Origin of the sequence: uncultured Rummeliibacillus sp., assembly GCF_934216135.1 — a bacterium.
In the GTDB taxonomy this organism is placed as follows: Bacteria; Bacillota; Bacilli; order Bacillales_A; family Planococcaceae; genus Rummeliibacillus.
Map to the genome: position 1 here is coordinate 1 of NZ_CAKQBI010000011.1, position 57,671 is coordinate 57,671.

Consider the following 57,671-nt stretch of genomic DNA (forward strand, 5'->3'; position numbering starts at 1 on the left):
GTGACTTTATTCTATCAAGAAAAGGTCTTCCTTTTTCTATTAAAATTTCTATTTACACAAAATATTTTATACTCTCCTATAAACACCCTGTTTAATTATGGATAAAATAAATTTAATATAGTAAGTATCAAGAAATTTTCCAATAGAATAGTGGGAATAGGACTATTCGGAGCTGAAATTAGATAATGAATACAGTATTACTAAGTTATTGAATAGTAGTAAAAATGAGATTAAATCCTGGCATGATAAAAACTTTGAGATCGTGCAATACTTTTTATAGTTTTATTGCTCAGTTCATGTATTTGTGAAACCTCATACCCATTTAACTCGTAGAAAAACTTAGAAGGTATAAAGATACTACCGTTATCATTCATGAAATTCTAAAAATAAGAAGAGAAGAGTGAAGCTAATGGAAAATAAGGCGTATATTGAGTTGTTGCAGATAAATTATGATAAAATCACTAACTATTTAAGTTGGACGGTTGATAAACGAATTTTATTAATGTTGGCAAGTCATTATAGTGCGATGGGGAAAACCTTTTCTTATGCATCATTTGAAACAGTCATTGATGAAATAAAAAAACAAACAAGCTGGTTTTCTACTTTACGTAGTAGTAGCAACCTTCTTTATAGTGTTGCAATGTTGCTAGATGGAAAAAAAGAGCCACAACAATCAGTAAGTGAATTAATCAAGAACGAGGAGATTCTAAAGCAGGCGAATTTCAAACGATCTGTATATAGCTATATTTCAGCTCTTTTTTTAACAGAAGATTTGGAACAAAAGCAAATACATGCTGAGAATGCAAAAAGATTGTATGATGATATTCGTAAACGCCACCCTTTCTTAACATCGCATGAAGATATGGCGTATTCAGTATTACTAAGTAACAATGAAGAAGAACCTGAACTCCGTGCAAAAACGATGAATCGTTATTATACAGAACTACGAAATAATAATTTTTCATTAGGAAATCATTTGCAATGGCTTTCTCAAATTATGACCATTAACAGTCCTGATTATCAAGAACACATGGTACCTTATATTGTTCAAATCCGTAGTGACCTCATACAGCGAAATGTTAAATTGAAGAAGGAACATTATCCTTTACTCGGTTTTTTAGCTATAGCAGGTGCAAAAACAGAGCATATTGATCAACTCACAGCTCTTTACGAAGAAGTAACAAAGATGAAGTTATTCCGATGGTATAAAAGTTTGGCATTCAGTACTGCTTTGCAAAAGGTCCTTCCTGAACTTGCAAATTTAGAGGAATCCTTTGATATGAGCGTGGTGAACAATTTAGAAATGCTAATGCAAGCTGAACAGGCGATGATAGCGACTACTACTATTGCTACCGTAGCAGTAGCATCTGATACATCGGGTGAATAAATGCTGATTATTATTTTTTAGGAATTAAATTACATTGTTTCTAGGTAACTACTATTTGTGCTATAATTTAATCAAATGAAAATATAGAGGTTCTAGCATACCCTCTCTAAAAAAACTAGGAAACAGTACTGCTTTCTTAGTGGTACTGTTTTCTTTTTGGAAAGAAGAACCTTTCAAATTTTTAGATACAGTTTATTTGTTTAGTAGTGATTAAAAATAAAATAATCTAGAAAGGATTTGATTTTATGCTTCAACAATTTTATCCGCAACCGCCTTCTCATCCATATCCATTTGAATTAAATAAAGATATGCATTTTGCTGCGGCTCATTTTATTCCAGATGAAAGAGCTGGAAAGTGTGCTTTCACTCACGGGCATACCTATTTTGTTAACCTTACGATAGCAGGTGAACAGTTAGATGAAATGGGCATGCTTGTGAACTTTAGTGATTTGAAAAAAATCGTTCATGATAAATATGATCATCAACTATTAAATGACTTCCCTGAATATAAGAAGAGAGCTCCATCAACGGAGGAAGTTTCTAGGCAAATATATCAGTTAGTAGAGACTCATTTGGTAACCTTACCAAATAAGCCGAAATGTTTACAAGTAATTGTTAGAGAAACACCGACATCGTATTGTATTTATCGTCCGAAAAGAGAAGAGAAGGCATGAAGATCCCGGTAATTGAAATTTTTGGTCCAACCATGCAAGGAGAAGGAAGAGCAATTGGGCAAAAGACAATGTTTGTTCGGACAGCGGGGTGTGATTATCGCTGTCATTGGTGTGACTCTGCTTTTACATGGGATGGGTCTGAAAAAGATCGAATTCGTTTATTAGATGCAGAAGAAATTTATGATGAATTAAAAGAAATAGTGGGAAACAATTTTCAGTACGTTACTATTAGCGGTGGGAATCCTGCTCTTATTGGAAAACCAATGGCTGAATTTATCCAATTATTGCGAAAGGATAATATTAAGGTGGGGATAGAAACACAAGGTTCAAGATGGCAAGATTGGTTTGGATTTGTTGATGATCTTACTATTTCTCCAAAACCACCTAGCAGTGGCATGGAGACGGATTTAATTATATTAGATGAAATCATTAGCCGGCTTCCTCTAGATCTACTTAGCTTGAAAGTAGTTGTTTTTGATGACAATGACTTTCTATTTGCAAAAAAGATTCACAAACGTTATCCAGATGCTGAGTTCTTTTTATCAGTTGGCAATCCCAATCCAAATGAAACAGGTGATATTTATCCAAGACTATTAAAATCACTCGAATGGTTATGGGAGAAAGTCATCAAAGATCCAGAAATGAACACTGTTCGTGCATTGCCACAATTACATGCATTAGTTTGGTCTAATAAGCGCGAAGTGTAGATGTATCGTATTCTTTTGATGACAACCATCACCGCGGATAAAATTGTTACTAAAAGATTCTTATTCTCTAGGGAGAGAGAATAAGAATCTTTTTTTGTGTGTAGATGTTACGATGAAAACGATTGGAATTGTACTGCCACTATAATATCGAAAATATTTACTGAATTTCTTTAAGTCTACTCTGTTAAATTCCTATTACGAGCTAATAGAAATGAATGAGTAATCTAGCATTTCTGATCAGATTAGTTTCTTTTCTTTCTGTTAATTTATCCATTCTAATTTGATGTTAAAATATATTTTACCTAAACTTATAACCTTTCTATTACTTGAGCTACACCATCTTCGTTATTAGATCTAGTCACAAAGTATGCTCTTTCTTTTAGTTCAGGTATTGCATTTTCCATAGCAATTGGAAAGCCACATGAATTAAATAATCCTAAGTCATTCCAATCGTCACCGAAGACCATTACATTACTTAATGAGATATTCAATCGAACACAAAGGTTTAAAACTGCTCTTTCTTTAGAAACGTCTTTTGCCATAATTTGAATTAGGGTTCCTGCATCAGTACAGACGGCATTTACTTTTTGTTCAAATTGTTTTTTAAATTTTTCATAGTCAGGATAATGGGTGATTAATATTTTCGATGCACTTTTCTTTTTTAATTCATCCAGAGGGAGGATTATTGGATTTATGACTGCATTCATAGCCTTGCTATAATCTTTGGACTTGTTGCTATACCATATATCTTCAGACTCGATGGAGAGGCTGGTTTCAGAAGGACGATCAGATAGAAATGTTATTATTTCCTCTACTATAGCCGACTCAATTGGATAATGCTCTTTGTAACCTTTAGCTTCGTCAATTATTAAAGCCCCATTATAATAGACAATAGTTGATATTTCTCGCAGTTCTTGGGGGAGAAATACTTTAACTGAACGTGGAGCTCTAGCTGTAGCAAATATAACAGTAATTCCTTTCTTATGAATCTGCAAAATAGCTTTTTTGCTTCTTTCAGTTACCTCTTTTCTTGAATTTAATAGAGTTCCATCTAAATCAAAAACTACTGCTTTGATCTTTTTAGCTACTTCCATGTTGGTATCACCTTAGCCTTTTAGTTTTGTTTAATCCATGGCAATAAATTTCTTTCAATGAACTAATATAGATCATTTTCTTTAATATACTTCAGTTACGCTTTCAATATATTATAAATTATTTTGAACTTTAAAAGTTAAATTTGTAAATTCACTATCTGTAATTCAATTATGGCACTAATCAATTATCAAAATTTACAATCCTATTAAAAGAGATTAATATTCTCCTGCTATTATTGACTAGAAGTCTATTAATAGAGGAGATGTTGGAATTGAAAAGAAAATGGTTATCTGTTCTGGGTGCTTTTGTAATAGTAGCGAGCTTTGCAACAAATGGAGAAACAGCTATGGCTAAAGAAAAATATAAGTATGTGGAAAACGTTGCACATCGAGGTGCTTCTGGATATGCTCCAGAGCATACAATTACTTCATATCAAATGGGAGAAAAACTGCATGGTGATTATATTGAGATTGATTTACAGATGACCAAGGATGGCCAATTAATTGCTATGCATGATGAAAAGTTGGATCGGACAACAGATGGGATAGGCCTTGTAAAAGACCATACTTTAGATGAGATTAAACATTTGGATGCTGGAAGCTGGTTTAATGAAGCATATCCACAGTATGCTAAGCCAGAATATGTAGGGTTAAAGGTACCTACTCTTGAAGAGATTTTCTTGAAATTTGGAAAAAATGCTAGTTATTATATTGAAACGAAATCCCCTAACATATACCCTGGGATGGAAGAAGAACTTTTACGTCTTATAAATAAGTACAATATCAACAAGAAGAAATTACTGGTGCAATCCTTTAGTGCAGATAGTCTGAAAATAATGCATGAATTGGATCCATCATTAAAACTTATTCAATTGTTATCTTATAAAGGAAATGCAGTTATAACAGATGATGAAATCACAAAGATAAAAGAATATGCAATTGGAATAGGTCCTAACCACACGTATTTAAATAAAGAATATATACAAAAAGTAGTTAACAGTGGTCTTGAAGTTCATCCATATACAGTAAATACTAAAGAAAGAATGCAGCAGCTAATTGACTGGGGTGTGACAGGAATGTTCACGAACTTTCCTGACTTACTGAATCAGGTGAAGAAAGGAAAGTAAGTTGAATAGGGGAGAGTTTAATGATGCTCAGAAATATTGATATAACAATATTTCTAAGCATCTTTTAATTTTAAATTAGAAGAGTCTGCATCTTTAGGAGTATTCCTGCAAATCATATCTTTTAAAAAGAAATCTTTCATTATAAGACTTCTTGCTCTAGCTTTAATTGGTGCTTTTGAGAATACAGAATATAGAATAATACTCCTGCAAGTAAGATACTTATTATACCGAAAGTAATTGCGGTTGTTTGAAGGGTAAACCATTCTGCAAAGAGACCTAGTAATATTGTAAATAATATTTGTAAGATACTTTGAAAAATGTTTGCGATACTACCAAAACGACCCATCAATTCGGTTGGCACACTTTGTTGATAAAGTGTTTCGTAACCTGTGTTACTAAATGCCATAAAAAAGCCAAGTAAAATAAAATTTATAAGCGCCCATAAACTTATCGTTGATGCATAGAAAGCTGTATAAAAAAGCATGGTAAGGATCATGCCAAAAGCCAAATAGGAAAGAGAAGACAATTTTTTGGATAAGCTTGCTGCTACAATTCCCCCTAAAATAGCTCCTGCTCCAGCAATACTTACAAATGTTCCGTATAAGCTATCTGAAAGTGCTAAGTCCTGCTTCATGAATGTTGCTTCTTGAGAATCAAGAGCAAATGCAATCATTAACGAAGATTGATATAGAAAATAAATCGATATAAATAATTGTTTTTTTCTGATGAAAGAAACTACTGTTATGTAATCATTTTTGAACATTTGCCAAGTAACACGTGGCTGTAAATCACCTTCACCACCCTCTATATTGGGGAGAAAGAAAATGGTCATTGCACAGATTAAGAATGTAAAACTATTAAACCAAATTGTCACAGTTGTATTAAAAAGCATGATGAGGAGACCTGCGATTGCTGGTCCTACTAAAAAGGCACCGGAATTAAATGTGCCAAGTAAAGCGTTGAATCGTTGCCTGTCTTCAAAATATACAAATTTTGTAATATAAAATGTACTACTTGGTCCAAAGAAACTACTCGCAATATTTGTTAAAAATACGAATGTATAGATGAGCCAGATAAAGTCCATAAATGGCATACAAAAAACGATAAGCCCTCGTAATATATCTGTTATAATCATTAATCTACGTTTATTCATACGATCAATAAAAGAGCCTGCCACCAAGTTTGTTAATACTCTTGCTGTGGGTCCTACAACAAAGATTCCTGCCATTGCTGCAGGAGATTTTGTTAAATGCCATACAAATAAATTAAGCGCTACAAGGTAAATCCAGTTTCCTAAATTAGAAAAACCTAAACCAACTAATAACAGCCAATATTTTCGAATAATTTTCATGATGTATCCCCCATTAAAGGTTACTAACCCATTATTAGTTCTTTAGCTTTTCTAAAACTTTGTCAACGTCATCCCATATATATACTATTTCATCGAGTATTTTCCCACCTATTTTGACTTGAACTGTTTTGTAAAGCTTTGCACCATAATATTCATAAAAATAGCGTGTTTTGTTCTCGGCTAATACTTCGACAAAAATGCTTTGATAGCCTAATTGTTTAATCTTTAGAAACAGTCGTTCTAGTAATTTCCTTCCTATACCTTTTCCTTGATATTCTTCAAGTAAATAGATGGATGTTAAGTCACTTGAATTGGGTATTGTATTCGTGTCTCTTTTCCAGAAATCTGCAAAGCCAATAATTTCCCCTTTAGTATTCTCTGCTACTAATAGAAAGTTGTCTTTTCGTTCAATATTATGTATCCATAGTTCAGTTCTTTGCTCATATGATAAATTGTTTAAAAAGTCATCTGGAATAATTCCTTTATAAGTAGTTCTCCAGCTATCTACATGAACTTTTGCGATTCCTTTTGCATCATGAATGGTTGCCTCTCGTATTTTCATATAAAAAACACCCCCGACCTAAATTTTGCTTAGGATTTGATATTAATGAATGAATTCGATATAGATGTTTAAATACCTGTTAAATATATTTATTTAACAAATTAAAGAACATAAAAAAGCATCTATAAAGAATACTCAAAGATTCTTTATAAATGCTTTTCTGGGACTTTAAAAATTGTTTTATAGCAAATTATAGTTTTTTTACATATTTAGAACGTATATAAAGGGCGCCAAATCCATCGGCTTTTCCTTCTAAGTCATGACCATCTACATCAACAAATCGGATATTTTTAACTTTTGTTCCTATTTTGATATTCGATGTTGCACCTTTGACGTTTAAATCTTTTACAACGGTAACGGTGTCTCCTTCTGATAAAGGATTGCCCACACTATCGCGAATAATGCTTGCTTCTTCGGCAACTTGTTGTTCGTGAGCTGTCCATTCGTGTGCACATTCTGGGCAAACAAATAATGCTCCATCTTCATATGTGTAGGTCGATTGACATTGTGGACAATTTGGGATTCGTTCCATGTACTTTCCTCCAATTAGTGTACTTTTCCTTTTTAGATTGCCATAGATTGCTTATTTCTACAATGATATTTTTGTACAAATATATCAGATTTGCAAAAATGTCCTTAATTCTGTCATTTGTTCTGCAGCTTGTTCATATCCCATTTGATAATTTGTGCGAATTTGATTTAGATCTTTTTCAAAGCTATGAAGTGCAGTTGTAGGACGGAAGATAAATGCTTTTCCTTCTGCTTCTAGTTGTTCGCAGTAGTCTAATGATTCATTATAATGGTCGACGCGTGTTTCCATACTTTTGACGATAGCAGGATAGCGTTTTTTGAGAAGTTTCATCGCAATTTTGCTTTGACGATCTAGCTTTTTACGATAACCTTTTGGGCGAGTTAGGATAATAACATGCTTTTTAAAACCTTCATCGACGGTATGGCGAATGGGAATTGGTTCGGCTAGTCCTCCATCATAGTAAGGGATGCCATCTAACTTAATCTCTGGAAAGAGTACAGGAATAGCACATGTAGCTCGGAGCATCATACATTTTCTATCCATTTCTAGAGCGTCTTTATATTCAACTTGTCCTGTATGGGCATTGGTTACACCGAATAATAATTGACCGTTGTATTGTTGATAGGTATCCCAATCGAATGGATAGAGTTCATTTGGAATTGTATCGTATCCAAATTCTAAACCAAATAAGCTTCGTTCAGTAAAAAAATTACGCATGCCCATATAACGTTTGTCATGACGATAATTTAATAATGTGTATACCATACGTTCTTTTTGTTGAGAAACATAAGCAGATGCATTAATGGCTCCTGCCGAAATCCCAACAATATAAGGCATCATAATCTGGTGATCTAAAAAAGCATCTAACACACCACCAGAGAAAAGCGTCCGAAAAGTACCTCCTTCTAATATTAAACTTGTATTCTCTACATTTACTTGTAACATGGTATCCTTCTTTCTAGTAAAGAGATAATTGTCCTGAATGATTATCTGTTAGAATTTAGAGCTGTACTCGATTCTTAGTATTTTCTTTAGTTTAACATCTAATATTAAAATTTAATAAGAATCATCTTATATAATGTAATAAATTATTAAAAACTATTGATTGTATAAAGTAATGGCAATTTGTAAATTCTGGTTTTAGTAGACCATGAATATAGGAGGTTGCCAGTATGTATATGCGAACAGAACATAAAATTATTTATTGTTACAATTGCAAAGCGAATACACTTTATCATCACAAAGATACACATGGAAACAGTTATGTAGAAAGCCATTGCGCGGAGTGTGGTTGGTTAGAATGGCAGAATAGGGCTGTAGAGCGTGAAAAACAGAAATGGATTGAATTTAACAATAAGAATGGTTTAAATGTCAAAATACCAATTTTTAAAACTGATGTTCAATTTGAGGATGATTCGGAGGCAAATTCTTTAGAAATGTAAATATAGCATATTATCTTGAAATTATTAAGGAGCTCCATCACATAGGGCTCCTATTTTTTTGAAAATAAGGTTTTACTATATACATAAGAAAGTGGATAATATTAGCAATACGAAGAAGTTAATAATTAAAAAGTGGGGAATTTAAATGAAAAGCTATGGACAAGATTTATTTAAAGGAGCAGCAAAATATTATTCGAAGTATAGACCGTTATATCCAGCTTCTTTAATAAGATTCTTAGTTAAGAGATTTTCTTTAGATGGTAATGGGAAAATGCTGGATTTAGGTTGTGGTACAGGTCAATTAGCGCTTAGATTCTCTGATTGGTTTGAACAAATTGTTGGAATAGATCTAGACCTCGAAATGATTCAGGAAGCAAAAAGGTTAACTACAGAATTAAGAGCTGAGAATATGAATTGGTTTAATGGAGACATAGATAGCTATCGAGAAAATTATAAAGAACCCTTTAGATTGGTCACAATTGCAAAAGCATTTCACTGGATGGATCGTACAGTCGTACTTGAAACATTATATGACATGGTTTCTTTAAATGGCGGTGTAGCAATCATCGATAATTATTCGCCAAACAAAGTAGTCCTACCTTGGCAAGAGAAAGTTAATGAAGTAGTTCAACAGTGGTATGGTGAAGAAAGAAGAGCAGGAAATACTACATATTCACATCCAACAATAAGCCATCAAGAAGTGATAGAAAAATCACCTTTTGATTTAGAAGTATATCAAATGCCAACTTATGATCAAATATGGACAGTCGATTCGATCATTGGCAATATCTATTCAACATCCTATGGCAGTAAACGATTTTTAGGAGAGCGTGCTCAACTATTTGAAGATCATTTAAGGGAAGAATTATTGGCTGTAAATGAAACAGGAATCTTTAAAGAAAAGATTGAAACATCGGTTAAATTAGCTATAAAAAATGGATGATTGACTTATCTTAAATTCTGCCATGATAATGGCATCTATTCGCTTTTTTAACCGGAAATTTGGTAAAGTAGAGGGTAGTTATATAAACTATCATAGGAGTTTTGAATATGAAAAGACGTCCACCACGATTACACAAAGGGGATACTGTAGGAATTATTGCACCTTCTAGTCCTCCAAATATAGAAAGATTAACGAAAGCTTTAGATTTTTTAGATGAATTAGGATTGCATTATGTGTTAGGTAATACCGTTCAGCTACATAATCACTATTTAGCGGGTACCGATCAAGAGCGTGCACAAGATTTACAAGAAATGATTGAAGATCCAACTATTAAAGCAATTTTTTGTGCAAGTGCAGGCTTCGGTGCTGCAAGAATAGCTGATAAGATTGATTATTTACTATTAGAAGAAAATCCTAAAATTTTCTGGGGCTTTTCTGATATCACATTTTTGCATACTGCAATCGGTATGTTTTCTGATATTGTCACTTTCCATGGTCCTACCTTATCAAGTATTGGCCGCGAAAATGTAACGGAACGTACAAAGCATATGTTTGAACAATTATTCCAACCTGCAGAAATTCACTACGATGAAAGTATTTCACCACTTACAACAATTTGTGGCGGAGCAGCTCGGGGTGAGATAACAGGTGGAAACCTAACATTAATCGCGAATAGTTTAGGAACAAAATTTGAAATTGACACTGCCGGGAAGATTCTACTAATTGAAGATATCGGTTTAGAGCCAGCTCAAATCGACGGATTGTTGAACCAATTGAGACAAGCACGTAAATTCGAACAAGTAAAAGGTATTGTTATTGGCGAATTTACTGAAATACATCCAAGAGAATACGAAGATTCGCCAAGTTTAGACGAGCTATTTGAATCCTACTTTAAAGATTTAAATATTCCAGCCGTGAGCGGTTTTAAGATTGGTCATTGCGAACCGAATGTAGGAATTCCGTTAGGCGTAGATGTCCTATTAGATGCAGAAAACAAAGACTTAGCTATTCTTCCTGGAGTAGAGTAGCGTACAAAATAAAATCCAATTTTCATATGAGAATTGGATTTTTTATTTTGCAAAAGGATTATTTATTGTATTTTATGTAAAAATAAAGTAATGTCATATTTTCTTACGTATAAATAATTGAATATTCTAAATATTTTTGTTAATCTAGCAATAAGGACAGCAAGATTGATAGGGGGAGAGATTAATGAAATATTTTCTTTCAGTAGATATGGAGGGTATTACGGGGTTACCTGATTATACTTTTGTCACATCATCAGAGCGAAACTATGAAAATTCCAGAAGAATCATGACGCAAGAGGCGAATGCAATTATTGAATCTGCATTTAAAAATGGAGCTACTGAAGTATTGGTGAATGATAGTCACTCTAAGATGAACAATTTATTAGTAGAAGAGTTGCATGAAGAAGCAACTCTAATATCCGGAGATTTTAAGCAATTTTCGATGGTACATAATGTTGACTCAAGTTTTGACGGTGTCTTATTTGCTGGATATCATGCACGCGCAGGTATGCCAGGGGTAATGAGTCATTCAATGACATTTAGTTTTCGAACAATCTTTATAAACGATGTAGAAATAGGAGAAATTGGCTTCAATGCATATGTGGCAGGGTATTATGGGGTACCTGTCATTTTTTTAGCAGGTGATGATTGTGCATGTCGTGAAATAGAAGCACTTGTACCAGGTGTAGTAACAGCAGCCGTGAAGGAAACCATTTCACGCTCTTGTGTAAAAACACTCCATCCTAAAAAGGCAAGAGAATTAGTTGCTGAAAAAGTAGCTGAAGCAATTGTTAAAAAAGATGACATTAAACCATTAACACCACCAGATAAGCCAGTATTAAAAATTGAATTTACGAATTATGGTCAGGCAGAGTGGGCTGCTTTAATGCCAGGAACCAGAATTATTGAAGGGACTACAATCGTTGAATTTAAAGCAAAGGATATTCTCGAAGCTTATCGTGCAATGTTAGTAATGGCTGAGCTTGCTTTCCAAGCACGCTACTGTTAAAGACATCTAAGAGCACACACAAAGGGGGAGATTTCTATGGTGAAATATATTATCCAGCGCTTTTTGATGATGATTGTGACGATTTTAATCATTGCTACTTTAACGTTCTTTTTAATGCATGCCATTCCAGGATCACCATTGGATAGCGATCGTACAACAAATCCAGCGATTCAAGAGAATTTGGAGAAGTTTTACAAGTTGGATCAACCGCTTTCCTCGCAGTATGTAAGTTATTTAAAATCAATCATAACATTTGATTTTGGACCTTCTATTAAAAAGCCAAATGAGACTGTAAATAGTTTGATCAGTAGAGGATTTCCGATTTCGTTTGAACTGGGCATGGTGACAATATTAGTTGCGGTTATTTCGGGTGTCATTCTAGGAACGCTTGCCGCACTAAGACATAATGGTGTGGTTGACTATTTAGCGATGACGTTTGCGGTTGTTGGGATTTCCTTACCAAACTTTATCTTAGCAACATTAGTAATAAAAGTTTTCGCTGGAGAACTAGGGTGGTTTCCGGCGGCAACTTGGCAAAGTCCGATGCATATGGTGCTACCAACTCTAGCCTTAGCCACAGGACCAATGGCAATTATTGCAAGGTTGACGAGGGCAAGTATGCTTGAGGTCTTGACACAGGATTATATTAAAATGGCAAAAGCTAAAGGACTTAAACCATGGAAAATCATCATCCGCTATGCATTGAGAAATGCGATGATGCCTGTCGTTACGATTATGGGTACAATGCTAGCTAGTATTTTGACAGGAACATTTGTCATAGAAAAGATATTCGCTATACCAGGTATGGGGAAATATTTCGTTGAAAGTATTAACAACCGTGACTATCCCGTCATTATGGGGACAACCGTATTCTATAGTACTTTTCTAGTCGTTATGTTATTTCTAGTAGATATTGTTTATGGCATTCTAGATCCACGTATCAAATTGCATAAAAAAGAAGGTGACGCATCATGACGAATATCCATAAAGTTGAAGTAAAAGATGAATGGTTCAAACCAAAAGAAAAAGGTCTTGAAAAAGTAGAGACAGTTGTTCGACCATCACTTTCTTATTGGGCAGATGCTTGGAGAAGATTACAGAAAAATAAATTAGCGATGATAGGCTTGTTCTTTTTAATATTCTTAGGGGTTGCTGCTATTTTAATACCGATGCTTTCACCACATTCGGTAACAGGTACTGATTTACCAAATCAAAACAAAGCTCCTTCGATGCAACATTGGTTTGGTACCGATGAATTAGGCCGCGATGTATTTACAAGAACATGGTATGGAGCTCGTATTTCGCTGTTTGTAGGTTTAATGGCAGCAATCATCGATGTGACAATTGGCATTATTTATGGTGGTATTAGCGGATACAAAGGCGGTAAAGTCGATTTAGTTATGATGCGAATCATTGAAATCTTATACGGTTTACCGCATTTGTTAGTAGTTATCTTACTGTTGGTTGTCATGGAACCTAGTTTAACGACAATAATCGTGGCTTTAACGATTACAGGATGGGTAGGTATGGCTCGGATTGTACGAGGACAAGTATTGCAAATCAAAAACTATGAGTTTGTTACAGCTTCAAAATCTTTTGGTGCAGGGACGTCTAGAATTATTCGAAAAAATCTCCTGCCAAATACAATGGGACCTATCATTGTTCAAATGACTTTAACCGTGCCAAGTGCTATCTTCTCAGAGGCATTCTTAAGCTTTTTAGGGTTAGGAATCCAAGCACCATATGCAAGTTGGGGCGTGATGGCAAATGATGCACTACCGGTTATCTTATCAGGGGATTGGTGGAGGTTGTTTTTCCCTGCATTATTTATAGCAATAACGATGTTTGCATTCAATGTTTTAGGTGATGGTTTGCAAGATGCACTTGATCCTAAGCTTAGGGGGTGAGAGGGATGACAAGTAAAGTAAACTACGATGAACAACAACTTCAAAATCTCTCCACAAAAGTTGGAAAGAAAATGTTGGAAGTCCAAGATTTGCATGTGACCTTTAAAACGTATGGTGGAGAAGTTCATGCTGTACGTGGTGTTACATTCGATTTATATGAAGGGGAGACATTAGCAATTGTTGGTGAATCAGGGTGTGGGAAAAGTGTAACATCAAACGCAATTATGGGGCTAATCCCACAACCCCCCGGTAAAATATCGAATGGACGCATTTTTTTTAAAGGAAAAGATTTAACAAAATTAAATAAAAATGCCCTGAGGAAAGTTCAAGGTGTAGATATTTCGATGATTTTCCAGGATCCTATGACGGCTCTAAACCCCACTCTGACAGTTGGAGAACAGCTAACGGACGGTCTTAGAACCCATAAATCGATTAGCAAAATCGAAGCAAATAAAAAGGCTATTGAGATATTGAATCTTGTGGGGATACCGAACCCAGAAGAACGCTTAAAACAATACCCTCATCAATTTTCAGGTGGTATGAGGCAAAGGATTGTTATTGCAATTGCTCTTATATGCGAGCCTTTGTTATTAATAGCTGATGAACCGACAACTGCATTAGATGTCACGATTCAAGCACAAATTCTCGAGTTATTCGAAGAAATTCAAGAAAAAACAGGTGTTTCCATTATCTTAATCACGCATGACTTAGGTGTTGTTGCGAAAATAGCAGATCGAATAGCTGTGATGTATGCAGGTAAGATTATCGAAATAGGTATGAAACGTGAAATTTTCTATAACCCAACACACCCATATACAAAAGGGTTACTTAATTCGGTTCCACGTTTAGATTTGTTAGAGGAAGAATTAGAACCAATCGAGGGTACACCGCCAGACTTATTTGCTCCACCAAAAGGATGTGCATTTGCAACAAGATGTCCTTTTGCAATGGAGGTATGTGACTATGTACAACCAGAAACCTCCTATTTAACGACTAGTCATTATACGGATTGCTGGCTGCAAGATGAAAGAGCCAAGGGATTATTCAGTAAATAGGTGATAGGCACTCAGTGCTTCACATAAATATAAAAGGGGAAAGAGGGGAAATGTATGAGAAAAAAATGGCTTCCGCTAGTATTAATGGCACTTTTAACGCTTGTACTAGCAGCTTGTACAGCAAGCAAAGATGCAGGAAAAGATGACACATCTAAAGATGGAGGAAAGAAAGAAGAAAAGGTATTACGTTTAAATAACGGAGTTGAACCGTCTTCTTTTGATCCTTCAGTTGCTTTTGATGCGGTATCGTGGGCTCCATTGAATAACTTAATGGAAGGTCTTGTACGATTAAACGATAAAAATGAACCAGAACCAGCTATGGCTGAAAAAATTGACGTTTCAGATGATGGTTTAACTTATACTTTTACACTTCGTGATAATGCGAAATGGTCAAATGGTGATAACGTAACTGCAGGCGACTTTGTATATGGTTGGAAACATATGCTAGATCCAAAGACTGCATCTCCAGCAGCGTTTTTAGCTTATGTAATTGATGGAGCAGAAAGCTACAATACTGGAAAAGGCAAACCAGAAGACATTGCAATTGAGGCAAAAGATGATAAGACATTTGTAGTAAAACTAAATGCGCCTACTGAAGCGTTCTTGAACATTGTTTCAAATCCAAGTTTCTTCCCAGTGAACGAAAAGGTAGCAACTGAAAATCCAAAATGGTTTACAGAAGCAGATTCATTCGTTGCAAACGGTCCATTTAAATTAGAATCATGGGATCACGATTCTAAAATGGTTTTTGCAAAGAACGATCAATATTGGGATAAGGATACTGTGAAGTTAGATAAAGTTGAATGGGCAATGGTTAATGATTCGAGCACTGAATATCAAATGTATCAATCAGATGAGCTCGATATTTCAACAGTGCCATCAGAACTCGCTGAACAGTTAAAAGATAACAAAGAGCTAACAAATCAAGATCAAGCGGGTATTGCATTCTACCGTTTCAATGTTGATAAAAAACCTTTCACCAATCAAAAAGTTCGTAAGGCATTTGCTATGGCTGTAGATCAACAAAATATTGTTGACTATGTAACTAAACAAGGTCAAAAAGCTGCTCACGGATTTGTAAGTTATGGTTTAACGAATGCAAAAGGTGAAGATTTCCGTGAAGTAACTGGTGATTTAATCACTTTCAACAAAGAGGAAGCAAAAAAATTACTGAAAGAAGGTTTGAAAGAAGAAGGTTGGTCTAAGATTCCAGCAGTTACATTAACGTATTCTACAAGCCCAGATAACAAAAAAATTGCAGAAGCTCTTCAAAGCCAATTCAAAGAGAATCTTGGTGTAGATATCAAGCTAAAAAATGTTGAACCTGCTGTATTTATGACTGAACAAAAAGAATTGAAACACCAATTATCACGTTCATCATTCTTATTTGACTATGCTGACCCGGTAAATGCAATTGAAAGTTTTGTAACAGACTCCACGATGAACCGCACAGCCTGGTCTAATAAAGAATTTGATAAATTAATCGCAGATTCTAAAAAAGAAACAGATAATGAGAAACGTTGGAAAATGCTTCAAGATGCAGAAAAAATCTTAATCGATGAAGCGCCAATTGTTCCACTTTACTTCTACAACCAATTAGCGCTACAAAAACCGTCTGTAACAGGTGTTGTTCGTCACCCTGTTGGTTATTTAGAACTTAAATGGGCAGATAAAAAATAATAGAATTGCAGTGTCATTCTATGACACTGCAATTTCTTCCTTAAATATAAGTTGAAAGAAAGGGAGAGGTATTTTGAAAAAACGACCAAACAGATTAAAACGTGGCGATACAATTGGAATTATTGCACCTTCAAGTCCTCCAGATCAAAAAAGTTTACATAAATCATTACAATTCATAGAAGCCTTAGGACTTAATTATAAAATGGGAGAATCGGTGAATTCAGTATATGGATATTTAGCAGGAACGGATGACGAACGGTTAGATGATTTACATCAAATGTTTGCAGATCCGAATATAGCGGGAATTATTTGTGCTTGTGGTGGTTATGGAGCTGCACGCTATACGGATCGTATTAACTTTGATTTAATCGCACATAATCCAAAAGTCTTTTGGGGATATTCAGATATTACTTTTTTACATACAGCCATTGAAAGGTATGCTGGTTTCGTGACATTTCATGGACCGATGTTAGCATCAGATGTCGGCAAAGATACTTTTCAGGAGAAATCAGCGAAAATGTTCGAGCAATTGTTCGAGCCAACAGTTCTTCAATACGATGAATCCTTTGCATCAATCGAGACCTTTCATCCAGGACAATGCCAAGGTGAGTTAGTAGGGGGCAACCTGAGTCTATTATCAAATGGTATTGGTACAAAATTTGAAGTGAATACAAAAGGTAAGATTTTAATAATTGAAGATGTCGATGAAGAGCCATACAGAGTAGATTGTATGCTAAATCAGCTTCGTCAAGCTCATAAATTTGATGATGTGGCAGGTATTATTATCGCTGATTTTAGCCATGCAGAACCCCAAAAACGCAAAGTATCACTAACATTAGATGAAGTATTCGAACATTATTTTGGAAATCTTTCAATTCCAATTGTGAAGGATGTCAAGATTGGTCATTGCCAACCACATTTTGCTGTTCCTTTAGGGGCCAATGCATTCTTAGACGCGGATGAAAAAACGATCACAATACAACCAGGTGTCAAATAACAAAATGAGGTGAGGAACAATGATCATTCGTTCAATTGAGACATTTCAAGTAGCAGTACCGTTAAAAAAAGCGTTTAAAACTGCACTCCGAACTGTTACTGTAGCAGATGCAATTTATGTTCGTATTCAAACGCAAGATGGAAGAGAAGGATTTGGGGAAGCGCCACCCACTCATGTGATTACTGGAGAATCTTTAGCAAGTATTCGATTTACGATTGAAGAAGTGATGAAACCTTTATTGATAGGAAGAGATTTACACTATCATGAACAGCTTTTTCAAGAGCTTCATCGTTCAATGGTACGTAATACAAGTGCAAAAGCTGCAGTCGACATGGCTTTATATGATTTATTGGCACAATATGCTGGACTGCCACTATATCAATATTTAGGTGGAGCGAAATCAGAGTTAACAACGGATTATACCGTTAGTGTAAATGAGCCATCTGAAATGGCAAGTGATGCAGTAAATTATGTAAATGATGGTTTTCAAATTTTAAAGGTTAAAGTGGGAATTGGCGAAATTTCCGATGATATAAAACGGATTAAAGCAATTCGTGAAGCAGTTGGACCAGACATCAAACTTCGTTTAGATGCTAACCAAGGGTGGACGCCAAAAGAAGCAGTGCAAGCTATTAAGCAAATGGAACAAGAACAATTGAATATAGAATTTATCGAACAACCAGTATTGGCACATGATTTGGAAGGATTAAAGTTTGTAACAAATCATACTTTAATCCCTATTATGGCGGATGAAAGTGTCTTTAGTGTATACGATGCTAAACGAGTGATTGAGATGAGAGCCGCAGACTTGATCAATATAAAGTTAATGAAAGCTGGAGGAATCTATCACGCGTTGAAGATTGCCACTTTAGCAGCTAGTCATGATATGAAATGTATGACTGGTAGTATGATTGAAACAAAATTAGGTGTTGGTGCAGCCGCTCATTTCGCTGCAAGTCAATCGAATATTGTCTATTATGATTTTGATGCACCGCTAATGTTAAAAGAGGATTTACTAGATGGCGGTATACAATATATAGATTCCAAAATAACATTTAATCCTGCACCTGGTTTAGGTATTAAAAGGGTGAATAAACTTGTGCAAAGGGGGACTTTAAATGACAGCTTCAAGTAATATTTGGCGTTGTGCAGTACCAGTAGCAACAGTTTGGACTTCTGCATCTTCTGTTAGAGATATCGACGCACCAGGTGTTGAAAATCCGGTACATCTTGTAAAGTGGCTTGAGGCATTGCCATATAAGGAACGAGTAGATTTATGTAATGCGAATCGTATTCAAACACAATTGCTTTTTGGGGAAGAAGTAATTGTTGATGAAATAGTAAATGATTGGGCTAAAATTGTGGCAATTCATCAACCATCTAAAAAAGATAACAGAGGTTATCCAGGCTGGGTTCCAGTAACCCAGTTAAAAGAAGGCGGTACAAACAAAATTAAAAACTATGTAATAGTTACCGCTGATAAAGTTCAATTATGGAGTGAAGATGAAAACCCATTAATAGTTTTGCCATTTAATACAATCTTGCCATTACGAGATGAATGTTCAAAATACTATCATGTCGATACTCCGAATGGGAAAGCTCTTTTAGCAAAAAAGGGTGTGGAGATCACAACAAGTAGTACAACAGGAAATCCAACAACAATCGATCAAGCGGTTGCTAAAGGATTAGCATTCTTAGATTTGCCTTACCTATGGGCGGGAATGTCATCTTATGGATACGATTGCTCTGGTTTTACATATAACATGTTGAAAGCATGTGGCATTATTATTCCACGTGATGCAGGAGAGCAAAAAGAAGCAGGTCAAGCAGTTGATAAAGAAAACCAGGAAGAATGGCAAGTTGGAGATTTACTGTTTTTTGCAGATGACTTTGGGAAAGCGCCCGTTCGCCATGTAGGGCTTTACTTCGGAGATGGGAAGATGATACATTCTCCGCAAACTGGAAAAACGGTAGAAATTATTACGCTAGCAGGTACCAAATTTGAAGAGGAACTTTGTGGAGTTAGTCGATATCAAGCAAAATTGGGGTGAGCATCATGAAGGGTGAAGTATTACTATCTGTTGAAAATTTAAAAAAATATTTCGAACTAGGAAAAGGAAATACATTAAAAGCGGTCAACGGTATTAGCTTTGATATTTATAAAGGGGAAACATTCGGTCTTGTAGGCGAATCTGGATGCGGTAAATCGACGGCAGGACGTACTATTATGGGTCTCTATAATCGCACGGATGGAAAAGTTCTATTCGAAGGAAGAGATGTACATGCACAAGTAGGAAAAGATAAAGATCAAATGCTAAAAAATATGCAAATGATATTTCAAGACCCTTATGCTTCTTTAAATCCACGTTCGACAGTATTTGAGATTATTGCGGAACCGATGGAAGTTCACGGATTATATCAAGAGAAAAAAGCTTTACGTGAACGAGTCTATGAATTATTAGAAGACGTGGGTCTAAATAGAGAACATGCTAATCGCTATCCACACGAATTTTCGGGCGGTCAACGGCAGCGTATTGGGATTGCTAGAGCTTTAGCCTTGAATCCTGAATTTATCATAGCAGATGAACCTATTTCAGCGTTAGATGTATCTGTCCAAGCATCTGTTGTAAAGCTATTACAACGTTTGCAAAAGGAAAAAGAACTAACTTACTTGTTTATCGCGCATGATTTATCAATGGTCAAATATATTTCGAGTCGTATTGGGGTTATGTATTTGGGCCAAATGGTAGAGCTCACAAGTTCTGAACAGTTATACCACAAACCGCTTCATCCCTATACGCAAGCATTATTATCGGCAATTCCTATTCCAGACCCAGATATAGAAGAACAAAGGGAGCGGATTATATTAAAAGGTGAATTGCCTAGTCCTATCAATCCACCTTCAGGATGTGTATTCCATACACGTTGCCCGATGGCTAAAGAAGTTTGCAAGCATATGGAACCTCGATGGCAAGAAAAAGAACAAGGGCATTTCGTGGCTTGTCATCTATATGATGATGAGGTTATGAGAGCTGAAAAAGAAGCTTCATCAACTACTGTATAGATGCAAAATAGGTTCTAAAAGTAAAACTTTGAGGCGTAGTAGACAACAAGACCTACACTTTTATAAATACTAAATTGCAGCGAAAGAAGCAAGAAATATTTATGGAGGTGCTCCTTTGGAAAGGGAGGTAAAGAAAGGTTTAATTAAAGTTTTAACCGTGACTATTGTCGGCTGCATTCTTGTATTATTGGTACCAATTCTTTTTCATTATTATTTTTAATTTATCTAACTTTCTTAAATTCAAAATCCACCTCTTGAGATAAGAGGTGGATTTTTTGTTTCTAACTGATATATATTGAGTTGTATTTACGTTGGTATGACAAGGTCGGCTTACAACTAATAATAAGCCTCCTACTCGAAGCTATATTTCGACTTCTCTATGTTCTTTTGTTATTAGAGCAATTGTGTAGTCACCACCGTGAATTTGAGAGAACATTTTGCCAGCAGCATTTAATAATTCTATACTTTCCTCATCTGAAAAAGATGGACGTAAATAGAATAGTTGAATGGCATCAGTTGTATTTTCTGTAACAGCTGTCCGCTTAGAGTCAACGAATGGACTACCGAAAGGTCCTTTTGAATCTTTTGAATGGGCTATATTTTTTAATGAATTAAAACGACCGTTCAAGCCCTCATATCCGGTCTCCTCATTGCCGAGCGCAATCACAATATCTCCATCTATTAAATTTTCATCGTAAATCCCAATAGGAATTTCATATTGAAGAGAAAAGAAATTATTCAAATCTACTGCAGATTGGAAAGGGGTTAAATAGTTTTGTTTGGCAATTCTTCTCATTAAGCTTTCTGCTGAATGACGATAACGATTTTGATCACCACCTAAAGCTTTCCATGTTGAACGCCATTCTTTAATACCAGGTCTTTCTGTAACAGCTTGTTCTTGTAATTCTAGAAAAAGGTTTTCTTGATACAATTGTGTTCTCCCTTTAATCATTTGAGGAGATTCTGCTACTACAATTTTGGTATAATGAATAATGCCGATTTTAAATGCCGGTACTAGATTTGTTAATGATGAGTCCAATGTTATTTTAGTCACTATACATCACCTAATCATATATTTTTTCCAGTTTATCATAGAAAGAGGAGTGAAACCAAATGAATATGACTGAGCTAAAACAAGAGTTCATCGCCTATGCACAAAGCATAGGCGTCGATAAAATTGGTTTTACTTCTGCATCACCATTTATGGAATTAAAGAATCACCTTCGTCGTCAACAAGAATTGGGTTATCAATCTGGTTTTGAAGAATCAGATATAGAGAAACGAACAGAACCTAAACTTTTACTGGAGAATGCGGCAAGTATAATAGCGATTGCGATCGCTTATCCATCAAAGATGCAAAATGCACCTCAAGGAAAAAAAGGTGCAAGACGTGGAATATTTTGTCGTGCTTCTTGGGGCATCGATTATCATACTGTTTTGCGTGAGAAGCTTGCGTTATTGGAGGCATTTCTTCAAGAAAAAGTACCTGAATGTAAGATACGTTCAATGGTCGATACTGGAGAATTATCAGACCGTGCAGTAGCAGAAAGAGCCGGTATTGGCTGGAGTGGAAAGAATTGCGCCGTCATTACACCTGAATATGGTTCTTACGTATACTTGGGTGAGATGATTACAGATTTACCATTTGAATCAGACGAGCCGATGGAAGATCAGTGTGGAGAATGCAGATTATGCTTAGATGTTTGTCCAACAGGTGCGCTTGTTCAGGGAGGACAACTAAATTCAAAAAAATGTGTTGCTTATTTAACTCAGACAAAAGGATTTTTGCCAGACGAATACCGTGCTAAAATAGGTAATCGTATTTATGGCTGCGACACGTGCCAAACTGTTTGTCCAAAAAATAAAGGGAAGAGTAACTGGATACATGAGGCATTTAAGCCCGATCCTGAAGTGGCAAAACCATTACTTGAACCTCTATTAGCCATTTCAAACCGTGATTTTAAAGAAACCTATGGACATATATCTGGCTCTTGGAGAGGCAAGAAACCCATTCAACGAAATGCTATAATCGCATTGGCGCATTTTAAAGAAGTCTCTGCTTTACCTACTTTGATCGAAGTTTTTCAAAAAGATGAGCGCCCTGTTATACGAGGAACAGCTGCATGGGCCATTGGTAAAATCGGTGGTAAAGAGGTAGAAGAAGTGTTACGAGAAGGTCTCATCCGAGAAAAAGACGAGGAAGTTCAATTAGAAATACAAAAAGGGTTAGCGTTTATTAGCGGCCAATAAAAACTAACAATAGTAGGGATTAGCATCACGTCCTGTACGTAAACTTCACATGTATTGAAGTTTCGCTTTATAATTGTTATTAGAAAAATAAAGGAAGTGTCTCGAAGTGTCTTTACACATCGTATTATATCAACCAGAAATCCCTGCAAATACAGGTAATATTGCCAGAACTTGCGCAGGAACAAATACACATTTACATCTAATTCGTCCATTAGGATTTTCAACAGACGATAAAATGTTAAAAAGAGCAGGCTTAGATTATTGGCCAAAAGTTAATATTACTTATTACGATTCTATAGAAGAATTTTACGAAAAAAATGCAGAAGGTACTATCTACTATATTGAAACATTTGGAACAAAAGCATATTCAGATTTCGACTATAGTAACACAGAAGAAGAAATATATTTCATGTTTGGAAAAGAAACGACAGGCATTCCAAAAGAAATCATTCAAGAGCATCAAGAACAATGCTTACGAATTCCACAAAGTGATAATGTTCGTTCTTTGAATCTATCTAATACTGCAGCTATTGTAATTTTTGAAGCCTTACGTCAACAAGGGTTTAGAGGCATGCACTAACAAATATATAAAAAGAGGGCAACCATAAAAGGCTGTCCTCTTTTTATATAAATGATTATTTTTCAGAATACGGTTTGTCTTCATAACCAGCAGTGAAGATTGCAGTTAAGAAAGATAGAATAACTCCAAGTATTAATAATAATTTCATGGAAGTACCCTCCTCATAATAAATGAAAAAGTAAAAGTTCTCTTACAAGTATAGCCCAATTTCACCAAAAATGAAATGTAATTTCCAAACTAAAATATGGCGGAAATTGGTCATTATCTAATCATGATTTTTCAATTCATAACATCTGTATTACTGTACAGAATAAGAATAACCTATTAAAAGGAGTGTTAATCATGTCAAGAGATAAAAAAGCAAAAGAAAATGGATCAATGGCCATTTCATTTGACGATGTTGAAAATCTTGGATGGCAAATGGAAAAACGCAGAAGTGAAACGGAACTAGAAGAAGTAGGTAGAGAGCAAGACCCTGAACAATTTGATGATAATAATAAATAAAAAATAATATTAGTGGAAAAAGTTAAAAAAGCAATTGGAGGAGAAAAATCTCTGTTCCAATTGCTTTTTAAATATAAAGAATAAGGTATTTTAATTATCTTAAGAAAATAAGCTGAATAGCAAATAAAATAGCAAAGAAATATAACAATGGGTGAACCTTTTTTGCATCACCTTTGACTATTTTTAAAATAGGATAAGCGATAAATCCAAAGGCTATACCTGTTGAAATACTTGATGTCAAAGGCATGATTAGAATGATTAAGAAAGCAGGGAATGCTTCATCAAATTTACTCCAATCGATATCTTTGACAGATGCAATCATCAATGTACCTACAATAACTAATGTTGGTGAAGTAATAGCAGCAACGCCAGAAACAGCACCAACTAAAGGACCAAAGAATGAAGAAACGATAAAAAGAATAGCAACTGTTAGAGTAGTTAAACCAGTTCGACCACCAGCAGCAACGCCAGAAGATGATTCAACAAATGCTGAGTTTGGGCTTGTACCAAACATAGCCCCAATTGTAGTACCAAGTGAATCTGCTAAAAGAGCTTTACGAGCGCGTGGTAACTCATTTCCTTTCATCAAACCAGCTTGCTTCATAATACCAACGAGTGTCCCAGTTGTATCGAACAAAGTGACTAAGATGAAGGAGAATACTACACCATATAAACCATAATGGATGACATCTCCAAATGCATCTACTGGGTTCCAGATTAAAATGCCTTTAGGTAAATGTGGAATTGCTAATACCTTTTCAATTTTCAATTGTCCTGTAAATGCAGCGATAATACCGGTTGTAATCATCCCGATAAACAAGGCACCTCTTACATTTCTCACCATTAACACAACTGTAATGATCAATCCAAACAAAGTTAACATAACCCCAGGAGAAGATAAATCACCAAGTTTAACAAGATTACTACTTTCGTCTGCAACAATTACATTACTCATACGCAAACCAAGAAAAGCGATAAATAAACCAATACCTGCAGTAATTGCACGTTTTAAATTTTCAGGAATTGCTGTAATTAGTTTCGCACGAAGAGGAGTTAAAGATAGGATAATAAATATAATACCTGCTACAAAAACTGATGCAAAGGCAGTCATATAATCTATTTTTCCATTTGAAGCTAACACAACTGAATAAGTAAAATATGCATTTAAGCCCATACCAGGTGCAATTGCTATTGGATAATTAGCACAAAGTGCCATCCATAAAGTTCCTACAACTGCTGAAATAATAGTAGCCATAAATACTTGGTCAACAGGCACTCCAGCTTCAGATAAAATTACTGGATTGACGACAATAATATAGACCATTGTAAGGAATGTTGTGATCCCAGCAATTATTTCTGTTTTTATATCAGTATTATTTTCTTTTAAATGAAACAACAAAATACCTTCTTTCTAAACACGAACGTTTTTAACAACATTTAATATAATATTCGTTTATGAAATAAATTGCAACCGTTCAGAAAAATTCATTATTCTCGAAATACTTTGATAATATTTGTATAATAAGAATACCCAAAAGGAGGAAATAACATGTATTCAATAACTTCAACAAAAAAATTACATAACGGTATAGAAATGCCACGTTTTGGATTAGGTGTTTATAAGATGGATCAACCAGAAGAAGCGTTCAATTCGATTAGAAAGGCGTTGGACACTGGTTATATTGCAATTGATACAGCAGCATTTTATAAAAATGAACAACAAGTTGGAGAAGCGCTTCGTGCATCTGGAAAACGTAGAGAAGAAATTTTTATCACTTCAAAAGTTTGGAATACCGATCAAGGTTATGACGAAACTTTAAGAGCGTTTGAAAAAACATTAACGGCTCTTAATACCGACTATTTAGATTTATATTTAACACATTGGGCAGTTCCTGATAAATTTACAGAAACGTATCGTGCAATTGAAAGAGTATATGATGAGAAGTTACTTCAAGCAACAGGTGTATCAAATCACCAAATCCATCATCTTGAAAAGCTCTTTGCAACGGCAAATGTAAAACCAATGGTAAACCAAGTCGAATTACATCCTTACCTTTCTCAAGTCGAATTACGCGAGTTCTGTCAAAAAAATGATATTGTCATTACTGCTTGGTCTCCTCTAGGTAGAGGTCGTGTTTTACAAGATGAAACTATTGCTGCAATTGGTCAAAAATATGGTAAATCAGTTGCCCAAACCATCATTCGATGGCATTTACAAAGTGACCATATAGTCATACCAAAATCAGTAACTCCAAGTCGTATCGAAGAAAACGCAAATGTATTTGATTTTGAACTTACTGCAGAAGATATGGCGGCAATCGATGCACTAAATCGTAACGAACGTTTCGGTTCACATCCAGATCATTTTTCTTTTTAGTACACAAAAAAACAACGCCTCATGAGAAATCTGAGGCGTTGTTTTTCATTTGTTCTAGAGTTTTTAATAGGATTATCTATCCTTCAAAATCGTTGCTTCAAAGAATAGTTTAAAAATGTCCTCTTTTTGTTCTCCAACAACACGTGCTTGTTCTTTACCATCTTTATAGTAAACAAGCGTTGGTGTTCCTTCAATATTATATTGATCCCAACCTTGTTCAAATTCAAGTAGATTATATTGGTCGATATGAACACCCATATCTTTTGCTAGAGGCATTAAGATCGGAGTGATTCTCTTACAATGTGGACAGTCGGATTTGAAGAAATAGACCATTTCTTCGTCGCCACTAGAGATTTTCTTTTCTAAGTCTTCAGGTAAAATAATATTTTGATAGTTTTTATCATCTAAAATATCAATCGTAGACTGTGCTAAATCTGTTTTACCGTAAAGGTTATTAGAACCGGAAGTCTTCTCTTTGTTGGAACTATTATTTAAGAAATAAAGTGTAGCAAATGCGGCTATCACGATGAAACCAATGATTAAAATAACCGTTAACTTATTGTCGTTCTTCTGGGCATTATTTTTTTTAGAATTTGCCATTAATGTTCCTCCTTAAGTGCTTTTAACATATAGAAGCTTGTACCAGCTATCAAGATAAAGGCTATAAGTGAAAGGAATGGAATAGTGATAAATCCAAACCAGTTAATATAATCTGATGTACAAGGTACTCGTCCACATGAAACAGCTGATTCTTGTAGTGCAGGTAATTTTTGAATACCATAATGATACAATGCAATACATACACCTAAACAAGAGAAAATAGCACTTGTAACTGCAATCCGGGCGTTTTTCTGAACATATGCCACAGCTAGTACAATGACAAGTGGGTACATTAGAATGCGTTGAAACCAACATAATTTACAAGGTTCAAAATTTTGGACTTCTGAGAAAAAAAGAGAGCCCATTGTTGCGATTTGTGATACAACCCACATAAAAAGTAAGCTATACTCCAACTTTTTTGACATATGAAATCTCCTAATCTTAGTATATTCTTTTCCGATTATAATAATAATAATAGTAGATGTAAAACATTAGTACTCGAATGAGGATTTATTTTCCACTAATATTATTTCATAAAAAAGTTCTTAATCACTACAGTGTAAAGCTTCACTCGATAAAGTATCCAATAATATACTATCTTCACTAATGTTAAATCCTTCTATTATAAGCGCAACCAATCCTTGATTAGACTTAGTTTCATGCCATTCTCCATGATCCCAGAATACGGCTATACCTTTTTGGACGGAATAATATTTTTTATCTTCATTGCAAACGACGCCTTCGCCTTCAAGTAAATAGAGTAATTGAGGTGTTGTTGTTTGATGAAACCCAATTTTACCATTTCCCTTTAAAGTCATAACTGAAATTCTTAGCTCACAATTTAAATGCATAAAAGAGTTCATAAGAAAATTAGAATTATATTGTGTCACTCGCTTTGCGTTCTCTGCGTTCATCTTATAAAACTTCATATATTACTCCTCCTTTTATCTGTATATCTTACTTTGAACAGGTTTGGTAACACTATAGCTATGTGATCTATCTTATTTCTTATATTAAAGAAGATATTAGACAAATCCTCTTTTAAATTTCAATTTGACATATTAAAGGCTTATTTTTCCGTAAACAAATATCAGTCTAATTACCGAGAGGCTAATCATGCCATGAAAGATAGGTCAGTGGTATGATTAAGAAAAGAAGAGAATTGGGCATCCAAGATTGGAGGCAATTGATGAATTCTACAGATCATTCAAATATTAGTTTATTAAAAGAAATTGCAGAATTATTAAACGAAGGAACAGAAATGCAACCAATGCTCCAAGGTGCACTACGGAAATTTTTAAAAGGTACTAATTTTGAAACAGGTTGGATTTTCTTTGTCAATAAACGGGGGAGACATGAGCTTATTGCACATGAGAATTTACCACTTGCATTGGAGGATCGAAATTGCCATTTCCTTGAAAAAGGTGGTTGTTGGTGTATTTCAAAATATCGCAATCAAGAATTGATGAAAGCTTCTAATATTATTGAGTGCCAACGTATTGAGAATGCTACTACTGCTTGTGTTGGTGATTGTGCAGGTATTACTCATCATGCGACGGTACCTTTACAATCTGGACAAGAACGATTTGGATTACTAAATGTAGCTTCACCGAATACAGTACGTTTTACTGACGATGAATTAGCCTTGCTTGAATCGGTCGCTTTCCAAATGGGTTCTGCAATCAAGAGGATACTTCTAACAAAACAAGAGCAAGAAATGGCGCTTGTACAGGAACGTAACCGACTTGCGAGAGATTTACATGATTCGGTCAATCAATTACTCTTCTCTGTCACGTTAACTTCACGAGCAGGTATTGAAATGGCAGAGAAAACAGAGACAAAAGAAACTTTTAAAGAAATTCAAAATTTAACACAAGAGGCACTTACAGAGATGCGTGCTTTAATCTGGCAACTTCGTCCAAAAGGTTTAGAAAGTGGTTTAATCGAAGCGATAAAAGGATACGCTGAAATGCTCGGTTTACAGCTGAAAGTAAAAGTATCTGGCGTACTCCAACTACCTTCTCGTATTGAAGAGACACTTTTCAGACTAACGCAGGAAGCGCTTAACAATGTAAGAAAACATGCAGGTGTTAAAGAAGCACAAATTTTCATCACGATTACACAAACAGATGTATTACTTGTTATAAAAGATGAAGGTAGAGGATTCCAAGTTGACTCACTCGTCCAACTACCTTCAATCGGGTTACAAAGTATGCGTGACCGCACAAAAGCTTTAGGTGGCTCGGTTGATTGGGTAAGTAATTTGGGCAAAGGAACAGAAATCTTAATCCGTTTACCTTATTAAAGGGGGATAAGTATGATTAACGTTTTAATAGCTGATGATCACCATGTGGTAAGAAGGGGATTGTTGTTCTTCCTTAAAACTCAAAAGGATATCGAAGTAGTAGGAGAAGCTTGTAATGGCAAAGAGGCAGTCGAACTAACTAAAGAGCTACATCCTGATATTGTATTAATGGATTTAGTCATGCCTGAAATGGATGGTATCCAAGCGACAAAACGCATTAAGGCAAAATATCCAGAAATACAAATTTTGATGTTAACAAGTTTTTCTGATCGTGACCATGTTGTACCTGCTATTGAAGCAGGGGCAGCAGGTTATCAATTAAAAGATATCGAACCTGATGAGCTTGTTTTAGCAATTCGACGAATTATGGCTGGGGAAAATATTATGCACCCACAAGCAACAACACAACTTATACGAAATCGTGAGATAATGGAAGATCTTCCACATGTCAAACATCCACTGACAAAAAGAGAACAGGATGTCCTAGCCGAATTGACAAAAGGAAAAAGCAATAAAGAAATTGCGGCATCACTTTTCGTTACTGAAAAAACAGTGAAAACACATATTTCGAATATCTTCGCTAAGCTAGAAGTACAAGACCGGACACAGGCTGCACTCTATGCTGTAAAACATGGTTTAACAGAAGGTAGCGGAGAAGATTATTAGGAAATATCTTAATATAAAAAATCGCCATCTCTTAGTGTAGAGAGGCGATTTTTTATTTTATTTATATAAATGAGTAAAATTCAATATTCAATCTCTCTATAGACAATATCCACTTTTATATGGTATTATATAAAATCTATAAAGGTGTATAATATTTAAATATATCATAAATATTATAATTTGTCAAGTTTAATTCGTTTAAAATATTAAAAAAATTGAAGGTGACTCGATTGGATTTTAATATCATGAATATACATTCATCCTTAATTTCAAAACAGGCTATGCAAGAAATTATTCAATGTAATGATTTTACTACTAAATATGGTCTTAGTTTAACGGAACAACAAGCAATGGAATTAGTTAAAACAAGAAATCAAGTATTAAGTTCAAATGGTCGAGTTGAATTTAGTGGAGGAATTATTCATAAAATCATTCAGGAATTTTGTGACTCTCCTTATATTACAAAAGACAATTACGTCTCTACAATCCAAGAACTCATTGAAATCTTTTACTATTACAAAAATGAAACGGAAGATTTAGTGAGCGATGATGATTTAATCTATTTCATGGGAAATGCCTTTAATCAAAAATGTCAAGGGTCTCTAGAGTTACTTTCTGGTAGAGAACTAGATAAAATAGCTACGAATCTTAGGTATGGAAAAAATACATTAGATGATGAAGAAGCTGATTGCGAGAATGAGGATGATGATAATTATGAGGAGTATTGAAAAGTTTGGTGAGATATATCGATTTAATCTAAGTGAAGAATTTTACGTTCAATCTCTTTTAGAAATAGCTGTTCAAAAGAATATATTAACACTAGAAGAATTAGAAATAATCCAGGTTCAATGCATACAACTTCTTAACAGCCAAATCGAAAAATATAATAATGGTCAATCTAGTTCCGTTAGAATTGAAGTGGCTGAGGGAATCATGAAGTCGATTCTTTATACAATAGGCATTCAATTAAAAACGTTTCCAACCCCGAAAGACGCAGTTAATATGTTAAAAACAACTACAATCGAAAAACTGTATCAACTAGGAAGAAAAAGAATTGATCAAAAGTTAAAAGCGACAAAGGTTCTTACTAATCTAATGTTGGAAAATAAGTTGGATACTCCTCAAGAAATATACAACTGTGACAGAAGGAGTAAAGGGCTTTTTTAAAATTTATAATCCAAATTTCGAAGCTCACGAAATTCATATTACCGCCGATTATCCAGTTTGTGTGCCAATCAATGGTTTTGTTGGCATTGAATTTATGCAAAAAAATGTAGAAACCATTAATTATGAAAATATATTTTGTCGGTATTTTTCATCAGAGGCTATTCACTGCCTATTAAGTGGATATCAAGAAGAGTATCAATATTTAGTGATGAATATATATGAAAAGGTACTTACAACAGCAATTGGTTGCAAAATCATTGGAAAGGATTCGAGGGATTTAACAATCTCTAAGATTCAAAAAAATTATCTGTTGAATTTTTTATCCACACAATCAGTTGAGCAATTAAAAGAAATTGTATTGAAGGCAGCTAAACTTCTAAAGAATGAGCTAGGTATTAATGCCGGTGCTTTAGAAAAGTACATTGACAAAAGTTTAACAATCATAGTGATGAATATAGTTACAGCAGTAAAATTGAATACGCTCGATCAACAATTTATAACCGCAAAATATATTGAAAATGACTATAAGATAAAATTTTCAGAAGGTAGCAAAATAGACGATGAGTTATATAGAAACGTCATTGAAGAAATAAAAGACTGTCGCTATACTTCTGATAAATTATCGATTATAAAAAGTGAAATACATTCTATGAGTGATTTAGAAGATGTGATTAGAGATGCAGCATTATCAAAAAGTGAAATTATAGAAGTTTTTGATTTACTAAATCCTATTGAGATTGCTGCACTTTTAAAACGTCACTCTTCTAATTTGGATCTGGAATTTGATGGAGTGAGTGAAGATGAAATGCGATTTAGAGAATGCTTGGATATATATCTATCTTTACAACCTAATAATATAAGGAGTCAAATAGTAAAGGCTTCTCACCACATTGAAGAGAAATAACAAGAAATACAAAAAAAGAGGGGATAAGGACCCCTCTTTTATCTAACTCTACCTTCTTGTTTTCTTTTTAATTTGATTTGAAGCTTTTTTCCATCTGTTTCGCTCAGCTAATTGAGCTTGGGTATTCGTCTTTCTTTCAATAAATGCAAGTTCACGTTTTAGTTTAAAATAGCTGTTGTATCTTTCTTGCTCAAGAGTTCCTTCTGCAAGAGCTGTAAGCACTGCACATCCAGGTTCCTTTTTGTGTTCACAATCTCTAAAACGACAATGTTGAGCGAGTGTTTCGATATCATTAAAACTACTATCTAGGCTACCTGAATTATTCCATAATTGAAATTCCCGCATTCCAGGCGTATCAATCAGCAACCCTCCATTTGGCAATTGGAAAAGCTCACGATGTGTCGTTGTATGTCGTCCTTTATCATCATCTGTACGAATGGTTTGCACGGACATAACGTTTTCCTTACAGAGTGCGTTTGTTAAAGAGGATTTGCCAACACCGGATGAACCAAGTAAAGCCCCTGTATGGCCATCTGAAAGTAATTGTTGCAATAGGTCAATCCCTTCACCAGTAAAACTACTGACTGTGTAAATTGGAACACCAAAGGCGATTGTTTCAACTTGGTCTACATATTCTGAAGGATCTTCGCACAAGTCCTTTTTGGTTAAGACAATAATAGGATTCGCCCCAGAATCATAGGCAGCGATTAAGTATCTTTCCAATCTACGTAGATTAAAGTCTTTGTTTAAACTCATGACTAAAAAAATATAATTGATATTAACAGCAATAATCTGTTCTTCGACGCTACTACCCGCAACTTTTCTTGAGAAAAGAGAAGTTCTTGGAAGGATTGTATGAATCATCCCTTTTTCTTCTCCGGGCATTTGTTCTAGTACAACCCAATCTCCAATTGCAGGATAGTCGCGGCGAACTTGAGCGTTATATTGAAAATGACCAGAAGGTGTAGCTAGCCATTCACCAAATTCTGTCATCACCCGATATGAATGCTTATGTTCCAATAAAACTCGACCAACTGTTAAATGTTCGTTTGTATTTAAATGCTTATATGCTTCAAATTGTTTTTGCCAATTATTATTCCAACCGTAATCTTGTAAATTCACTTTTGTTCCTCCTAATGTGTGTAGGCTTAAGAGCCATTTTCATTTTGAACTTCACAGCTAATGTTGAGCTAATAGAGTCCTGAAAAATAAAAAAACCTGTAACTGCAAATTGGCAGTCACAGGTTTCACGCACATTAGAAGAGAATGTACTTAAAAAGCACATACGTAGTGAGTGTATCGTAACAAACCAATTTGCTTGGATTCAATGAATGATAGAATTTTCATGATACCTCACCTACTTTCTCTTAGTTGATACAATATTAACAGTTATTACTTATAGTGTCAATATTTATCTTTTGATTTGTGAATTATTAAAAGATATTATGCTCATGATCACGTTCTAAACCTTCTGGCTCTATATGAACTAGTACTACTGCAAATGGTTTTACACGACGAATGGTTTTCTCAATTTCTTCGGTAATATGATGACTTTGCCAAACATTTAGATCAGGGTTTACAGTGACGGTTAGATCGACGAAAATTAGATTACCATGATTACGACCTTTAAAATCTATCAATTGAATAACGCCATCTACTTTTTCAACAAGGACAGACAGGGCTTCTAATTCCCCTTCATCAAAGCCATCTGTTAATGTATGAACTGCTTCAAAAAATATCTCCCACGCAGTTTTTAAGATTAAACAGCCTACAGCTACAGCAGTAATTGAATCGATAATCGGAAAGCCGAAAATAGCGCCGAAAATCCCAATTGCAGTTCCGATACTGACCCATGCATCTGAACGATTATCGTATGCGGCAGCTTTTACTGCTGAACTTTCAATGCGATTTGCTAGTCTAATATTAAATAAGTAAACAAAGTACATCACGATACCACTGCCAAGTGCAACAAATGCCGTTAACAATGATGGTGTAGCATGATTGTGGTCAATAAAACTTTTCGCAGCATTAAATAGTACTTGAAAACCTACAATTGCCATGATAAAAGAAGCGATAAGTGATGAAATCGTTTCAGCACGTAAATGTCCGTAATGATGGTCCTTATCGGGTGGCTTTTGAGAAATTCGAAGTCCGACTAGAACAGCAACAGATGCGATAATATCCGTTGTATTATTTAGCCCATCTGCTTTAAGGGCAGTAGAATGCCCTATAAAACCTATGGCTAATTTGGTGGAACTTAGGATAAGGTAGGTGAAAATACTAAGCCAAGCACCTTTTTCCCCTTGTCTTAAATTTGTATATAAGTCCACAATGTTTCCCCCTTGCAAAAGTTTCAGACAAGCGAAAACGACGCACACTAGATTTAGTGTGCGTCGTTCTCTGTTTAGTTAAACAATAAAAGTTATTCTTCAGATGTGTTGTTTTCTTCATCAGTTGAAGCTTGTTCTTTTAATTCTTCTGGAAGTTTGATGACTTCCAGATAAAGAATATGGTGACCATCTAATTCTTTGATGATAAATTCATAACCTTGTTCAGTAATTTTTTCCCCTTTTACTGCATCAAAATCTTTAGTCATGAACCAACCACCAATTGTATCGATATCTTCTTCTTCAATGTTAATACCTAAAAAGTCGTTTACATTTTCGATTAACATTTTGGCATCTAAGATATAGTGATCATCTTCAATTTTACGGATTTCAGGGACTTCATCTTGGTCAAATTCGTCACGGATATCACCGACAATTTCCTCAATAATATCTTCAATCGTAACAAGACCTGAAGTACCACCATACTCATCCATTAAAATAGCCATATGGATTCGTTCGCGTTGAATTTTTAAAAGTAAATCACTAACTGGCATTGTTTCAAATACACGAATAATCGGTTGCATATATTCAGTAACCGGTTTTGAACCGTTTGTAGGATCTTTAATATAAGCTGTTAAAAGATTTTTCATATTGACAAGGCCTATAATATGGTCTTTGTCCCCATCGATAATAGGGTAGCGAGTATATTGTTCCACGCCCATGACTTCAAATACTTCTTTTAATGTCAGCTCTTTTTCGATACCAATGATTTCTGTACGAGGTACCATGATTTCTTTGGCAATACGATCGTCGAATTCAAAAATGCTATTAACATATTTATATTCAGACTGATTAATCTCGCCGCCTTTTAAACTATCAGACAAGATGATTCTTAATTCTTCCTCTGTCATTGCAACTTCGGACTCTTTCATACCTTTTAAACCAAATAGGGCAGCTAAGCCATTGGCTGAAGAATTTAAGAGTTTTATGAATATGAACATCACATTATGGAATCCGATTAAAAAGCCAGAGATATTAAGGGCTACACTTTCTGCTTTTTGAATCGCTAATGTTTTTGGTGCTAACTCACCCATAACTACGTGGACAAATGTCACGATAGAGAATGATAGAATAAATGATAGGATAGATGTAATACTAGAATTTAAGTTAAGTAAGTTGAATAGTGGGGCTAATAGTTTAGCAACCGTACCTTCCCCTAACCAACCTAAACCTAAAGATGTAATCGTTATCCCTAGTTGGCAGGCAGATAAATATTCATCTAAATTGGTTACTACCTTTTTTGCTTTTAATGCTTTTTTGTTACCTTCAGCGATAAGCTGATCAATTCGAGTTGTTCTAACCTTTACGATAGCAAACTCTGTTGCTACGAAAACTGCTGAACATGCGATCAAGACAGCAAAAGCTGTCAATCGTATGGCTATGTCCAAAGACTTCCTTTGTTCCAAGACCCAAATGAGGGGGAGAACAAAGTGTACACCTCCTGTGATTTTAAAAATGTTTTAAGAATATAATAAGATATTTTTCGACAAAAGACAAATTATCCATATGCTTTTTGTTTATATTTCTCAAACTTTTTACCTAACGAATCGAATCTTAGTTAAGATTACATAAGATAAATTCTACTATTAAGGTTATTTGAAATAAACATTTATTTTTTTTGCATGGAAAAATATATAATGATAGGATATATTGATAAAATTTTCAAAAAGTATTGACAATTACAAAATCTTAATGTTAATATTTAGAAACACTAAATATTTTGAGGAAAAGGGGGTATGGAACATGAAAATGATTAAGCATAATTCAATCACAAGCAAATTTCATAATGTATCCACACCAAATCCTCCTAATTTTCTTTTCATCTAAAAATTAATGGCAGGTACGGGTGTGTTCCGTACTCGTTAAAATTAGCGCATGCTCATTTTAGGGTATGTGCTTTTTTGTTGCCTTTAATTCATAAAATTTAGTGAAATAACAAAAAAGGGAGTGTGCATGATGTATGTGCGAAAAATGCGAAGGAAAATGAACAAGGATTCGATAGAAGATGGCTAGCTAGACTTTGCAAAAGAAGGGAAGGAAATTGATCTATGTTTGATGTATTAATAAAACTTCAATGGTTTTTTAAAGAAAATTGGAAACGATATACGATTGCTGTTGTGCTATTAATCATTGCTAATACTATAGAAGTACTGCCACCATGGTTAATCGGTGAATCGATTGATTCTATACATCGTGGGACACTTACAAGTATATTATTATGGCAATATATTGGTGCGTTAGCAGGCCTTTTAGTACTTGCGTATATTGTCAATTTTATTTGGCAGTATCAATTATTCGGCGGTTCAAATGTAATTGAGCGGAAGCTTAGAAAAAATTTAATGGCTCAGTTTTTGAAAATGTCACCACCATTCTATGAGCGTAATCGTACAGGAGATTTAATGGCCCGTGCTACAAATGATTTGCGTGCTGTTTCCGTAACAGCCGGATTTGGCATTATGACACTTTTAGATTCAACATTATATCTTGCCACGATTATTCTAATGATGGGCTTTTCAGTATCTTGGAAATTAACGCTTGCAGCAATTATTCCATTGCCTATTTTAGCAATTACCATGCAAATCTTAGGTAAAAAAATTCATGAGAAATATATGATTGCACAAGATGCTTTTGGCCAGATGAATGACCGTGTACTAGAAGCAGTCGAAGGTGTACGTGTTGTCAGAGCATATGTTCACGAACGGGCAACTGAAAAACATTTTGACGACATGACAGAAGAAGTTTATGAAAAAAATATGGATGTTGAAAAAATTGATGCATGGTTTACGCCAATCACAAGAGTTTTAACAGGGTTAAGTTATATGATTGGACTGGGTTACGGAGCATACTTGGTATCAAATGGTGATATTACTCTGGGAAAATTAGTTTCCTTTAACGTTTATCTAGGTATGGTCGTATGGCCGATGTTTGCAATAGGGGAATTGATCAATGTGATGCAACGTGGAAATGCATCATTAGATCGCGTTCAAGAAACGCTAAACGAGAAAGAAGACGTGGCTGATCCTCAAGAACCTATGGTTATTGAAAAACCAAGTTCGGTTGTTTTCCATGATGTAACATTCCAATATCCTCAATCACAATCGACGAACTTGTCACATTTAGAGGTATCTCTAGAAAGAGGGCAAACACTAGGGATTGTCGGTAAAACAGGAAGTGGAAAAACCACAGTAGTAAAGCAATTACTACGAGAATACCCTACTGGTGAAGGAAACCTAAAACTATCTGGTGAGTTAATAGAAGCACAAACAAAAGAGCAGGTTCGTAATTGGATTGGCTATGTGCCGCAAGATCACGTATTATTCTCCCGTACAATAAGGGAAAATATATTGTTTGGAAAGGCAGATGCCACAGAAGAAGAATTACAGACAGCTATTCGAGTTTCATGCTTCGAAAAAGATTTGGAAATGCTACCAATGGGTTTAAATACATTAGTTGGTGAGAAGGGGATATCTCTATCAGGTGGCCAAAAACAACGTATTTCCATAGCCCGTGCTTTAATACGTGATCCGGAGATATTAATCATGGATGATTCACTTTCAGCAGTTGACGCTAAAACGGAGAGTGCGATTATCAAGAATATCCAAGAAATTCGCAAACAGAAAACAACAATTATTGTAACCCACCGTTTGTCTGCAATTATGCATGCGGATTGGATCATCGTATTAGAAGATGGCAAAATTGTTGAAGAAGGTACACATGAACAACTGATTTCAAAAGAGGGTTGGTACAAAGAACAACATGATCGCCAACAGATTGAGGGGGCGAAATAATTATGAGTACAACCAGAAGACTTTGGCGTTATGCCTTACTTTATAAAAAAATATTAGCAACAGGACTTTTCCTTCTAGCAATTGCAGTAGTTGCAGATTTAGCAGGTCCATTAGTTGCAAAGAAGATTATTGATGATCATATCTCAAAAGCTACTGAACAAGGTTTAGAATTTCAACCAATTGCTATTTTATTAGCCGTATTTTTTGGCTTAGCCGTAATTACAGCTATATTCCGATATGGACAATATATTCTATTACAAATGGGCGCAAATCGTATTATTCAAAAAATGCGAAATAATATTTATCAACATATACAAACACTTCCAATTCGATATTTTGACCGTCTACCTGCTGGGAAAGTAGTATCACGAGTTACGAATGATACGGAAGCGATTCATGATTTATTTGTTCAAGTATTGTCTCAATTTGCTTCAAGTTTCATGACGATATTCGGCATCTATATTGCGCTATTTTTCTTAGATTGGAAAATGGCCTGTATTGCATTATTGGTTGTTCCATTGCTTATTCTTTGGGCAATCCTTTATCGAAAGTATGCAGCAAAATACAATCATATCGTTCGTGGTAAGTTGTCTGATATGAATGGAATGATCAATGAGTCTATTAATGGGATGACAATTATTCAAGCATTTGGACGAGAAAAGCAAATGCAAAAAGAGTTTGATGAATTAAATGACGAATATTATAAATATCAAAATAAGCTAGTATTACTAGACTCAGCAACTTCACATAATTTAGTTGGTGTTATTCGTTCACTTACATTTATTATGTTCATCTGGTATTTCGGAAGTGCCGAATTAACTGGAGACAGTGCAATCTCAATTGGTATGTTGTATGCATTTGTCGACTATATTACTCGACTATTTAATCCAGTTACAAATATTGTTAACCAGCTTGCTAACTTAGAAAGAGCGAACGTTGCTTCTGAACGTGTATTTGATTTACTAGATCAACCTGGTGAAGCAGTCGATGATACGAGAATAGACCGTTATCATGGAGATGTGGCATTTAACCATGTTTGGTTTGCCTATAAGGAAGAAGAATATGTATTAAAAGATATCAATTTCAAGGCGAAACAAGGCGAAACAATTGCATTAGTAGGGCATACTGGCTCAGGAAAAAGTTCAATTATGAATCTACTTTTCCGTTTTTACGACGTGACAAAGGGGTCTATTACGATTGATGGACTGAATATTCAAGATTACTCTCGTCAAACTATTCGTGAGCATATGGGCATCGTGTTACAGGATCCTTATCTATTCACAGGTACAATTGCATCTAATGTAAGTTTAGAGGATCCTAAAATTTCTCGGGAAACGGTTGAAAAAGCGATAAAAGCTGTCGGAGGAGATCAAGTATTAGCTAATTTACCTGGTGGTATAGATGAACCTGTTATTGAAAAGGGGAGTACACTTTCATCAGGACAAAGACAACTGATTTCGTTCGCGAGAGCACTTGCATTTAACCCAGCTATATTAATATTAGATGAGGCTACATCTAATATTGATACAGAAACAGAAGAAATTATTCAGCATGCAATGGAAGTATTAAAAAAAGGACGCACAACATTTATCATTGCACATCGACTTTCTACTATTAAAAACGCAGATAGAATTTTAGTACTTGATCGTGGTGAAATTGTAGAACAAGGTACGCATGACGAACTTTTAGCCTTAGGTGGAAGATATAATCAGATGTATAAATTACAATCTGGTGAAATGAAATAATCTTTCTATTTTAGCAATACAAATCGCATGAAGTAGACTAAAGACAACTATGGACATTTTTGTTTATAGTTGTTTTTTTATTTTTTCCAAATATCATCACTCCATCTCTAATGAAAAAACTGATATGATAGTTATTAGTGTTTTTTAAACTGAACAGAGCAATAGAAGTATTGCTTGAGAACAAGAAAGGAAGTTATGTTCATGGCACAAGTTGTTGCTAAGCCAACTGTAATGCGTACAAATTTAATATTAACGAACAAAGCGCGTGAAGGCATTTTAGCATGGGCAAAGGATGAACATGCTTTTTTTCACCTACAAAAATCATTTGTTGTACATATTGAGCATGTTCAAAATACATCAAAAGATGAAATGGCGGTTGCTCTCTATTTTGATAATGTAGAAAATAATGCACTTATCGAAAAATTAGATGAACAAGTAGCGGTCATGAATTGCGTTGTAAAATATGAAGGTTTACTTGCAACAAATTTCCGTGTATTAAGTAAACGAGTACCCGTCCATACAAATCGCAGATTTAAGACGAAAATGCAGTTTGCTACAAACGCTAGCAATACAGTTGGGTTACCACTCGAATTGCATAATAAAATTAGAGAATTACCAATTGCTGAAGAACGCTCAAAGTATGTCCAAAAGCGTATTTCCAGTTGGGAAGGCTACCTGAAAATCCAAGAACGAGATGCAACAATCGATGATATGACCGTCTCCTTCTCACATTATGAAGTGAATGAAGATTTCAGCCGTATTACCTTTAAAATCAATGGATTAAAAGAAAATGAATGGAAGAAAATTGTTGGATTAAGTGCAAAAGTGCAAGGCTCTAAAGATGAACTGGGGTCAGTACTAAAAGCTCATTCTTCAAAAAAAACAGTTGAAATTGATTTGCGTCCATTTATACAGGAACAAGTCCGAAAAGATAGATGGCATCCAAAAACAAGAGAACTCGTGTTTAGTAACTTTGCTACTTTGAGTCAGATTCGTCGTTTACGAAAAGGGTTTAGTGATCTAGAAAAAGGATTGGCTGCGAATGCGAATTTAGAAAAAATTCTATTTGAAGAACGTCCAAGGATTCAACAACCTAAAAAAAGAGTTGAACTACAATTTGATAATCGACTCAATGAATTCCAAAGAGAAGCGGTTATTGGTGCTTTATCGGCTGAAGATTTATATGTCATTCAAGGCCCTCCTGGAACAGGGAAAACGACTGTTATATCTGAAATCTGTCAACAAAACGCAAAAGCTGGATTAAAAACGTTAGTCGCATCACAATCCAATTTAGCTGTTGATAACGCATTGAGTAGACTTCTCGCAAACAAGGACATTCGTATTCTTCGCTATGGACGTACAGAAAGTATCGAAGAAGAAGGAAAAAAATTCATCGAAGAAAATGTTGCATTATATTGGCGAGAACAAACATTGCATGATTTAGAAGCAGAACTAGCTGTTCATCGAGATCGTACAGCTGAATTGGATCTTGCTATTGATAAAAAAGAAAAAGAACTTAAAGGGCTACAACAACAACTCGCGATCCTAGAAGAAAAAATAATTGAACAGGAACAAGCTGAAAAAGATTATGCAATTGTTGAAGAAGACATTAAAAATTTAAAGAAATCACTAGGACCTCTAAGAAAAGAACAGCGTCTTTTAGAAGAGAAAACAAGTGAACTTACTGCTAAAAAAGTAAACGAAGAAAAACAAATTCAACAATTCGAAGAGCTATTATCAAAATATGGTTCGCTAGAAAAATTAGAAGAAGCTGTACAAGAAAAACAAACAGAAGTTATTAAATTGCGCCAACAAGCTTCCTACTTACTTTCTAAAGATGAATTAGCAAAAGCAGAACTAGCACTGAAAAATGCGCGAACTGCTTACCAAGAATGGCTTGAAAACCATCGAACACTTCAAGCTTCCAATGAAGCCATTGAAGAATGTAAAAAAATCCAGGATTTAAATGTTTTTATGGAAGAACATCATATCCAAGCGAATACAAAAATTGAATGGCAACGTAATTCCTTTGAACGTATTAAAGCTCAAATGTTTGGCTATAACGATTGGAAAGAAGTAAGAAATCGACTAAACGGAGCAATCGGGTATCTTGAAGGTCAAATAGGTGTTTCAGAAAGCCAGCGTATTTTGCAAAAGGTTGAGATAGAAACGAAGAATGGATATTCTTCTTATTCTATTCGTGAAATTGATTCGGCAATCGATCACTTTAAAAGATTCTTACTCGAGACACCTGACCTTTATATAAAACAGCTTTATGTATACCTTGAGCGTTTGTACAATCGACGCTTTTTTGTAGAAGAACAGTTTGGTATGCTTGAAAATCAGCGTCAAGAAATTATGCGTCTCTTCCAAATGATGAAACAAGAAGTAAAATCGCAAGTATCGTATATCTTGAATACATCAAAACAACATGAAAGTGGATTGCTAAATATAGGGAATCGCTGGAGTGCAGAGGTTGAACAGTTAAAAAAGAAAATAGACAAGTTAAGTGAAGCTGTTCAAGAAGAACTGACAGAAGCTTTACCAGACATTCAACATCAATTGAACATTCAAGAAAAGGAATTAGAGCAGCTGACTATTCAAATGCAATCGGTAGCAACTACTTTACCAAAACTTAAGCAAATGAAGGATCATGTTGAAATTACTTTAAAAGAGGAAGAGGCTGCGCTTAATACTCTTGTACAAACTGAAGCGAAAGTAAAAGAGATTAATACTAAAGGACTTTCACAAGAGAAAAAATTAAAGGAACTTGAACAAATCCTGCAACAAGATTTAACAAGACAAAAACAATATACAGAAGAAACGATTAATGCTGTCAAAAAAATAATTGAAAAACTTCATCATGACAAACAACAATTGCCGATTAAACAACAATTACAACAACAGTGGCATCAATTATTGTTAAATGCAAGTGAACATGACTTAGATGAAATACGCAAGTTATATGTAAACCATGCAAATGTAATTGGGACAACATGTGTAGCTTCTGCACGCAAAGAATTTATGGACAACTATCCAACTTTCGATGTTGTCATTATTGATGAGGTATCAAAGGCTACGCCACCTGAATTGTTACTTCCAATGTTAAAAGGTAAGAAAATTATTTTAGTAGGTGACCATCATCAACTTCCACCACTTATTGGGGATGATACTTTAGAAGAAACACTTAAAGCAATTATCGATGAGAGTGACGATTTACAAGAAATAAATGAGTTGAAGAAACTACTAAAAGAATCTTTATTCGAACGATTATTTAAAAACTTGCCAAAAACAAATAAACAAATGCTAGCTATTCAATATCGTATGCACGAAAATATTATGAAAACCATTGCACCTTTTTATGAAAATGAAGATAACCATTTGCAATGTGGTCTAGAAAATTCAGATCAAGTTCGAGATCATCACTTAGAAGGTCACTATGTAAAACGAGATGATCACTTAATATGGCTTGATATGCCAAGTAGAAAGCCTTATTTTGAAGAGCAAATGAAAAACGGAAAGAGTCGTTTTAACCCAGGTGAATTAGATACAATTCGCCACACTTTACTAGATCTAAATCATGCAACAGAAATGGCTATAAAAAGTGGAAATCTACCAGAAGGAACGAAGAAAAGTGTAGGGGTTATTAGTTTTTACGGTGAACAAGTTAAGAAAATCAATCATCTCATTCAACAAGAACTAAAGCTAGATCATTTGCAATTACGTACAGGCACAGTGGATAGATTCCAAGGTATGGAAATGGATGTAATCATCGTTAGTATGGTCCGCAACACTGACCATAAAGGTGGAGATATTGGCTTTGCCAATGATTATCGTCGCTTAAATGTTGCATTATCTCGCGCGAGGGAATTACTAATCCTTGTCGGTAGTGTAGAAATGTTTACAAAACGTGCGAAGAAAAAGGAATCTCGCGCCATGTATAGTCATTTACTAGAAGTTGTCAAATCACAAAATGGTCTTCGTGATGAGGAAGGAAATTCAAAATAGTGTTTGAAAGGAGCACCAATTATGAACGCATTAGAAAATAAGCTAACCAAAAAAATCAAACAAGATCCAAAAGCAAAGATTTTAGCTACATTTAGCTGGTGCTTTCCTATTCAAACAATAGAGTTCAAATATAAACCAGTAAAACGATTAACAATGGATATCTTGATGAAAATGGTTTTACTCAGCTGCAAACAAGCAGAAATTGCAGAACCTAAAGAACTTAGTGACTTGTTGTTAGTAGAAGAATTATTTATTCGAGATTTGCTTCAAAACCTACAAAATAAAGGATTAGTTGCAAAAGAAGCGTACTATCGATTAACTGCAAGAGGAGAAAAACAGCTTGAAAACGGAATTTTTGAAGAGGAACAGGAAGAAGAAACGCAAGAGCTACTATATAGTGCCAATCACAAAAGTTTTCTTACAGGTAATATGGAAGATTTAGATGATTTGGATGAATTACCAGAGCCCTTTCCTTATGCTTCAGAAGAACCGATGGATGTAGAGGATGAAGTGATTTTCAATGCATTACAAGAAAATCGCCCTGCATTTGAGAATGAAGAAACGGACCAAGATGCAGTTCAAACCTTCATCACCTCAATCACATCAAATAAAATCATACAAATTAACGACGTCCCTTGTGTACAATTTATTCTTTACAATAAAGAGAAGGATTTACTCTATACTCGTGTTTGGAACACATTAACGGGCCATTGGGATGAAACGCTTGAAAATCTTTTAACAGAAAAAGAAATATTAAAATGGCGTGAAGATTATTTAGAACAAATAAAGTAATATCTAATTTTAATCATAAACATGAAACAGCATTAGTTCATGTACCATTTTCTTTACTTGTTCTTCGTCAGGTGGGGTTGTGTCGGTCCATTTAATCGTGCCATCTTGTTCATAAATTCCTTCATAACGATTTTGTTTATAAAAGAAACTAATTGACCAGCCAGGTAATTGTTGGTTTTCAAATAGTGGTTTGAAGCTAAAATGTTGAATCATCTAGTAAGCCCCTTTCAGAGTTTTTAAGTTATCCTTAGTATAATTTACCAGTCCCTAATTTCATAGCAAAATCTAAGGGCTTGTCGAAAAATGGCTATCCATTTAACAATAACTAACTGTCTGCTATAATAAGGCTTAGTTTTAGCTGCTTTCATACAATATGTGGAAGTAAATGGACTCGATTGAAGCATAAATTTATGCACAATATACTAAAGCTTAATTGAAAGAAATGGGTGAATCAATTGAATACACTACTTTCGATTTTATTTATGACCGTTGTTGGTGCAGTAATCGGGGGATTTACAAATCATCTGGCTATTAAAATGCTGTTTAGACCACATGCGCCAATATATATTGGTTCGTGGAGATTACCTTTTACACCAGGTCTAATTCCAAAAAGACGTGGTGAATTAGCGAAACAATTAGGAAAAACAGTTGTAAACTATTTGTTAACGCCCGAAATGTTTCGTAAAAAGCTGTTTACAAATAGCAATCAGCAAAAGGTAGAACAATGGTTGAATGATAAAATTCAAGAAACTATTTTTACGAAAGAAAAAACGATAAAAGATTGGCTACAACAAGTTGGCGTATCGAACTTACCTCAAACGGTTGAAGGTAAAGTAGACAACATTGTTGTGGATCAAGTTAATCATTTCAAAAATGTATTATCGTCAAATGCAATTGAAGAATTATTGCCAGTATCGTGGGAACAAAAGGCAACTTCCAAGATTCCTGATATTGCGCGTTATATTCTAAAAAAAGGCGAGGATTATTTTGAATCTGAAGAAGGTTATCAAACCATTAAAAAGTTAATCGATGATTTCTTAGAGTCTAAAGGGACTTTAGGTGGCATGATTCAAATGTTCTTAGGTGATTCATCATCACTTGTGGATAAATTACAAAAAGAAGTAAATAAATTTATCAATGCGCCAGGAACAATGGTGTTATTAACAAACTTATTAACATCTGAGTGGAAAAAACTAAAAGTACAATCGGTTCCTCAATTAGTAGGTGAATTAGATTTCAACTCAACACAAGCAAGAATTCAAGCCTATGTGAAACAAGAATTACAAATCGAAAATCGTTTGGATAAGCCACTTGTATATTATTGGAATGATGGTGCAGAGTGGATGGCACGAAACGTTGTCCCACAATTCGTTGAAAAAGGCTTTGCTATAGCTGAAGATAAATTAGAGGATGCTATTAAACGCTTGAATTTGGAACAAATCGTAAAAGAACAAGTAGATTCATTCCCAGTATCTGTGTTAGAAGATTTGGTTTTGGGCATTTCAAAACGCGAATTTAAAATGATTACAGTATTAGGTTTTGTTCTTGGAGGAGTAATTGGTGTCATACAAGGAATCTTTGTTAGCATATTCTAAGAGATGATTGGCATTTAATGATTAAGAAAAGTTGAATAAAAGAAAGTAGGGAAATGAATTGAATAATATTTATAATGAAATTAATGCATTAGAAGGTGCATTTCGTAAAACAAATGAATTTCAAGCTTTACAACAAGCAATTACAACAGTGAAAGCTGATGAAGATGCTGCAAAGCTTTTCAAAAACTTCCGTGATGTCCAATTGAAACTACAACAAAAACAAATGCAAGGACAACAAATTGAAGAAGACGAATTACAATATGCTCAAAAAACTGCACAACTAGCACAACAAAATGAAAAAATCGCCAACATGTTACAAGCAGAAATGGCACTAAGTGGTCTAATTGAAGAGATTAACCGAGTATTAGTAAAACCAATCGAAGGCTTATACAAAGACTTCAACTAAAGCCATAATTTTTTAAGCTCTCAAGTCAATACTTGAGGGCTTTTTGTATGTTTCAATTTTGTAATAACTATATTTATAAAGATTCCTTTCGAGATTTAGACGGAAATTTGCTACAATATACTAGATATTTTTTATCTATCCTAATACGTATATTTATAAGATCGACCTAATAGATTTATTAAATGATTTTAGAAAGAAGTGATTAAGAATATGCAAGTATTGAAAGTGGAAGGTGCGTACCCTCAAGATTTTATGCGGGTATTTCATGATATAACAAATTTGTTTTTTGAAGATACTAAGTTAGCGAAAAAAGATTTAGTACCGGACTTGGTTGTTCAGTTCAACCATCATACAACTGCCGATTTTACAGTAATTGCAGATGGAACTCTTCAAATGGATGGTCAAATTTATAAAAGTCAATTTCAACAGGCATATGAAACTGAAGGAACAGAAAGAGAAAGAAGAATTCGAGTAAAAAGAGCTTTATCTCATGTATTACTTGATATGCTTGAACAAAAGACAGGGATTATTCAACAATGGGGTATTCTAACAGGTATTCGACCTACAAAACTGTATCATAAATTTAGAAAAGCAGGTTTAACGGATCAACAAATACATGATAAGCTCAAAAATGAGTTTAGCCTTGCTGATGAAAAAATCGATATGTTAAAAAGTATTGTAAAAACACAGCTAAAGACAATTCCGGACTTAGACACAATAGGTAATGAGGTTAGTATTTATATCGGCATACCATTTTGTCCAACGAAGTGTGCATATTGTACATTTCCTGCTTATGCTATCCAAAGTAATCGTAAACAAGGTAGAGTTGCAACATTTTTAGATGGACTTCATATAGAAATTCAAGAGATGGGGAAATGGTTAAAAAAACACGATATGAAAATCACCTCAATCTATTGGGGTGGAGGTACACCTACTTCTATTGAAGCGGATGAGATGGATGCATTGTATCAAACTATGTTTGATTCGTTCCCGCATTCAGAAACTATTCGTGAAATTACGGTCGAAGCGGGGAGACCGGATACTATTACGCCAGAAAAATTAGCTATATTAAAAAAATGGGGTATTGACCGTATTAGTGTTAATCCACAATCCTATACAGATGAAACGTTAAAGGCAATCGGTCGCCATCATACGGTTCAAGAAACAATTGATAAGTTCTGGATGGCAAGAGAAGCTGGTATGAATAACATCAATATGGACCTTATTATTGGTTTACCAAATGAAGGAACTGAGGAATTTGAACATTCACTTAGCGAATCTGAAAAAATGATGCCGGAATCTTTGACCGTTCATACATTGTCGTTTAAACGAGCATCGGAAATGACCCATAACAAAGAAAAGTACAAAGTAGCGGATCGTCAAACAGCAGAAAAAATGATGTTTCGTGCCCATGAATGGACTGCAGAACATGGTTACAAGCCATATTATCTATACAGACAAAAGAATATCCTTGGCAATCTAGAAAATGTGGGATACTCATTACCTGGTGAGGAGAGCATTTATAATATTGCAATTATGGAAGAAGTCCAAACGATTATTGGCTTAGGCTGTGGTGCGTCAACGAAATTAGTAAATGCTGAAACAGGGAAAATCTCACAATATCATAACCCGAAAGAACCTGTGCAATATATCATGTCATTTGAAGATGCAATTCATAAAAAAATCGAAGCATTAGATGAACTATATGGGTTTGAAAAATAAGACTCTTTGTAAATAGTTGGGGCTCTCCCCAACTATTTTTTGGCTTTGTGATAAAAGGGAGCCCGAGAGAGAAATCACTCTTTCTGTTTCTTTTCATCATAAAGCCACAAAGCTATTTGCAATACAACGGCATCTTGAAAAACGGTTGGATTAAAACCTGTCATTTCAAAAATTTGATTCAAACGATATGTAAGGGTATGACGATGAATATCTAACATCTCTGCTGTCAATGAAATCTGTTGATTGCAATGTAAAAATTCATCTAGCGTATGAAGCAATTTAGGGTTAACGTCCTTCAATAATCTATGTGTGAATTGTTGTGCTTCAGGAGATTCCTTTTTCTTCAATAAAGAATACAGTTCTACGGATTCAAAGAAGGAGATGATTTGGCTGTGTTCGCTATATTCTAGAGCTGTCTTAGCTGTATCGTAAGCATGGCGAACTTTACTTAGATCATCTATCATCGTTCCAACGCCGATTTTCACCTTAAAATATTTTTGAATTTGTTTGACTAAAGAACTCAGACTTTTCTTTACGGCTTTTTCGGAAATCCCTGATGTTAAGATAAAGTATTCATCTGATTGATATTTTCCAATCAATACAGAATCATGAACATAAAAGTCTTCTAAGTATTCGACAAAAGATTGATAGGCTTGATGTTTTGGTATTACTTTAAGAATTGCTAAATAATAGGGTGATTCTGAATGGAAGGAAACTTTTAAAAGACGTTCAGTCATTAATTTTTCGATAGGTTGACCTGTTAGTAAATCTTCAAAAATTCTTTCACGCATTTTTCTCTTCCACTCAGATTGAGAAACAATAAGTGCTTGGTGTACCATCATTTCAGTAGTAAGTTGTACAAGTGTTGCTACCTCTAATAACTCATCTGGGTCTCCGGTAATTCCAACAACTCCAACTAATTCGTTTTGAAAGTAAATAGGTAGATTAATGCCAGGTTTGGCCTTTGGAAAAAGGTGCATGTTCTTTTCAGTTATGATTAATGGCTTTTCACTTTCTACAACCATTTTTGCTCCCTCATGAATACTTTCAACACGTAATTGATCTCCAGAAGCTAAAATAATACCACTTGTGTTCATAACATTGATATTACGATGAAGACGTAACATTGTTTGTTCAACAATTTGGTTTGCTAGTTGTTTTGAAATCATAAGATACTCCTTCACGTATAAATTTATAACTGTTATACGACAGATAAATTATACATTAAGTATAATGTAAAATGAAAGAATTATTAATATAATTCTATGTAAGCGTTTTACTTATAGGAGGAATTGACGTGAAAATCATTGTCAGCCCTGATTCTTTTAAAGGTTCATTATCCGCTACAGATGCGGCAAAAATTATGGCAGATGCCATACATGAAATAGATAAAAAAATTGAAACTGTATTATTACCTGTTGCAGATGGTGGAGAGGGAACGTTAGAGCCATTGATCAATGCAACGAACGGGAAGCTTGAATGCGTTAAAGTTCAAGACCCATTAGGTAGAACTATTAATGCAGAGTATGGAATTCTTGGTGATGGTGAAACTTGCATGATTGAAATGGCAAAAGCATCAGGTTTAACACTATTGTCACCAGATGAACGTAATCCGTTAGTTGCTTCCACATTTGGCACGGGTCAACTTATCTTACATGCATTAAATGCTGGATATCGTAAATTTGTCATTGGCATTGGGGGGAGTGCTACAAATGACGGAGGTACAGGAATGCTACGTGCACTAGGCATGAAGTTTTTAGATGCACAAGGCCAAGAACTAGCAGAAGGTGCACAGCCATTAAAAAATTTATCTAAAATTGATATGAGCAAATTTGATCCGCGTATCAAATTATCACAATTTGTAATTGCGTGTGATGTAGACAATCCACTAGTAGGCCCAAATGGTGCAACGGCAATCTTTGGCCCACAAAAAGGTGCTACGGAAGAAATGGTAAAAGAAATAGATTTAAATTTATACCATTTAGCAAATGTTATCGAAAAAGAAACGAGGATTGCATTGCATCAAAAACCAGGTGCAGGTGCTGCAGGAGGTATTGGAGGAGCTTTTTTGGCATTCTTTCCTGTAGAACTAAAACCAGGAATTGAAGTTGTCATGAAGGCAATAGATTTTGCTCGTCATCTTCAGTCAGCATCACTAGTGATAACAGGGGAAGGAAAATCTGATGTTCAAACGCTATCTGGAAAGGCGCCTGTTGGTATTGCGAAAGAAGCAGCTAAACAGCATGTGCCAGTCGTCTTAATATCTGGATATGTAGAAGAGTCTAGTAGAGTACAACTAGCTAAATATTTTACCCAAATTGCTAGTGTTGCAAATGAACAAGTTTCTAGTGAAGAATCGATTGCGAATCCAGCAATCTACTTAAAAGAAAGAACATATGAAACAGTTCAAAAATTAATCAATTCATAGGGGTGGAATAATGTTATTTCTAATCATTTTAATAGGTGTATTGTTTATCGTTTTTGCAACTGCAAAACTAAAGCTTCATCCATTTTTAGCTTTGCTCGGTGCATCCTTCTTCGTAGGAATTGCATCTGGTATGCCACTTTTAGATATTGTTAAAAATATCAATGAAGGTTTCGGCGGATTGATGACCAGCATAGGTATAGTCATTATTGCTGGAACAATTATTGGTGTTATTTTAGAGAAATCAGGCGCAGCATATCGAATGGCTGAGGTTGTATTACGAATTCTTGGAGAAAAACGTCCGCAATTAGCGATGAGTATTATTGGGTATATTGTTTCGATTCCTGTATTTTGTGATTCAGGTTTTATCATACTATCAAGTTTACAAAAATCTTTAGCCAAACGTGCAAAAGTTAGAGTAGCATCAATGGCTGTCGCGTTAGCAACCGGATTATATGCAACGCATACATTAGTGCCACCAACTCCTGGACCAATCGCTGCTGCAGGAAATATCGGAGCTACTGATTATTTAGGAACGATTATTTTAGTTGGCTTAATCGTAGCTATTCCGGCAACAATTGTTGGTTATTTCTGGGCATTGAAGATGGGAACTAAAATCGAGGTACCCGCTGACCATGAAGAAGCTTTAGATTATGAAGAAGTGATTAAATCATTTGGTAAAATGCCATCTACTTTTAAAGCATTTTTGCCCATTGTATTACCTATTATTTTGATTGGAATCGGCTCAGTAGCTGCTTTAACATTAGATGATAAATCTGGGGTGTCACACTTTTTACAGTTTATTGGTTCACCATCTGTAGCATTACTATTTGGAGTATTAGCATCATTCTTATTACTTCCAGAAATTAGTGAAGTGACATTAAATGATTGGATTGGGGAAAGTTTAAAAGAAGCAGCACCTATTCTTTTAATCACGGGTGCTGGAGGTGCTTTTGGTACCATTATCAAAAATACAGGTGTAGCAGAGATTCTACAATCTATGGATCTCGGTGCATTATCCCAAGGTGTATTGTTCTTATTAGTACCATTTATTATTGCGGCAGCATTAAAATCTGCGCAAGGTTCTTCTACTGCTGCTTTAGTTATTACGTCGTCTTTAATCGCACCGATGTTACCAACTTTAGGAATAGAAGGTGCTCTTCCATTAGCACTTGTTGTCATGGCACTTGGTGCAGGAGCAATGACAGTTAGCCACGTTAATGATAGCTTCTTCTGGGTAGTAACCCAGTTTAGTGGCATGAAGGTAACCGATGCTTACAAAGCCCAAACAATGGCAACACTCTTACAAGGTATCACAACTATTATTGTTACCATGATTATTTGGTTGATCTTTGTGTAAGTACCGAAAGATATAAAATAACATATAAAAGCCTAATGTAGAGTATTTATACATTAGGCTTTTAATTTATTAAAATATAGGAATATTTAATAGAAGGAATTATTTAGAAAAATAATATGGACAACCTATGCATAAGAAAAATAGAGATTACATAGGATGAAATAAACAATTATCTGATGCACAAGTCAAGTGCTATACTATTAATGACAATACAGAGTAATTGACAGTGTATTTTTTGCAGTTTAGTCGATGAAATATTCGTATTGGAGGTTTTAATTATGGACGAAATAACTTTAAAAACACTTCTACTCGATATTCAAAATGGAAAAACTACTTGGCAAGAACAAAACCAAACAGAACTCATTGATTCAATGATGGAACATATCGGTTCTCCAGATTCAGAGCTTAGAGATAAATTAATTTATCGAGGTTTTTCTCAACTTATCCAGGACGAGAATTTGATACCAGAAGAAAAACTCGTCGATTTGCTTACAAAAGCATTAGGAGACGAATATTTGTTTTATGAAATTGGTGACGTCGGAACAGACCATATCTTTAAGCGTTCTTTTTCAGTCCTATTAATCACGTTAATATTAGGTAAAGATTTAGAACATTCCTTTATACCATTACAATTATTAGATCGCACTAGAAATGAATTGCTCCTATATTTAGATTTAGAACAGGATTTAAGAGGATTTGTTTCCGAAAAAGGTTGGGCACATAGTGTAGCGCATACAGCTGATGCCATTGATGAATTAGTGAAAAATCCTAAAATGGATGTGAAATTTTTCCCTTCTATTTTTCAAGGATTGGCTAATAAGGCACTGACCTTTGCAGATGTATATATAGCAGACGAGGCAGAGAGATTATTAAAACCGATAATGGTAATGCTTGAAATAGGAATTGCTACAGAAATAGTGGATGATTTATTCGATAAGATTCCATCATTCCTAAAGCTACAAAAAAGTAAACTTGAAGAAGAAAAATACGTAAAATTAAATGCTAATTGCAAAAGCTTTTTAAAGAGCTTTTATGTCTGCGTAGGATCCAGTGAAAAATATATTGAATTTCAAAAGAAAATAAGCAGTTGCTTAAAAAAATTATAATTATAAATAGTTCAAAGGGGGAGAGTATATTTCTCTCCTTTTTTTGTGAAGATTTTATTGGAAGTTTTTGAAAAATGAATGTAAATATTAATGAATTAAATCGAAAAAGTACATAACTTGCCGATAAAAACTGTAAGTTGGTATCAGAATATGGGGATGCTTTAAATTCTAGATTTCTTGTTTTTTCGTATATCTTAAAGGTTATAAAAATAAATTATAATAAGGACCGAAAAATTCAGAATTTAAACGTCTTAATTACTTTGAAAAATTAAAAGAAAATTCCGTATTTTATTTTAAACTATGCTACGATATTATTAACGATATTTATACTAAGGGGCGAATATTAAGTGACAATTTCAACAGTAATTTTTGATCTAGATGATACGCTATTATGGGATAAAAAAAGTATTGCTACCGCATTTGCTTTAACTTGTGAGAAAGCTGCTTCCATCGTTGAAGTTGATGCGAAGGAATTAGAAGAAAAAGTACGTGAAACTGCTCGCAATTTATATAGTACATATCCTACATATGAATACACAAAGTTAATAGGGATTAATCCATTCGAAGGGCTTTGGGGACAATTTGATGATCCAACACCTCAATTTCAGGAATTGAAAAGCATTGTTCCAGTATATCGAAAAGATGCATGGACTGGTGGATTAGAAAAGCTTGGAATACAAGATGAAAAACTTGGGGCAGAACTGGGTGAATATTTTGTAGAAGCAAGAAAACAAAGCCCATTTGTTTATGAGGATACATTTGAAGTATTGGATACTTTAAAGGGAAAATATCAACTTATTTTACTGACAAATGGTTCTCCTAGTCTACAAAATTTAAAATTGAAAATTACACCTGAAATTGTACCTTATTTTGACCATATTATTATTTCCGGGAATTTTGGTGAAGGTAAGCCAGCTGCTTCCATTTTCAGACACGTTTTAGAAGTAGCAAAAGTAGATGCAAAAGAAGCTATTATGGTTGGAGACAATCTAATGACCGATATTCTCGGTTCTTCTCGTGTGCAAATGCGTTCTGCATGGATAAACCGTGAAAACAAACCTCATGTTGAAGGGGTTCAACCTACTTATGAAATTCATGCTTTACATGAGCTTGTTCAATTGGTAGAGAAAATTTAGGTAAAAAATTAGAAACCCAAGAAAGGAAAAAGTCGTTCATATCGTGAGGGGAAGAGAATGAAGACTATGAAAAGATTATTAAAAGATCCTAAAATATTTATTGCAGGGGCTTTGACATTGGCTTTGGTGATATATCGATTCTATTGAATTTTCGAAGAGTAGCGTAGCTGCTCTTTTTTTATGTCGTTAAATCCAGATATCATTTATTAGCACATTAGTGAAAATAGCAAAATAAAAGAAGCGGTCTCTAATTAATAGAAACCGCTTCTGGCATTATTTAAGTAGAAGATTATAAGTTAATCGCTTTTGCTTCGAAGACATTGTCTTGAGCTGTTAAGAATTCGATATTTTCAAAAGCATTATCTACAGAAAGCATCATGATGGCATTCCCACCTTGATTTGAACGACCAACTTGCATTGTGGCAATATTGATATCTTTTTCTGCAAGTAGTGTACCAACGCGTCCGATGGCACCTGGTTTGTCAGTATGTTTGATAAAGATTAAATGACCTTCTGGTACAACGTCAACAACATAGTCATCAACTTGAACGATACGAGCTCCTAGTCCGTTTAGTAATGTACCTTTTACTTTGTGCGTTTCATTTTTTGTTATAAGTTCAACTGAGATAGAATTTAAGAATGCTTTAGCAGTTGTAGACTTATGTTCGTTGATTTTGATAGCATTTCTTTCTGCTAAATAACGAGCATTTACGTTGTTTACATGATTTCCAAGATTACGACTAAGTACACCTTTGACAGCGTTATTTGTTAATGGACGAACATCAAAGCTTGCAAGTTCGCCAGAGTAGTATATATTGATTTCTTCGATGGCTTCGTCTACTAAGTTAGAAACGAAAGCACCGATTTTATTGGCAAGATCAAAGAATGGTTCTACTTTAGCGACCATATCTTTAGGAACTGATGGCATGTTCACTGGGTTACGAACTGTTCCTATTTTAAAGTAACTTAAGATATCGTTACTTACATCAACTGCGACAGATTCTTGCGCTTCTACAGTTGAAGCACCAAGGTGTGGAGTTGCGATTACTTGTGGTAAGTCTAAAAGGCGATTTCCTACGAATGGTTCATCTTCCATTACGTCTAGTGCAGCACCTGCAACTTTACCATTTTCAATGGCATTGTACAAAGCTTCTTCATCGATGATACCACCACGTGCACAGTTAATAATGCGAACGCCGTCTTTCATGATGTTGAAAACTTCTTCATTAATCATATGACGAGTAGAATCTAGAAGTGGTGTGTGGACAGTGATAAAATCTGCTACACGTGCTACATCTTCAACACTACCATAATCAACACCAGCTTTTTCGGCTTTTTCGGCTGTCAAGAATGGGTCATAAGCAATTACATTCATACGATTTCCTTTAGCACGATGAGCCACTTCTTGACCGATTCGACCGAAACCAATGACACCTAATGTTTTGTTTTTAAGCTCAACACCTACGAATTTTTTGCGATCCCAACGTCCTTCTTTTAAAGATAGATAGGCGTGAGGAATATGACGAGCTAAAGACATAATCATAGCAGTTGTATGTTCTGCAGCAGAGTTTGTATTACCATCCGGAGCATTTACGACGATAATCCCTTTTTCTGTAGCAGCATCTAAATCAATATTATCGACACCAACACCTGCTCGACCGATAAGTTTTAAATGATCAGCGGCTTCAATAATTTCTCGTGTTACTTTTGTTTGAGAACGGACAAGTAATACATCAAAGTCTTTAATAATTGCTTTCAATTCTTCTGGTTGAAGGCCAGTGTTAATCACAATATTCAAATCTAGTTCTTGTTCTTGACGAAGTGGATAAATTCCATCTTCGCTTAGTGGGTCACTGATTAAAATGTTAATAGCCATCTTTGTATTCTCTCCTTATTGTGCAACTTTTTCTGTAGTATTTTGTAAGTAAACTGCTTGAGCTGCGGCAACACCAGCACCAAGTTGAATATCTTTTCCAACTTTCACTAGTGCGATTTCCATTGCAGCAACATATTGTAGTACATCAGTTGGAGCGCAATAGCCCATGTGACCAACTCGGAAGATTTTTCCCTTTAATGTTTGTTGACCACCTGCAATAGATAAGTTGAAGTCTGCTTTTAATACTTTTCGGAATGCTTCTGGATCGAAATCATCAGGTTTCACAGATGTAACTGTTGGAGAACCATCTTCGTCTGAAGCGAATAATGGAAGATTTAAAGCTTTAAATGCAGCACGAGTCATGTCACGCATTAGTTGGTGACGAGCATATACATTTTCAAGACCTTCTTGTTCGAAGTTTTCAAGTGTTTGTTCTAAACCAAATAGTAAAGATAAAGCTGGTGTGAAAGGTGTTGTATCTTTTGCAAGATTGTCACGGTATTTTGTTAGATCTAAGTAAAAACCTTTTTTGGGATTACTTTCGATAACTTTCCATGCGCGTTCACTTACTGCAATAAAGTTCAGTCCAGCTGGTAGCATAAATGCTTTTTGAGAACCAGTTACGACAACATCGATACCCCATTCATCCATTTTAGTTTCTACACCTGCCATGCAAGAAACACCATCGATAATAACTAATGTCTCATCATTTACTGCATGAACAGCTTGTGCTAATTTACCAACAGGATTTAAGACACCCGTTGAAGTTTCGCAGTATGTAGAAAATACTGCTTTGATATCAGGGTTTGCTTTTACATATTCAGCAATTTCAGCTGGGTTAAGTGAAGTTCCCCATTCAACTTTATATTCTTCTACATTTATTTGATATGCTTCGCAGATTTTAGTGAATCGATTTCCAAATACTCCTGTGGCAACAACTAATACTTTATCACCTGGTTTTACAACATTAACAATTGCTGCTTCAAGTCCTGAAGTACCACTACCTGTTAACATCATGACGTCTTGAGTTGTACCGAAAACTTTTTTCAGTCTAGGTTTAATATTTTGAATCATCAGACTAGTTTCGTTCCCACGGTGCCCAATCATTGGCTTAGCCATTGCACGTTCAACGCTTGGTGGGATTGGTGTTGGTCCTGGAATACGTAATAATTGGTAATCTTGTAACATAAGTAATTGCCCCTCTCGTTTTTAGAAAAATTTGCAAAAGTAACTTGGAAAGTCAAGTACTTCAGCATTTAAATAAAAAAAAGCTCTCCACACCCTTACCGTCGTAAGGGGCGAAAAGCTTGTATAAACAATCGCGGTACCACCCTTGTTTCACTGTCCTTTTGAAATGGACAGTCTTTGCTATATGCTTAACGTGCATGATCCGGGTAAACCTACTTTTATATG

At 34.9% G+C, this 57,671-nt stretch carries 51 protein-coding genes, 1 pseudogene and 1 other annotated feature (1 of these 53 running past the window's edge); of the genes and pseudogenes, 35 read left to right on the plus strand and 17 right to left on the minus strand.

Annotated elements, in window-relative coordinates; translation table 11 throughout:
• The first annotated feature begins 409 nt into the window (after nucleotides 1–409).
• From Q0977_RS08920 to queE, 3 genes are all read left to right on the plus strand, one after another.
• The gene (locus tag Q0977_RS08920) at nucleotides 410–1,387 is read left to right on the plus strand and encodes a DUF4003 family protein (RefSeq protein ID WP_299512765.1); all 978 of its coding nucleotides are present in this window, start codon (nucleotides 410–412) and stop codon (nucleotides 1,385–1,387) included.
• 245 nt (nucleotides 1,388–1,632) lie between these two features.
• A complete protein-coding gene (gene queD / locus Q0977_RS08925; protein ID WP_299512768.1) occupies nucleotides 1,633–2,061 on the plus strand; it encodes a 6-carboxytetrahydropterin synthase QueD in 429 nt (142 codons plus the stop codon).
• Entirely contained in the window at nucleotides 2,058–2,768 is a 711-nt protein-coding gene (queE, locus tag Q0977_RS08930) for a 7-carboxy-7-deazaguanine synthase QueE (RefSeq protein WP_299512771.1), read from the plus strand. The genes queD and queE overlap by 4 nt, the downstream gene beginning before the upstream one ends.
• Before the next feature lie 308 nt (nucleotides 2,769–3,076).
• Here the strand turns inward: queE and Q0977_RS08935 are convergent, their stop codons facing one another.
• On the minus strand, nucleotides 3,077–3,862 hold the full coding sequence (locus Q0977_RS08935) for an HAD family hydrolase (RefSeq protein WP_299512774.1): 786 nt from the start codon (nucleotides 3,860–3,862) through the stop codon (nucleotides 3,077–3,079).
• A 272-nt stretch (nucleotides 3,863–4,134) separates the two neighbouring features.
• Between Q0977_RS08935 and Q0977_RS08940 the strand changes: the two genes are divergently transcribed.
• On the plus strand, nucleotides 4,135–4,989 hold the full coding sequence (locus Q0977_RS08940) for a glycerophosphodiester phosphodiesterase (protein WP_299512777.1): 855 nt from the start codon (nucleotides 4,135–4,137) through the stop codon (nucleotides 4,987–4,989).
• A gap of 139 nt (nucleotides 4,990–5,128) precedes the next feature.
• On the opposite strand, the gene Q0977_RS08945 is transcribed toward Q0977_RS08940, so the two are convergent.
• The 4 genes from Q0977_RS08945 to Q0977_RS08960 form a co-directional block, all read right to left on the minus strand.
• Nucleotides 5,129–6,340 (minus strand): MFS transporter, encoded by a 1,212-nt coding sequence (locus Q0977_RS08945; RefSeq protein ID WP_299512780.1) that lies wholly within the window; start codon nucleotides 6,338–6,340, stop codon nucleotides 5,129–5,131.
• A 34-nt stretch (nucleotides 6,341–6,374) separates the two neighbouring features.
• Nucleotides 6,375–6,902: a GNAT family N-acetyltransferase gene (locus Q0977_RS08950; RefSeq protein ID WP_299512783.1), complete on the minus strand. Its 528-nt coding sequence runs from the start codon at nucleotides 6,900–6,902 to the stop codon at nucleotides 6,375–6,377.
• Nucleotides 6,903–7,092: 190 nt separating this feature from the next.
• Nucleotides 7,093–7,434: a zinc ribbon domain-containing protein YjdM gene (locus tag Q0977_RS08955; protein ID WP_119414515.1), complete on the minus strand. Its 342-nt coding sequence runs from the start codon at nucleotides 7,432–7,434 to the stop codon at nucleotides 7,093–7,095.
• 84 nt (nucleotides 7,435–7,518) lie between these two features.
• Nucleotides 7,519–8,379, minus strand: a complete 861-nt coding sequence (locus tag Q0977_RS08960) for a patatin family protein (RefSeq protein WP_299512792.1) — start codon at nucleotides 8,377–8,379, stop codon at nucleotides 7,519–7,521.
• Between the two features lie 227 nt (nucleotides 8,380–8,606).
• On the opposite strand from Q0977_RS08960, the gene Q0977_RS08965 reads away from it, so the two are divergent.
• The 12 genes from Q0977_RS08965 to Q0977_RS09020 all read left to right on the plus strand — a co-directional run bounded on the left by Q0977_RS08965 (nucleotide 8,607) and on the right by Q0977_RS09020 (nucleotide 20,559).
• Nucleotides 8,607–8,876, plus strand: a complete 270-nt coding sequence (locus tag Q0977_RS08965) for a hypothetical protein (protein WP_299512795.1) — start codon at nucleotides 8,607–8,609, stop codon at nucleotides 8,874–8,876.
• Between the two features lie 145 nt (nucleotides 8,877–9,021).
• Complete coding sequence (locus Q0977_RS08970) at nucleotides 9,022–9,819, plus strand: trans-aconitate 2-methyltransferase (RefSeq protein ID WP_299512798.1); 798 nt, start codon at nucleotides 9,022–9,024, stop codon at nucleotides 9,817–9,819.
• Nucleotides 9,820–9,926: 107 nt separating this feature from the next.
• Complete coding sequence (locus Q0977_RS08975) at nucleotides 9,927–10,847, plus strand: LD-carboxypeptidase (protein ID WP_299512801.1); 921 nt, start codon at nucleotides 9,927–9,929, stop codon at nucleotides 10,845–10,847.
• 184 nt (nucleotides 10,848–11,031) lie between these two features.
• Nucleotides 11,032–11,856, plus strand: coding sequence for a M55 family metallopeptidase (locus Q0977_RS08980; protein WP_119414522.1), 825 nt, complete (start codon nucleotides 11,032–11,034; stop codon nucleotides 11,854–11,856).
• A 36-nt stretch (nucleotides 11,857–11,892) separates the two neighbouring features.
• Nucleotides 11,893–12,831, plus strand: coding sequence for an ABC transporter permease (locus Q0977_RS08985; protein WP_119414523.1), 939 nt, complete (start codon nucleotides 11,893–11,895; stop codon nucleotides 12,829–12,831).
• A complete protein-coding gene (locus Q0977_RS08990; RefSeq protein WP_119414524.1) occupies nucleotides 12,828–13,763 on the plus strand; it encodes an ABC transporter permease in 936 nt (311 codons plus the stop codon). The genes Q0977_RS08985 and Q0977_RS08990 overlap by 4 nt, the downstream gene beginning before the upstream one ends.
• Nucleotides 13,764–13,768: 5 nt before the next feature.
• Nucleotides 13,769–14,818: an ABC transporter ATP-binding protein gene (locus Q0977_RS08995; protein WP_299512807.1), complete on the plus strand. Its 1,050-nt coding sequence runs from the start codon at nucleotides 13,769–13,771 to the stop codon at nucleotides 14,816–14,818.
• A 54-nt stretch (nucleotides 14,819–14,872) separates the two neighbouring features.
• The gene (locus Q0977_RS09000; RefSeq protein ID WP_299512810.1) at nucleotides 14,873–16,498 is read left to right on the plus strand and encodes a peptide ABC transporter substrate-binding protein; all 1,626 of its coding nucleotides are present in this window, start codon (nucleotides 14,873–14,875) and stop codon (nucleotides 16,496–16,498) included.
• 73 nt (nucleotides 16,499–16,571) lie between these two features.
• Complete coding sequence (locus tag Q0977_RS09005) at nucleotides 16,572–17,495, plus strand: LD-carboxypeptidase (RefSeq protein ID WP_299512813.1); 924 nt, start codon at nucleotides 16,572–16,574, stop codon at nucleotides 17,493–17,495.
• A 19-nt stretch (nucleotides 17,496–17,514) separates the two neighbouring features.
• Nucleotides 17,515–18,630: a mandelate racemase/muconate lactonizing enzyme family protein gene (locus tag Q0977_RS09010; RefSeq protein ID WP_299512815.1), complete on the plus strand. Its 1,116-nt coding sequence runs from the start codon at nucleotides 17,515–17,517 to the stop codon at nucleotides 18,628–18,630.
• Nucleotides 18,614–19,546: a C40 family peptidase gene (locus Q0977_RS09015; protein WP_299512818.1), complete on the plus strand. Its 933-nt coding sequence runs from the start codon at nucleotides 18,614–18,616 to the stop codon at nucleotides 19,544–19,546. The genes Q0977_RS09010 and Q0977_RS09015 overlap by 17 nt, the downstream gene beginning before the upstream one ends.
• Nucleotides 19,547–19,551: 5 nt before the next feature.
• A complete protein-coding gene (locus Q0977_RS09020; protein ID WP_299512821.1) occupies nucleotides 19,552–20,559 on the plus strand; it encodes an ABC transporter ATP-binding protein in 1,008 nt (335 codons plus the stop codon).
• Nucleotides 20,560–20,920: 361 nt separating this feature from the next.
• Here the strand turns inward: Q0977_RS09020 and Q0977_RS09025 are convergent, their stop codons facing one another.
• Nucleotides 20,921–21,613, minus strand: coding sequence for a B3/4 domain-containing protein (locus tag Q0977_RS09025; protein WP_119414531.1), 693 nt, complete (start codon nucleotides 21,611–21,613; stop codon nucleotides 20,921–20,923).
• Nucleotides 21,614–21,672: 59 nt separating this feature from the next.
• Here Q0977_RS09025 and queG point away from each other — a divergent pair, with 59 nt between their 5' ends.
• The 3 genes from queG to Q0977_RS09040 all read left to right on the plus strand — a co-directional run bounded on the left by queG (nucleotide 21,673) and on the right by Q0977_RS09040 (nucleotide 23,893).
• Nucleotides 21,673–22,809, plus strand: a complete 1,137-nt coding sequence (queG, locus tag Q0977_RS09030; RefSeq protein WP_299512826.1) for a tRNA epoxyqueuosine(34) reductase QueG — start codon at nucleotides 21,673–21,675, stop codon at nucleotides 22,807–22,809.
• Between the two features lie 106 nt (nucleotides 22,810–22,915).
• Nucleotides 22,916–23,389: a tRNA (uridine(34)/cytosine(34)/5-carboxymethylaminomethyluridine(34)-2'-O)-methyltransferase TrmL gene (gene trmL / locus Q0977_RS09035; RefSeq protein ID WP_119414533.1), complete on the plus strand. Its 474-nt coding sequence runs from the start codon at nucleotides 22,916–22,918 to the stop codon at nucleotides 23,387–23,389.
• Between the two features lie 342 nt (nucleotides 23,390–23,731).
• The gene (locus Q0977_RS09040; protein ID WP_158582308.1) at nucleotides 23,732–23,893 is read left to right on the plus strand and encodes a hypothetical protein; all 162 of its coding nucleotides are present in this window, start codon (nucleotides 23,732–23,734) and stop codon (nucleotides 23,891–23,893) included.
• A gap of 94 nt (nucleotides 23,894–23,987) precedes the next feature.
• Here Q0977_RS09040 and Q0977_RS09045 read toward each other — a convergent pair whose 3' ends face one another.
• A complete protein-coding gene (locus tag Q0977_RS09045) occupies nucleotides 23,988–25,289 on the minus strand; it encodes an NCS2 family permease (protein ID WP_119414534.1) in 1,302 nt (433 codons plus the stop codon).
• Between the two features lie 153 nt (nucleotides 25,290–25,442).
• On the opposite strand from Q0977_RS09045, the gene Q0977_RS09050 reads away from it, so the two are divergent.
• Nucleotides 25,443–26,270 carry an aldo/keto reductase gene (locus Q0977_RS09050; protein WP_299512833.1) on the plus strand — a complete coding sequence of 276 codons (828 nt, stop codon included), beginning with the start codon at nucleotides 25,443–25,445 and terminating at the stop codon, nucleotides 26,268–26,270.
• Between the two features lie 72 nt (nucleotides 26,271–26,342).
• On the opposite strand, the gene Q0977_RS09055 is transcribed toward Q0977_RS09050, so the two are convergent.
• The 3 genes from Q0977_RS09055 to Q0977_RS09065 form a co-directional block, all read right to left on the minus strand.
• Nucleotides 26,343–26,870 carry a thioredoxin family protein gene (locus Q0977_RS09055; protein ID WP_299512836.1) on the minus strand — a complete coding sequence of 176 codons (528 nt, stop codon included), beginning with the start codon at nucleotides 26,868–26,870 and terminating at the stop codon, nucleotides 26,343–26,345.
• Nucleotides 26,870–27,295: a disulfide oxidoreductase gene (locus Q0977_RS09060; protein ID WP_299512839.1), complete on the minus strand. Its 426-nt coding sequence runs from the start codon at nucleotides 27,293–27,295 to the stop codon at nucleotides 26,870–26,872. Before Q0977_RS09060 ends, Q0977_RS09055 begins: the two co-directional genes overlap by 1 nt.
• A gap of 120 nt (nucleotides 27,296–27,415) precedes the next feature.
• On the minus strand, nucleotides 27,416–27,799 hold the full coding sequence (locus tag Q0977_RS09065; protein ID WP_299512842.1) for a cupin domain-containing protein: 384 nt from the start codon (nucleotides 27,797–27,799) through the stop codon (nucleotides 27,416–27,418).
• 260 nt (nucleotides 27,800–28,059) lie between these two features.
• On the opposite strand from Q0977_RS09065, the gene Q0977_RS09070 reads away from it, so the two are divergent.
• The 4 genes and pseudogenes from Q0977_RS09070 to Q0977_RS09085 all read left to right on the plus strand — a co-directional run bounded on the left by Q0977_RS09070 (nucleotide 28,060) and on the right by Q0977_RS09085 (nucleotide 31,912).
• Nucleotides 28,060–29,175: a GAF domain-containing sensor histidine kinase gene (locus Q0977_RS09070; protein ID WP_124217926.1), complete on the plus strand. Its 1,116-nt coding sequence runs from the start codon at nucleotides 28,060–28,062 to the stop codon at nucleotides 29,173–29,175.
• 12 nt (nucleotides 29,176–29,187) lie between these two features.
• Nucleotides 29,188–29,841: a response regulator transcription factor gene (locus tag Q0977_RS09075; protein ID WP_119414540.1), complete on the plus strand. Its 654-nt coding sequence runs from the start codon at nucleotides 29,188–29,190 to the stop codon at nucleotides 29,839–29,841.
• A 245-nt stretch (nucleotides 29,842–30,086) separates the two neighbouring features.
• Nucleotides 30,087–30,569 (plus strand): DUF6323 family protein, encoded by a 483-nt coding sequence (locus Q0977_RS09080; protein WP_299512848.1) that lies wholly within the window; start codon nucleotides 30,087–30,089, stop codon nucleotides 30,567–30,569.
• Nucleotides 30,556–31,912: pseudogene (locus tag Q0977_RS09085) on the plus strand (DUF6179 domain-containing protein). Before Q0977_RS09080 ends, Q0977_RS09085 begins: the two are co-directional and overlap by 14 nt.
• A gap of 48 nt (nucleotides 31,913–31,960) precedes the next feature.
• Here the strand turns inward: Q0977_RS09085 and rsgA are convergent.
• From rsgA to Q0977_RS09100, 3 genes are all read right to left on the minus strand, one after another.
• The gene (gene rsgA, locus Q0977_RS09090; RefSeq protein WP_299512851.1) at nucleotides 31,961–33,034 is read right to left on the minus strand and encodes a ribosome small subunit-dependent GTPase A; all 1,074 of its coding nucleotides are present in this window, start codon (nucleotides 33,032–33,034) and stop codon (nucleotides 31,961–31,963) included.
• Between the two features lie 311 nt (nucleotides 33,035–33,345).
• Complete coding sequence (locus tag Q0977_RS09095) at nucleotides 33,346–34,242, minus strand: cation diffusion facilitator family transporter (protein ID WP_299512854.1); 897 nt, start codon at nucleotides 34,240–34,242, stop codon at nucleotides 33,346–33,348.
• Between the two features lie 92 nt (nucleotides 34,243–34,334).
• Nucleotides 34,335–35,687 carry a hemolysin family protein gene (locus Q0977_RS09100; RefSeq protein ID WP_299512857.1) on the minus strand — a complete coding sequence of 451 codons (1,353 nt, stop codon included), beginning with the start codon at nucleotides 35,685–35,687 and terminating at the stop codon, nucleotides 34,335–34,337.
• A gap of 660 nt (nucleotides 35,688–36,347) precedes the next feature.
• On the opposite strand from Q0977_RS09100, the gene Q0977_RS09105 reads away from it, so the two are divergent.
• The 4 genes from Q0977_RS09105 (at nucleotide 36,348) to Q0977_RS09120 (ending at nucleotide 44,632) form a co-directional block, all read left to right on the plus strand.
• Nucleotides 36,348–38,087 (plus strand): ABC transporter ATP-binding protein, encoded by a 1,740-nt coding sequence (locus tag Q0977_RS09105; RefSeq protein WP_119414545.1) that lies wholly within the window; start codon nucleotides 36,348–36,350, stop codon nucleotides 38,085–38,087.
• Nucleotides 38,088–38,089: 2 nt separating this feature from the next.
• A complete protein-coding gene (locus Q0977_RS09110) occupies nucleotides 38,090–39,832 on the plus strand; it encodes an ABC transporter ATP-binding protein (protein WP_299512860.1) in 1,743 nt (580 codons plus the stop codon).
• Between the two features lie 201 nt (nucleotides 39,833–40,033).
• The gene (locus tag Q0977_RS09115) at nucleotides 40,034–43,840 is read left to right on the plus strand and encodes an AAA domain-containing protein (RefSeq protein ID WP_299512863.1); all 3,807 of its coding nucleotides are present in this window, start codon (nucleotides 40,034–40,036) and stop codon (nucleotides 43,838–43,840) included.
• 21 nt (nucleotides 43,841–43,861) lie between these two features.
• On the plus strand, nucleotides 43,862–44,632 hold the full coding sequence (locus Q0977_RS09120) for a hypothetical protein (protein WP_299512866.1): 771 nt from the start codon (nucleotides 43,862–43,864) through the stop codon (nucleotides 44,630–44,632).
• A gap of 9 nt (nucleotides 44,633–44,641) precedes the next feature.
• On the opposite strand, the gene Q0977_RS09125 is transcribed toward Q0977_RS09120, so the two are convergent.
• Entirely contained in the window at nucleotides 44,642–44,845 is a 204-nt protein-coding gene (locus Q0977_RS09125) for a YheE family protein (protein ID WP_119414548.1), read from the minus strand.
• A 242-nt stretch (nucleotides 44,846–45,087) separates the two neighbouring features.
• On the opposite strand from Q0977_RS09125, the gene Q0977_RS09130 reads away from it, so the two are divergent.
• The 3 genes from Q0977_RS09130 (at nucleotide 45,088) to Q0977_RS09140 (ending at nucleotide 48,355) form a co-directional block, all read left to right on the plus strand.
• Entirely contained in the window at nucleotides 45,088–46,227 is a 1,140-nt protein-coding gene (locus Q0977_RS09130) for a DUF445 domain-containing protein (protein ID WP_233548013.1), read from the plus strand.
• A gap of 58 nt (nucleotides 46,228–46,285) precedes the next feature.
• Complete coding sequence (locus Q0977_RS09135) at nucleotides 46,286–46,633, plus strand: YlbF family regulator (protein WP_119414549.1); 348 nt, start codon at nucleotides 46,286–46,288, stop codon at nucleotides 46,631–46,633.
• A 210-nt stretch (nucleotides 46,634–46,843) separates the two neighbouring features.
• Entirely contained in the window at nucleotides 46,844–48,355 is a 1,512-nt protein-coding gene (locus tag Q0977_RS09140) for a coproporphyrinogen III oxidase (RefSeq protein WP_299512872.1), read from the plus strand.
• Nucleotides 48,356–48,429: 74 nt separating this feature from the next.
• Here Q0977_RS09140 and Q0977_RS09145 read toward each other — a convergent pair whose 3' ends face one another.
• On the minus strand, nucleotides 48,430–49,524 hold the full coding sequence (locus tag Q0977_RS09145) for a sugar diacid recognition domain-containing protein (protein ID WP_124217930.1): 1,095 nt from the start codon (nucleotides 49,522–49,524) through the stop codon (nucleotides 48,430–48,432).
• 128 nt (nucleotides 49,525–49,652) lie between these two features.
• Between Q0977_RS09145 and Q0977_RS09150 the strand changes: the two genes are divergently transcribed.
• The 4 genes from Q0977_RS09150 (at nucleotide 49,653) to Q0977_RS09165 (ending at nucleotide 54,382) form a co-directional block, all read left to right on the plus strand.
• Complete coding sequence (locus Q0977_RS09150; protein WP_299512877.1) at nucleotides 49,653–50,783, plus strand: glycerate kinase; 1,131 nt, start codon at nucleotides 49,653–49,655, stop codon at nucleotides 50,781–50,783.
• A gap of 10 nt (nucleotides 50,784–50,793) precedes the next feature.
• Nucleotides 50,794–52,140, plus strand: coding sequence for a GntP family permease (locus Q0977_RS09155; protein ID WP_299512880.1), 1,347 nt, complete (start codon nucleotides 50,794–50,796; stop codon nucleotides 52,138–52,140).
• 278 nt (nucleotides 52,141–52,418) lie between these two features.
• On the plus strand, nucleotides 52,419–53,246 hold the full coding sequence (locus tag Q0977_RS09160) for a DUF2785 domain-containing protein (protein ID WP_119414554.1): 828 nt from the start codon (nucleotides 52,419–52,421) through the stop codon (nucleotides 53,244–53,246).
• Between the two features lie 347 nt (nucleotides 53,247–53,593).
• Complete coding sequence (locus tag Q0977_RS09165) at nucleotides 53,594–54,382, plus strand: HAD family hydrolase (RefSeq protein ID WP_299512892.1); 789 nt, start codon at nucleotides 53,594–53,596, stop codon at nucleotides 54,380–54,382.
• A gap of 289 nt (nucleotides 54,383–54,671) precedes the next feature.
• Here the strand turns inward: Q0977_RS09165 and serA are convergent, their stop codons facing one another.
• Together serA and Q0977_RS09175 are read right to left on the minus strand one after the other, a co-directional pair.
• Complete coding sequence (gene serA / locus Q0977_RS09170) at nucleotides 54,672–56,258, minus strand: phosphoglycerate dehydrogenase (protein ID WP_119414556.1); 1,587 nt, start codon at nucleotides 56,256–56,258, stop codon at nucleotides 54,672–54,674.
• A 15-nt stretch (nucleotides 56,259–56,273) separates the two neighbouring features.
• The gene (locus Q0977_RS09175) at nucleotides 56,274–57,446 is read right to left on the minus strand and encodes an alanine--glyoxylate aminotransferase family protein (RefSeq protein WP_124217934.1); all 1,173 of its coding nucleotides are present in this window, start codon (nucleotides 57,444–57,446) and stop codon (nucleotides 56,274–56,276) included.
• 103 nt (nucleotides 57,447–57,549) lie between these two features.
• Nucleotides 57,550–57,671, minus strand: a binding site (T-box leader) (it continues 114 nt past the right edge of the window).

Excerpts from the sequence above, each read along its gene's own strand:
- Q0977_RS09145 (WP_124217930.1), bottom strand. The coding sequence starts at position 49,524 with ATGATTTCAAAACAACTAGCAAACCAAATTGTTGAACAAACAATGTTA.
- Q0977_RS08995 (WP_299512807.1), top strand. The coding sequence starts at position 13,769 with ATGACAAGTAAAGTAAACTACGATGAACAACAACTTCAAAATCTCTCC.
- Q0977_RS09155 (WP_299512880.1), top strand. The coding sequence starts at position 50,794 with ATGTTATTTCTAATCATTTTAATAGGTGTATTGTTTATCGTTTTTGCA.
- Q0977_RS09040 (WP_158582308.1), top strand. The coding sequence starts at position 23,732 with ATGTCAAGAGATAAAAAAGCAAAAGAAAATGGATCAATGGCCATTTCA.
- Q0977_RS09175 (WP_124217934.1), bottom strand. The coding sequence starts at position 57,446 with ATGTTACAAGATTACCAATTATTACGTATTCCAGGACCAACACCAATC.
- Q0977_RS09110 (WP_299512860.1), top strand. The coding sequence starts at position 38,090 with ATGAGTACAACCAGAAGACTTTGGCGTTATGCCTTACTTTATAAAAAA.
- Q0977_RS08960 (WP_299512792.1), bottom strand. The coding sequence starts at position 8,379 with ATGTTACAAGTAAATGTAGAGAATACAAGTTTAATATTAGAAGGAGGT.
- Q0977_RS08920 (WP_299512765.1), top strand. The coding sequence starts at position 410 with ATGGAAAATAAGGCGTATATTGAGTTGTTGCAGATAAATTATGATAAA.
- Q0977_RS09140 (WP_299512872.1), top strand. The coding sequence starts at position 46,844 with ATGCAAGTATTGAAAGTGGAAGGTGCGTACCCTCAAGATTTTATGCGG.
- queG (WP_299512826.1), top strand. The coding sequence starts at position 21,673 with ATGAATATGACTGAGCTAAAACAAGAGTTCATCGCCTATGCACAAAGC.
- Q0977_RS08975 (WP_299512801.1), top strand. The coding sequence starts at position 9,927 with ATGAAAAGACGTCCACCACGATTACACAAAGGGGATACTGTAGGAATT.
- Q0977_RS08950 (WP_299512783.1), bottom strand. The coding sequence starts at position 6,902 with ATGAAAATACGAGAGGCAACCATTCATGATGCAAAAGGAATCGCAAAA.
- Q0977_RS09020 (WP_299512821.1), top strand. The coding sequence starts at position 19,552 with ATGAAGGGTGAAGTATTACTATCTGTTGAAAATTTAAAAAAATATTTC.
- serA (WP_119414556.1), bottom strand. The coding sequence starts at position 56,258 with ATGGCTATTAACATTTTAATCAGTGACCCACTAAGCGAAGATGGAATT.
- Q0977_RS09050 (WP_299512833.1), top strand. The coding sequence starts at position 25,443 with ATGTATTCAATAACTTCAACAAAAAAATTACATAACGGTATAGAAATG.
- queD (WP_299512768.1), top strand. The coding sequence starts at position 1,633 with ATGCTTCAACAATTTTATCCGCAACCGCCTTCTCATCCATATCCATTT.
- Q0977_RS08945 (WP_299512780.1), bottom strand. The coding sequence starts at position 6,340 with ATGAAAATTATTCGAAAATATTGGCTGTTATTAGTTGGTTTAGGTTTT.
- queE (WP_299512771.1), top strand. The coding sequence starts at position 2,058 with ATGAAGATCCCGGTAATTGAAATTTTTGGTCCAACCATGCAAGGAGAA.
- Q0977_RS09055 (WP_299512836.1), bottom strand. The coding sequence starts at position 26,870 with ATGGCAAATTCTAAAAAAAATAATGCCCAGAAGAACGACAATAAGTTA.
- Q0977_RS09080 (WP_299512848.1), top strand. The coding sequence starts at position 30,087 with ATGAATATACATTCATCCTTAATTTCAAAACAGGCTATGCAAGAAATT.
- Q0977_RS09105 (WP_119414545.1), top strand. The coding sequence starts at position 36,348 with ATGTTTGATGTATTAATAAAACTTCAATGGTTTTTTAAAGAAAATTGG.
- Q0977_RS09125 (WP_119414548.1), bottom strand. The coding sequence starts at position 44,845 with ATGATTCAACATTTTAGCTTCAAACCACTATTTGAAAACCAACAATTA.
- Q0977_RS09075 (WP_119414540.1), top strand. The coding sequence starts at position 29,188 with ATGATTAACGTTTTAATAGCTGATGATCACCATGTGGTAAGAAGGGGA.
- Q0977_RS08965 (WP_299512795.1), top strand. The coding sequence starts at position 8,607 with ATGTATATGCGAACAGAACATAAAATTATTTATTGTTACAATTGCAAA.
- Q0977_RS08955 (WP_119414515.1), bottom strand. The coding sequence starts at position 7,434 with ATGGAACGAATCCCAAATTGTCCACAATGTCAATCGACCTACACATAT.
- Q0977_RS08980 (WP_119414522.1), top strand. The coding sequence starts at position 11,032 with ATGAAATATTTTCTTTCAGTAGATATGGAGGGTATTACGGGGTTACCT.
- Q0977_RS08990 (WP_119414524.1), top strand. The coding sequence starts at position 12,828 with ATGACGAATATCCATAAAGTTGAAGTAAAAGATGAATGGTTCAAACCA.
- Q0977_RS09070 (WP_124217926.1), top strand. The coding sequence starts at position 28,060 with ATGAATTCTACAGATCATTCAAATATTAGTTTATTAAAAGAAATTGCA.
- Q0977_RS09160 (WP_119414554.1), top strand. The coding sequence starts at position 52,419 with ATGGACGAAATAACTTTAAAAACACTTCTACTCGATATTCAAAATGGA.
- Q0977_RS08935 (WP_299512774.1), bottom strand. The coding sequence starts at position 3,862 with ATGGAAGTAGCTAAAAAGATCAAAGCAGTAGTTTTTGATTTAGATGGA.
- Q0977_RS09060 (WP_299512839.1), bottom strand. The coding sequence starts at position 27,295 with ATGTCAAAAAAGTTGGAGTATAGCTTACTTTTTATGTGGGTTGTATCA.
- Q0977_RS09015 (WP_299512818.1), top strand. The coding sequence starts at position 18,614 with ATGACAGCTTCAAGTAATATTTGGCGTTGTGCAGTACCAGTAGCAACA.
- Q0977_RS08985 (WP_119414523.1), top strand. The coding sequence starts at position 11,893 with ATGGTGAAATATATTATCCAGCGCTTTTTGATGATGATTGTGACGATT.
- Q0977_RS08970 (WP_299512798.1), top strand. The coding sequence starts at position 9,022 with ATGAAAAGCTATGGACAAGATTTATTTAAAGGAGCAGCAAAATATTAT.
- Q0977_RS09000 (WP_299512810.1), top strand. The coding sequence starts at position 14,873 with ATGAGAAAAAAATGGCTTCCGCTAGTATTAATGGCACTTTTAACGCTT.
- Q0977_RS09065 (WP_299512842.1), bottom strand. The coding sequence starts at position 27,799 with ATGAAGTTTTATAAGATGAACGCAGAGAACGCAAAGCGAGTGACACAA.
- Q0977_RS09115 (WP_299512863.1), top strand. The coding sequence starts at position 40,034 with ATGGCACAAGTTGTTGCTAAGCCAACTGTAATGCGTACAAATTTAATA.
- Q0977_RS09120 (WP_299512866.1), top strand. The coding sequence starts at position 43,862 with ATGAACGCATTAGAAAATAAGCTAACCAAAAAAATCAAACAAGATCCA.
- Q0977_RS09010 (WP_299512815.1), top strand. The coding sequence starts at position 17,515 with ATGATCATTCGTTCAATTGAGACATTTCAAGTAGCAGTACCGTTAAAA.